The organism is Streptomyces sp. NPDC048751, assembly GCF_043198595.1.
Lineage (GTDB): Bacteria > Actinomycetota > Actinomycetes > Streptomycetales > Streptomycetaceae > Streptomyces.
Window position 1 is genome coordinate 1 of record NZ_JBICUX010000016.1, and the last position, 54,949, is coordinate 54,949.

Annotated in this window: 54 protein-coding genes and 6 pseudogenes (1 of these 60 cut by a window edge); 37 read left to right on the forward strand and 23 right to left on the reverse strand. The window is 69.8% G+C overall.

Annotated elements, in window-relative coordinates; genetic code table 11:
- The 7 genes and pseudogenes from ACGFNV_RS37785 to ACGFNV_RS37815 all read left to right on the forward strand — a co-directional run.
- A pseudogene (locus ACGFNV_RS37785) lies at positions 1–88 on the forward strand (IS5/IS1182 family transposase); the annotation flags it as partial.
- Positions 89–134: 46 nt separating this feature from the next.
- A complete protein-coding gene (locus ACGFNV_RS37790) occupies positions 135–734 on the forward strand; it encodes a flavodoxin family protein (protein WP_393628989.1) in 600 nt (199 codons plus the stop codon).
- Between the two features lie 36 nt (positions 735–770).
- Positions 771–1,163, forward strand: coding sequence for a nuclear transport factor 2 family protein (locus ACGFNV_RS37795; protein ID WP_393628991.1), 393 nt, complete (start codon positions 771–773; stop codon positions 1,161–1,163).
- A 31-nt stretch (positions 1,164–1,194) separates the two neighbouring features.
- Positions 1,195–1,893 (forward strand): type 1 glutamine amidotransferase domain-containing protein, encoded by a 699-nt coding sequence (locus ACGFNV_RS37800; RefSeq protein WP_393628992.1) that lies wholly within the window; start codon positions 1,195–1,197, stop codon positions 1,891–1,893.
- A gap of 174 nt (positions 1,894–2,067) precedes the next feature.
- Positions 2,068–2,937, forward strand: coding sequence for a helix-turn-helix domain-containing protein (locus ACGFNV_RS37805; protein ID WP_393628994.1), 870 nt, complete (start codon positions 2,068–2,070; stop codon positions 2,935–2,937).
- Positions 2,938–2,984: 47 nt separating this feature from the next.
- Positions 2,985–3,170 (forward strand): annotated as a pseudogene (locus ACGFNV_RS37810) (alcohol dehydrogenase catalytic domain-containing protein); the annotation flags it as partial.
- Positions 3,171–3,522: 352 nt separating this feature from the next.
- Positions 3,523–3,627 (forward strand): zinc-binding dehydrogenase, encoded by a 105-nt coding sequence (locus tag ACGFNV_RS37815; protein WP_393629309.1) that lies wholly within the window; start codon positions 3,523–3,525, stop codon positions 3,625–3,627.
- Between the two features lie 433 nt (positions 3,628–4,060).
- Here ACGFNV_RS37815 and ACGFNV_RS37820 read toward each other — a convergent pair whose 3' ends face one another.
- Together ACGFNV_RS37820 and ACGFNV_RS37825 are read right to left on the reverse strand one after the other, a co-directional pair.
- On the reverse strand, positions 4,061–4,930 hold the full coding sequence (locus tag ACGFNV_RS37820) for a helix-turn-helix transcriptional regulator (protein ID WP_393628996.1): 870 nt from the start codon (positions 4,928–4,930) through the stop codon (positions 4,061–4,063).
- Between the two features lie 79 nt (positions 4,931–5,009).
- Positions 5,010–5,879, reverse strand: coding sequence for a helix-turn-helix domain-containing protein (locus ACGFNV_RS37825; protein ID WP_393628998.1), 870 nt, complete (start codon positions 5,877–5,879; stop codon positions 5,010–5,012).
- A gap of 292 nt (positions 5,880–6,171) precedes the next feature.
- Between ACGFNV_RS37825 and ACGFNV_RS37830 the strand changes: the two genes are divergently transcribed.
- From ACGFNV_RS37830 to ACGFNV_RS37855, 6 genes are all read left to right on the forward strand, one after another.
- A complete protein-coding gene (locus tag ACGFNV_RS37830; protein ID WP_393629000.1) occupies positions 6,172–6,504 on the forward strand; it encodes a carboxymuconolactone decarboxylase family protein in 333 nt (110 codons plus the stop codon).
- Between the two features lie 95 nt (positions 6,505–6,599).
- Positions 6,600–7,646, forward strand: a complete 1,047-nt coding sequence (locus ACGFNV_RS37835; protein ID WP_393629002.1) for a zinc-dependent alcohol dehydrogenase family protein — start codon at positions 6,600–6,602, stop codon at positions 7,644–7,646.
- Between the two features lie 77 nt (positions 7,647–7,723).
- Entirely contained in the window at positions 7,724–8,095 is a 372-nt protein-coding gene (locus ACGFNV_RS37840; protein ID WP_393629004.1) for a DUF2255 family protein, read from the forward strand.
- Positions 8,096–8,160: 65 nt separating this feature from the next.
- On the forward strand, positions 8,161–9,747 hold the full coding sequence (locus ACGFNV_RS37845) for a Na+/H+ antiporter (RefSeq protein ID WP_393629006.1): 1,587 nt from the start codon (positions 8,161–8,163) through the stop codon (positions 9,745–9,747).
- Between the two features lie 56 nt (positions 9,748–9,803).
- Positions 9,804–10,766: an amidohydrolase family protein gene (locus tag ACGFNV_RS37850; RefSeq protein ID WP_393629008.1), complete on the forward strand. Its 963-nt coding sequence runs from the start codon at positions 9,804–9,806 to the stop codon at positions 10,764–10,766.
- A gap of 20 nt (positions 10,767–10,786) precedes the next feature.
- Positions 10,787–11,773: an aldo/keto reductase gene (locus ACGFNV_RS37855; protein WP_393629010.1), complete on the forward strand. Its 987-nt coding sequence runs from the start codon at positions 10,787–10,789 to the stop codon at positions 11,771–11,773.
- Between the two features lie 9 nt (positions 11,774–11,782).
- On the opposite strand, the gene ACGFNV_RS37860 is transcribed toward ACGFNV_RS37855, so the two are convergent.
- Positions 11,783–12,190 carry a zinc-binding dehydrogenase gene (locus tag ACGFNV_RS37860; protein ID WP_393629012.1) on the reverse strand — a complete coding sequence of 136 codons (408 nt, stop codon included), beginning with the start codon at positions 12,188–12,190 and terminating at the stop codon, positions 11,783–11,785.
- Between the two features lie 135 nt (positions 12,191–12,325).
- A complete protein-coding gene (locus ACGFNV_RS37865; protein ID WP_393629311.1) occupies positions 12,326–15,508 on the reverse strand; it encodes an amidohydrolase family protein in 3,183 nt (1,060 codons plus the stop codon).
- A 726-nt stretch (positions 15,509–16,234) separates the two neighbouring features.
- Between ACGFNV_RS37865 and ACGFNV_RS37870 the strand changes: the two genes are divergently transcribed.
- Together ACGFNV_RS37870 and ACGFNV_RS37875 are read left to right on the forward strand one after the other, a co-directional pair.
- Positions 16,235–16,840 (forward strand): dihydrofolate reductase family protein, encoded by a 606-nt coding sequence (locus ACGFNV_RS37870; protein WP_393629014.1) that lies wholly within the window; start codon positions 16,235–16,237, stop codon positions 16,838–16,840.
- 236 nt (positions 16,841–17,076) lie between these two features.
- The gene (locus ACGFNV_RS37875) at positions 17,077–17,439 is read left to right on the forward strand and encodes a hypothetical protein (RefSeq protein WP_393629016.1); all 363 of its coding nucleotides are present in this window, start codon (positions 17,077–17,079) and stop codon (positions 17,437–17,439) included.
- Between the two features lie 111 nt (positions 17,440–17,550).
- Here the strand turns inward: ACGFNV_RS37875 and ACGFNV_RS37880 are convergent, their stop codons facing one another.
- From ACGFNV_RS37880 to ACGFNV_RS37910, 7 genes and pseudogenes are all read right to left on the reverse strand, one after another.
- The gene (locus ACGFNV_RS37880; RefSeq protein WP_393629312.1) at positions 17,551–18,285 is read right to left on the reverse strand and encodes an alpha/beta hydrolase; all 735 of its coding nucleotides are present in this window, start codon (positions 18,283–18,285) and stop codon (positions 17,551–17,553) included.
- Positions 18,286–18,771: 486 nt separating this feature from the next.
- Positions 18,772–19,398, reverse strand: a complete 627-nt coding sequence (locus tag ACGFNV_RS37885) for an NAD(P)-dependent oxidoreductase (RefSeq protein ID WP_393629018.1) — start codon at positions 19,396–19,398, stop codon at positions 18,772–18,774.
- A gap of 65 nt (positions 19,399–19,463) precedes the next feature.
- On the reverse strand, positions 19,464–20,153 hold the full coding sequence (locus ACGFNV_RS37890; protein WP_393629019.1) for an NADPH-dependent F420 reductase: 690 nt from the start codon (positions 20,151–20,153) through the stop codon (positions 19,464–19,466).
- Positions 20,137–20,277, reverse strand: coding sequence for an NAD(P)-binding domain-containing protein (locus ACGFNV_RS37895; RefSeq protein ID WP_393629021.1), 141 nt, complete (start codon positions 20,275–20,277; stop codon positions 20,137–20,139). Before ACGFNV_RS37895 ends, ACGFNV_RS37890 begins: the two co-directional genes overlap by 17 nt.
- 547 nt (positions 20,278–20,824) lie before the next feature.
- Positions 20,825–21,226: pseudogene (locus tag ACGFNV_RS37900) on the reverse strand (hypothetical protein); the annotation flags it as partial.
- Between the two features lie 13 nt (positions 21,227–21,239).
- Complete coding sequence (locus ACGFNV_RS37905) at positions 21,240–22,055, reverse strand: phosphotransferase (RefSeq protein WP_393629023.1); 816 nt, start codon at positions 22,053–22,055, stop codon at positions 21,240–21,242.
- A 231-nt stretch (positions 22,056–22,286) separates the two neighbouring features.
- Complete coding sequence (locus tag ACGFNV_RS37910) at positions 22,287–23,288, reverse strand: helix-turn-helix transcriptional regulator (RefSeq protein WP_393629025.1); 1,002 nt, start codon at positions 23,286–23,288, stop codon at positions 22,287–22,289.
- A gap of 160 nt (positions 23,289–23,448) precedes the next feature.
- Between ACGFNV_RS37910 and ACGFNV_RS37915 the strand changes: the two genes are divergently transcribed.
- The 3 genes from ACGFNV_RS37915 (at position 23,449) to ACGFNV_RS37925 (ending at position 26,121) form a co-directional block, all read left to right on the forward strand.
- Positions 23,449–23,871 (forward strand): VOC family protein, encoded by a 423-nt coding sequence (locus ACGFNV_RS37915; protein WP_393629027.1) that lies wholly within the window; start codon positions 23,449–23,451, stop codon positions 23,869–23,871.
- A gap of 210 nt (positions 23,872–24,081) precedes the next feature.
- Positions 24,082–25,068 (forward strand): NAD-dependent epimerase/dehydratase family protein, encoded by a 987-nt coding sequence (locus tag ACGFNV_RS37920; protein WP_393629029.1) that lies wholly within the window; start codon positions 24,082–24,084, stop codon positions 25,066–25,068.
- 156 nt (positions 25,069–25,224) lie between these two features.
- Complete coding sequence (locus ACGFNV_RS37925) at positions 25,225–26,121, forward strand: aminoglycoside phosphotransferase family protein (protein WP_393629031.1); 897 nt, start codon at positions 25,225–25,227, stop codon at positions 26,119–26,121.
- Positions 26,122–26,428: 307 nt separating this feature from the next.
- Here the strand turns inward: ACGFNV_RS37925 and ACGFNV_RS37930 are convergent, their stop codons facing one another.
- Positions 26,429–26,803: a hypothetical protein gene (locus ACGFNV_RS37930; RefSeq protein ID WP_393629033.1), complete on the reverse strand. Its 375-nt coding sequence runs from the start codon at positions 26,801–26,803 to the stop codon at positions 26,429–26,431.
- A 672-nt stretch (positions 26,804–27,475) separates the two neighbouring features.
- Between ACGFNV_RS37930 and ACGFNV_RS37935 the strand changes: the two genes are divergently transcribed.
- Positions 27,476–28,654, forward strand: a complete 1,179-nt coding sequence (locus ACGFNV_RS37935) for a Cmx/CmrA family chloramphenicol efflux MFS transporter (RefSeq protein WP_393629035.1) — start codon at positions 27,476–27,478, stop codon at positions 28,652–28,654.
- 6 nt (positions 28,655–28,660) lie between these two features.
- Positions 28,661–28,783 (forward strand): annotated as a pseudogene (locus ACGFNV_RS37940) (IS481 family transposase); the annotation flags it as partial.
- Between the two features lie 227 nt (positions 28,784–29,010).
- On the opposite strand, the gene ACGFNV_RS37945 reads toward ACGFNV_RS37940, so the two are convergent.
- Complete coding sequence (locus ACGFNV_RS37945) at positions 29,011–29,355, reverse strand: DUF6234 family protein (protein WP_393629037.1); 345 nt, start codon at positions 29,353–29,355, stop codon at positions 29,011–29,013.
- Between the two features lie 292 nt (positions 29,356–29,647).
- Between ACGFNV_RS37945 and ACGFNV_RS37950 the strand changes: the two genes are divergently transcribed.
- The gene (locus tag ACGFNV_RS37950; protein ID WP_393629039.1) at positions 29,648–30,232 is read left to right on the forward strand and encodes a DinB family protein; all 585 of its coding nucleotides are present in this window, start codon (positions 29,648–29,650) and stop codon (positions 30,230–30,232) included.
- Here the strand turns inward: ACGFNV_RS37950 and ACGFNV_RS37955 are convergent.
- A pseudogene (locus tag ACGFNV_RS37955) lies at positions 30,229–30,459 on the reverse strand (integrase core domain-containing protein); the annotation flags it as partial. The gene ACGFNV_RS37950 and the pseudogene ACGFNV_RS37955 overlap by 4 nt on opposite strands.
- Before the next feature lie 901 nt (positions 30,460–31,360).
- Between ACGFNV_RS37955 and ACGFNV_RS37960 the strand changes: the two are divergent.
- Positions 31,361–32,230, forward strand: coding sequence for an SGNH/GDSL hydrolase family protein (locus tag ACGFNV_RS37960; protein WP_393629041.1), 870 nt, complete (start codon positions 31,361–31,363; stop codon positions 32,228–32,230).
- Between the two features lie 117 nt (positions 32,231–32,347).
- Here the strand turns inward: ACGFNV_RS37960 and ACGFNV_RS37965 are convergent, their stop codons facing one another.
- A complete protein-coding gene (locus ACGFNV_RS37965; protein ID WP_393629043.1) occupies positions 32,348–33,016 on the reverse strand; it encodes a type III effector protein in 669 nt (222 codons plus the stop codon).
- Positions 33,017–33,143: 127 nt separating this feature from the next.
- On the opposite strand from ACGFNV_RS37965, the gene ACGFNV_RS37970 reads away from it, so the two are divergent.
- Entirely contained in the window at positions 33,144–33,575 is a 432-nt protein-coding gene (locus tag ACGFNV_RS37970) for an Hsp20/alpha crystallin family protein (protein WP_393629045.1), read from the forward strand.
- Positions 33,576–33,923: 348 nt separating this feature from the next.
- On the forward strand, positions 33,924–34,358 hold the full coding sequence (locus tag ACGFNV_RS37975) for a DUF2267 domain-containing protein (RefSeq protein WP_393629046.1): 435 nt from the start codon (positions 33,924–33,926) through the stop codon (positions 34,356–34,358).
- 152 nt (positions 34,359–34,510) lie between these two features.
- Here ACGFNV_RS37975 and ACGFNV_RS37980 read toward each other — a convergent pair whose 3' ends face one another.
- Entirely contained in the window at positions 34,511–34,966 is a 456-nt protein-coding gene (locus ACGFNV_RS37980) for a VOC family protein (RefSeq protein ID WP_393629047.1), read from the reverse strand.
- Positions 34,967–35,189: 223 nt separating this feature from the next.
- Between ACGFNV_RS37980 and ctaD the strand changes: the two genes are divergently transcribed.
- On the forward strand, positions 35,190–36,902 hold the full coding sequence (gene ctaD / locus ACGFNV_RS37985; protein WP_393629048.1) for a cytochrome c oxidase subunit I: 1,713 nt from the start codon (positions 35,190–35,192) through the stop codon (positions 36,900–36,902).
- Entirely contained in the window at positions 36,899–37,282 is a 384-nt protein-coding gene (locus ACGFNV_RS37990; protein WP_393629050.1) for a hypothetical protein, read from the forward strand. Before ctaD ends, ACGFNV_RS37990 begins: the two co-directional genes overlap by 4 nt.
- On the opposite strand, the gene ACGFNV_RS37995 is transcribed toward ACGFNV_RS37990, so the two are convergent.
- Entirely contained in the window at positions 37,272–37,643 is a 372-nt protein-coding gene (locus ACGFNV_RS37995) for an antibiotic biosynthesis monooxygenase family protein (RefSeq protein WP_393629052.1), read from the reverse strand. The genes ACGFNV_RS37990 and ACGFNV_RS37995 overlap by 11 nt on opposite strands.
- Before the next feature lie 265 nt (positions 37,644–37,908).
- On the opposite strand from ACGFNV_RS37995, the gene ACGFNV_RS38000 reads away from it, so the two are divergent.
- A complete protein-coding gene (locus tag ACGFNV_RS38000; RefSeq protein ID WP_393629054.1) occupies positions 37,909–38,907 on the forward strand; it encodes an aldo/keto reductase family protein in 999 nt (332 codons plus the stop codon).
- Positions 38,908–38,992: 85 nt separating this feature from the next.
- On the opposite strand, the gene ACGFNV_RS38005 is transcribed toward ACGFNV_RS38000, so the two are convergent.
- Entirely contained in the window at positions 38,993–39,754 is a 762-nt protein-coding gene (locus tag ACGFNV_RS38005; protein ID WP_393629056.1) for a ZIP family metal transporter, read from the reverse strand.
- Between the two features lie 434 nt (positions 39,755–40,188).
- Between ACGFNV_RS38005 and ACGFNV_RS38010 the strand changes: the two genes are divergently transcribed.
- The gene (locus tag ACGFNV_RS38010) at positions 40,189–40,989 is read left to right on the forward strand and encodes a DUF5995 family protein (protein ID WP_393629058.1); all 801 of its coding nucleotides are present in this window, start codon (positions 40,189–40,191) and stop codon (positions 40,987–40,989) included.
- A 66-nt stretch (positions 40,990–41,055) separates the two neighbouring features.
- Here ACGFNV_RS38010 and ACGFNV_RS38015 read toward each other — a convergent pair whose 3' ends face one another.
- Complete coding sequence (locus tag ACGFNV_RS38015; RefSeq protein ID WP_393629060.1) at positions 41,056–42,222, reverse strand: MFS transporter; 1,167 nt, start codon at positions 42,220–42,222, stop codon at positions 41,056–41,058.
- 100 nt (positions 42,223–42,322) lie between these two features.
- Here ACGFNV_RS38015 and ACGFNV_RS38020 point away from each other — a divergent pair.
- The 3 genes and pseudogenes from ACGFNV_RS38020 (at position 42,323) to ACGFNV_RS38030 (ending at position 45,938) form a co-directional block, all read left to right on the forward strand.
- Positions 42,323–43,405 (forward strand): annotated as a pseudogene (locus ACGFNV_RS38020) (DUF5937 family protein).
- A 695-nt stretch (positions 43,406–44,100) separates the two neighbouring features.
- Positions 44,101–45,258 carry a globin domain-containing protein gene (locus ACGFNV_RS38025; protein WP_393629061.1) on the forward strand — a complete coding sequence of 386 codons (1,158 nt, stop codon included), beginning with the start codon at positions 44,101–44,103 and terminating at the stop codon, positions 45,256–45,258.
- Positions 45,259–45,293: 35 nt separating this feature from the next.
- Positions 45,294–45,938 (forward strand): pyridoxamine 5'-phosphate oxidase family protein, encoded by a 645-nt coding sequence (locus ACGFNV_RS38030; protein ID WP_393629063.1) that lies wholly within the window; start codon positions 45,294–45,296, stop codon positions 45,936–45,938.
- 48 nt (positions 45,939–45,986) lie between these two features.
- Here the strand turns inward: ACGFNV_RS38030 and ACGFNV_RS38035 are convergent, their stop codons facing one another.
- Entirely contained in the window at positions 45,987–46,847 is an 861-nt protein-coding gene (locus tag ACGFNV_RS38035; protein ID WP_393629065.1) for an oxygenase MpaB family protein, read from the reverse strand.
- Between the two features lie 309 nt (positions 46,848–47,156).
- Here ACGFNV_RS38035 and ACGFNV_RS38040 point away from each other — a divergent pair, with 309 nt between their 5' ends.
- Positions 47,157–47,591 carry an NAD(P)-dependent oxidoreductase gene (locus ACGFNV_RS38040; protein ID WP_393629067.1) on the forward strand — a complete coding sequence of 145 codons (435 nt, stop codon included), beginning with the start codon at positions 47,157–47,159 and terminating at the stop codon, positions 47,589–47,591.
- 31 nt (positions 47,592–47,622) lie between these two features.
- Here ACGFNV_RS38040 and ACGFNV_RS38045 read toward each other — a convergent pair whose 3' ends face one another.
- Positions 47,623–48,873, reverse strand: a complete 1,251-nt coding sequence (locus tag ACGFNV_RS38045) for an SGNH/GDSL hydrolase family protein (RefSeq protein WP_393629069.1) — start codon at positions 48,871–48,873, stop codon at positions 47,623–47,625.
- A 360-nt stretch (positions 48,874–49,233) separates the two neighbouring features.
- On the opposite strand from ACGFNV_RS38045, the gene ACGFNV_RS38050 reads away from it, so the two are divergent.
- Positions 49,234–49,899: a hypothetical protein gene (locus ACGFNV_RS38050; RefSeq protein ID WP_393629071.1), complete on the forward strand. Its 666-nt coding sequence runs from the start codon at positions 49,234–49,236 to the stop codon at positions 49,897–49,899.
- 85 nt (positions 49,900–49,984) lie between these two features.
- Here the strand turns inward: ACGFNV_RS38050 and ACGFNV_RS38055 are convergent, their stop codons facing one another.
- A complete protein-coding gene (locus ACGFNV_RS38055) occupies positions 49,985–50,434 on the reverse strand; it encodes a flavin reductase family protein (RefSeq protein WP_393629314.1) in 450 nt (149 codons plus the stop codon).
- 361 nt (positions 50,435–50,795) lie between these two features.
- Here ACGFNV_RS38055 and ACGFNV_RS38060 point away from each other — a divergent pair, with 361 nt between their 5' ends.
- A complete protein-coding gene (locus ACGFNV_RS38060; protein ID WP_393629073.1) occupies positions 50,796–51,611 on the forward strand; it encodes an SAM-dependent methyltransferase in 816 nt (271 codons plus the stop codon).
- 77 nt (positions 51,612–51,688) lie between these two features.
- Here ACGFNV_RS38060 and ACGFNV_RS38065 read toward each other — a convergent pair whose 3' ends face one another.
- Positions 51,689–52,648 carry a GNAT family N-acetyltransferase gene (locus ACGFNV_RS38065; protein WP_393629075.1) on the reverse strand — a complete coding sequence of 320 codons (960 nt, stop codon included), beginning with the start codon at positions 52,646–52,648 and terminating at the stop codon, positions 51,689–51,691.
- Positions 52,649–52,711: 63 nt separating this feature from the next.
- Between ACGFNV_RS38065 and ACGFNV_RS38070 the strand changes: the two genes are divergently transcribed.
- From ACGFNV_RS38070 to ACGFNV_RS38080, 3 genes are all read left to right on the forward strand, one after another.
- Positions 52,712–53,338, forward strand: coding sequence for a TetR/AcrR family transcriptional regulator (locus tag ACGFNV_RS38070; protein WP_393629077.1), 627 nt, complete (start codon positions 52,712–52,714; stop codon positions 53,336–53,338).
- Positions 53,339–53,448: 110 nt separating this feature from the next.
- Positions 53,449–53,979, forward strand: coding sequence for a hypothetical protein (locus ACGFNV_RS38075; RefSeq protein ID WP_393629079.1), 531 nt, complete (start codon positions 53,449–53,451; stop codon positions 53,977–53,979).
- Between the two features lie 377 nt (positions 53,980–54,356).
- Positions 54,357–54,949, forward strand: partial view of a carbonic anhydrase gene (locus tag ACGFNV_RS38080; RefSeq protein WP_393629081.1) — the 5' portion only. 130 nt of this gene lie beyond the right edge of the window; only the first 593 of its 723 coding nucleotides appear in the window; its start codon is at positions 54,357–54,359; the stop codon falls past the right edge of the window.

The following is a 54,949-nucleotide window of genomic DNA, read 5'->3' on the forward strand; positions in this document are numbered from 1 at the left end:
CTGGGAACGGCGGGCCGACATCCACGAAGCTTTCCTCAAACTCGCCTGCTGCCTGATCGCCCACCGACAACTCAGCTCATTGTGTTAGCCGTTGTTAGTCCCGCCGAAGAAATTATTCAAGGAGAAAGATCACCATGTCCCATCCCGGCGGGCCCACCGTCGCCATCGCCTTTCATTCGGGCTACGGCCACACGGCCGTGATCGCCGAAGCCGTGGCGCGTGGTGCTGCGGCAGCGGGCGCCGAGGTCGTCTCGATCTCCGTCGACACCATCACCGACGAGCAGTGGGCACAGCTGGACGGCGCCGACGCGATCATCTTCGGCGCCGCGACGTACATGGGCACCGCCTCCGCGGCCTTCCACGCCTTCGCCCAGGCCAGCAGCAAGCGCTGGTTCCCCCACGCCTGGGTGGACAAGCTCGCCGCGGGCTTCACCAACTCCGGCGCCAAGAGCGGCGACAAGTCCTCCACCCTGGGTTACTTCGCCACCCTGGCCGCCCAGCACGGTATGCACTGGATCAGCCTGGGCCTGCTGCCGGGCTGGGACTCCACCAAGGGCAGCGAGGACGACATCAACCGGCTGGGCTTCTTCCTGGGCGCCGGAGCCCAGAGCCCGACCGACGCCGGCCCCGAGGCTGTCCACACGTCGGACATCGCCACCGCGGAGCACCTGGGCTCGCGTGTCGCCCGGCAGGCCGCGATCTTCCGCGCGGGCCGGACCGCCCTCGCCGCCTGATCACAAGCCCCTCTTTTTCCCCGCAAGGAGTACCCCATGTCCGATTCCCCGAGCCTCGCCCTCATCCGCCGGGTCTACGAGTCCCGAATGGCACCCGAGGTCACCAAGGAGGTGATGGCTCCGGACTTCGTCTGGGACATCACCCCCGGCTTCCCGAACAGCGGTGTCTACCACGGCTGGGACAGCGTGGCCACGGACTTCTTCGGCAAGACGATGCCGAACTACGAGTCCTTCGGCGCGGTGCCCGAGGAGTTCTACGCGGACGAGGCCGGCCATGTCTTCGTCTACGGCCACTACCACGCCGAGACGAAGACCGGGAACACGGCCGACATCCGGTTCCTGCACCTGTGGACCGTTCGGGACGGCCAGGCCGTACGGATGCGACAGATCGCCGACAGCCACGTCCTCCAGGAAGCCCTCAAGGGCTGACACTCCCCTCATCCCTCATCAGGAGCTCCCCATGGCGAAGATCCTCTTCGTGATCACCGCGTCCGACCACTGGACGCTGGCCGACGGAACCCGCCAGCCCGCCGGTTTCTGGGCCGAGGAGGCCATCGGCCCCTACCAGGTCTTCAAGGAGGCCGGATACGAGATCGCGGCGGCGACCCCTGACGGTGTGCCGCCCACGGCGGACGCGCTCAGCCTCACCGCGGAGTTCAACGGAGGCGAGGAAGGCGCCGAGCGCATGCGTACCGCGCTGCGGGAGGCCACCGAGTTGGCGCACCCGATGCGCATCGAGGACGCCGACATCGACGACTACGTGGCCGTCTTCTACCCCGGTGGCTGGGGTCCGATGGAGGACCTGCCCGACAACGCCGCCTCCGGCAGGCTGCTCACCGACTGGCTCGCCTCCGGCAAGCCCGTGTCCCTGGTCTGCCACGGCCCCGCGGCCCTGCTGGCCACCATCGGCCCCGACGGCTCGTCCCCCTTCTCCGGCTACCGCCTGACCGGGCTGTCCAACGCCGAGGAGAGGCAGAACGGTCTCGCGGACCGCGCGAAGTGGCTGCTGCAGGACCGCCTCGTGGGCGACCTCAAGGCCGACTACCGCGAGGCCGACCCGTTCACCCCGCATGTCGAGGTCGACCGCACCCTCTACACCGGCCAGAACCCGTACTCGGCCGCCCCCCTCGCCCAGGAGTTGGTCAAGGCGCTGAGCTGACGACCCGGACATGCCTCCGCCGGTGGCCCGGTGCGCGCTCGCGCCCCGGGCCACCGGCCCAGTCGCAGGCAGGACCGACCACGAACGCGAGGGGATCGTCGTCCACTGGCCGATCAGCCAGGGGAGGGATCTGTCCCCCTCACAAGATGCTGCGTTTGTGCCAGGCTGAAGGTCATGAACCGCAACCCGCATCTGAACGAGCTGGGTGAGTTCCTCAAGGCGCGCCGTGCTGAGCTCACCCCCTCCGATGTCGGTCTCCGCGGCGGGCAACGGCGGCGTGTGAAGGGGCTGCGCCGTGAGGAGGTGGCGCTCCTCGCCGCGATCAGCACCGAGTACTACACCCGGATCGAGCAGGGCCGGCTCCAGGCGTCGGCTCCCCTCCTCGACGAGATCGCCCAGGCCCTGAGACTGAACGACGACCAGCGCACCTATCTCCTGAACCTCGCGGCGAAGGAGAGGGTGCGCCCGTCCGCGTACCGCGAGCGCCAGCAGGTGGACCCGCAGCTGCAGCGCATGCTGGACGATCTCAGCGCCTCCCCGGCCTTCGTCATCGGCCGGTGCACCGACATCCTCGGCTGGAACCAGCTCGCCGCCGCCCTGTGGACCGACTTCGGGCGCTACCCCGAGCAGGAGCGTGTATTCGTCCGGCTGCTGTTCACCGAACCCTGGATGCGCGAGCTGTACGTCGACTGGGAGGAGGTCACACGGCTGGCCATCGCCCAACTGCGCATGGAGAGCGCGCGCTACCCCGACGACCAGCCTCTCACCGCACTGGTCGAGGAACTCTCCGCCCGTGACGCGCAGTTCCGGCAGTGGTGGACCGAACACGACGTCGCGATGCGGGGCAAGGGCGTCAAGAAGCTGCGTCACCCGGTGGTGGGCGAGCTGACCCTCGACTGGAACACTCTCACCTGCGGCACGGATCCCGACCAGCACATCATCGTGTGGAACGCCGAAACCGGCAGTGCGTCCCACGACGGGCTGCGCCTCCTCGCTTCCTGGGCCGCCGACCAGAAGCCGACGGCGTCCGACGCGACGACCTGAGCGCTTCTCCTGTACCGGAGGCCGTTCCGGGGGAGGTGCGTATCCGGGTGCGCGCCGCGACCGTCAACGCGGTCGACGCCCTCCAGCGCGGCGGACCCGCCCGGTCCCCGGAGGCCCGGCCGCCGTTCGTTCCCGGCATGGAGGCCGTCGGCGCCGTGGATCAGATCGGCGCGGGTACGGACACGGACCTGAGCGTCGGTGACCAGGTGATGGCGGTCGTGCTCGCCGACGGCTTCCACGGCGCCTACGCCGAGCAGGTCGTGGTTCCGGCGGAGTCGGTGGTCCGCGCGCCGCGCGGCGCGAGTGACGTTGAACTGCGCGCCGACACCGTCCTTTGTCGCGGCGCCGAGTACCCGGACCGGTCCGCGCGGAGGTCCCAGCAGGCGCCGACGGACTCCTCCACGGCGCCTCGCTCGGCGCTCTCACCGCCCGGGCGGTGCACGAGGGCGGCCGGGTGGTCACCCTGCGCGGCTACGACGGTCCCGGTGAACGAGGCATGGTCCACGAGCCGATCGTCGTGTTCCGCTACGCCCGGGAGCGCGCCGAGCTCGACCGGCTGCGGCAACAGGTGGAGGACGGCACCAGATCACCCCCCGGTTCGCCAGAACGTTTCCGGCGGAGCAGGCCGCCGAGGCGCACCGGCTCCTCGCCGCGGGCGGTGTGCGTGGCCGGCTGGTTCTGACGTTCTGATGCGGGGCCGTACAGGCTCTGAGGCGGCGGCCCTCGACGCCACCGCGCGGGGTGTGGCCGGACGACGTACGACGTCCGGCCACATGTGCTGTACAGCCAGGTGCCGGTGCCGGTGATCCAGGACGCCCTGGACGAGATCGAACAGCGCCGTCTGGCCACCCCCACCCGCGAGGTCATGGACCTGCTCCGCACCGACGCGGGGCGCAAGGCCGCGGCAAAGCTCTCGGCGGGCCGCCAGGACTTCTTCGCCGAACTGCTCGGCGACTGGTGGGGACCCGACCGGCCGACGGACCTGGTCGAACTGGTCGATGAGTTGTCGTCACAGCTGTCGGGTCCGACGGGGATCGACCGCACGTTCCGGCGCGCCGGAGGGACCGCGCCCGTCGCGCATGATCCCGGGGGCAGGCACCATTCCCACCTGGACCCGGAGGCCTCAGGCTGCCGCATCCTGTGGGGGCCGGCCCGGGTCCGCAGTCCACGACGCCAGGAAGAGAAGCCCGTCATGGGACGGGGTCCCGGGATCGGCGGTCGCGATCAGCAGCTTCTGTGTCGGGTCGGCGGTGCACGTCAGGCTGTCCCAGTCGAGGGTGAGGTCGCCGACGATCGGGTGGCGCAGCCTTTTGGTGCCCATCCGCAGGCCGTTCATCTGGCGGCCTACCCACCACTGCCTGAAGTCGGCGTCGGCGACCGACAACTCGCCGACGAGCGCCGCCAGCCCGGGATCGCCGGGGTGCCGTGCGGCCTCCAGGCGTAGATGGGTCACGCAGGTCCGGGCGTTCGTCCTCCAGTCGAGGCAGAGCTCCCGGAAGGCGGGGTCGGTGAACATCAGCCGCGCGTAGTTGCGCTTCTTCGCGGGCACCTTGTCGAAGTCGGTGAGCAGAGCGGCTGCCAGAGGATTCCAGGCGAGGATGTCCAGGTGCCGGCCGATGAGGAGTGCGGGGCTCGTGGTCAGCTCGTCCAGGATGCGTCTGAGCTGCGGGTGAACCTTCTGCGCCGGCCGACGGCGCGGTTCGCAGGCGCCGGCCGCCGCCAGCTCGAACAGGTGCTCGCGCTGGTCGTCGTCGAGGTGCAGGACGCGGGCGAGCGTGGCGAGCACCGTCCCCGACACGGGGGCACGCCCCTGTTCCAGCCGCGCGTAGGCGTGGGTGCTGATCCCCACGAGCTGAGCGACTTCCTCACGGCGCAGCCCGGGCACTCGCCGAGGCGCCCCGGGCTCGGGCAGCCCGACGGTCCGCGGGCTGAGTCGGGCCCGGCATGCCTTCAGGAATTCTCCCAGTTCAGGCACATGCGCTTTGGTGTACATAGCAGCGAGTGTCGCAGCACTCAGTCGGAATGTGAGGGGGAGATTTTTCTCCCAGGTTTAAGGGATTACGGGACAGCCCTTAGCCGGCCTGGCCGGCCGTGAGCCCGCCGGGCCGGCCGGTGACCCGCGAGGCGAGAGCGCGCAGTCCGTCGTACGACGGCGTGCCCGGCTCCGCCGTCCAGACGACGAGTTCCTGATCGGGATCGCCGCCGCAGACGAAGGTGTCGCAGTCCAGGACGAGTTCGCCCACGAGAGGATGGTGGAACCTCTTGACGCCCGCCTTGCGCGACGGCAGGTGACGGCTCCCCCACCATTGGCCGAAGTCCCTGTCCTCCACGGAGAGTTCGCCGACCAAGCTGGTCAGCTGCGGATCCTCGGGGTGTTTGGCGGCCTCCATGCGCAGATGGGACACGCAGTGACGCGCGATGGTCCGCCAATCCGCGTAGAGCGTCCGCATGGACGGATCCGTGAAGAGGATGCGGACGCAGTTCCGCCCGCCTTCCGGCACCTCCGCGAAATCGGTGAACAGGGCGGCGGCGAGCGGATTCCACGCCAGGATGTCCATACGACGGCCGATCACCACGCCGGGACTCGAGGTGAGTTCGTCGAGAAGGCGGCGCAACGGCGGGTGGGCCTTCTGCGTGGCTGGTCGGCGCTGTCGTGCCCGTTGCCGGCCGACCAGCTCGAACAGGCGGTCACGCTGGTGATCGGACAGGTGCAGGACATGGGCCAGAGCGGCCAGCACTGACGCGGACGGCTGGATGCGGCCCTGCTCCAGCCGTGTGTAGTAGTCGGTGCTGATGGTGGCGAGCAGGGCGACCTCCTCCCTGCGCAGGCCCGGCACACGTCGGCCACCGGTGTCGGGCAGTCCGACGGTGCGCGGGGTCAACTCGGCCCTCCGCGCCTTGAGGATTTCTCCCAACTCCTTCAGATGCGCGTCGCCGCTCATGACGCCAGTGTGGCATCGCTCGGTCGCCGGGAGGGGGGTAAGGATTTCTCCCCTGGATAAGGGATTCCCCGGATGGAATTCTCCCCTTTGCGGGTTCCCGGGAAAACGACAAAGTCGGTGACGTGTTCGACGATCGGGATGATGAGCGACCTCTGGAATCCAGTATTCCTTTGGCACGTGGAGGAGGCGAGGACAGACGGCGGACGGATGTCCGCTTCCTCGGCAACGGCCTGGCGCTCACCGGTGACCCGCACACTCCCCCCACCCGAACCCACGCCAGGAGCACCACCTCATGTCCGAACAGAAGAAGTTCGCGCCGCCGGCCATCCAGGAGTTCGCCCCCAAGCTCGCGGAGGTGACCGACACCGTCCTGTTCGGCGACATCTGGGAGCGGCCGGGCCTGTCCCCGCGGGACCGCAGCCTCGTCACCGTCACCGCTCTGGCCTCCCTGTACCGGGCCGACCAGCTCGGCTTCCACCTCGGCAAGGCCCTGGAGAACGGTGTCACCAAGGACGAACTCATCGAGGTCATCACCCATCTGGCCTTCTACGCCGGATGGCCCAACGCCATGACCGCGATGACACAGCTCAAGGAGATCGTGGAGAAGGCCGACCAGTCGGGCTGACGCCTCTTCGCCGCCCGCACGTCGCGGGCTCCCCCACACACCGCCGTCGTACGCCCGCGACAGCACGACAGTCACGACGAGAGCTGGGAGGCACCATGCGAGCAACCATCCTTCACGCGCCGGGTGACATCCGGGTGGAGAGCGCCCCCGAGCCGAAGATCACGGCACCGACTGACGCGATCATCCGCACCGTCGCCACCTGCGTGTGCGGCTCCGACCTGTGGAGCTACCGGGGCGTCCTGCCGGTCGCCGAACCGCAGCCGATCGGTCACGAGTACGTCGGTGTCGTCGAGGAGGTCGGCAGCGACGTATCGACCGTCAGGCCGGGGCAGTTCGTCATCGGTTCCTTCGTGGCCTCCGACAACGCCTGCCCGATCTGTCAGGCCGGCTACCAGACCTCCTGCCGACACGCGCAGTGGGTCAACGGCGCCCAGGCCGAGTACGTCCGCATCCCTCTTGCCGACGGCACCCTGGTCGCCACCCCGGAGGAGCCGGACGAGGATCTGGTCCCGAGCCTGCTGACCCTGTCCGACGTCATGGGCACCGGCTGGTACGCCGCCAAGGCCGCCGAGGTCGGGCCCGGTTCGACAGCCGTGGTCGTCGGTGACGGCGCGGTGGGTCTGTCCGGGGTCATCGCCGCGAAGGAGCTGGGCGCCGAGCGGATCATCGCCATGAGCCGGCACGAGTCCCAACAGAAGCTGGCCCTGGAATTCGGCGCCACCGACATCGTCACCGAGCGCGGCGAGGAAGGTGTCGCCCGCGTCAAGGAACTGACGGACGGCGTCGGCGCCGACTCGGTCCTCGAGTGCGTCGGCACGCAGGAGTCGATGCAGCAGGGCCTGCGCTCCGCGCGTCCGGGGGGCAACGTCGGCTTCGTCGGCTTCCCGCACGGTACGCGGATCGACGGCCAGGAGCTCTTCTTCTCGCACGTCGGCCTGCGCGGTGGCCCCGCTCCGGTGCGCGCCTACCTTCCCGACCTGATCGACCGTGTCTTCCATGGTCGTATCAACCCGGGCAGGGTCTTCGACCTCACCCTGTCCCTGGACGAGGCAGCCGAGGGTTACAAGGCCATGGACGAGCGCCGCGCCATCAAGACGCTGCTGCGTCCGCGACCGGAAGAACTGACTGACCGACAGACATGACCAGCCAGGCGATCGCCACCGTCGAGGCGTACTTGGATCCTCCCCCCCACCGGATCACGAGGATGGGAACACACCCCATGACAACCTGGACAGGCGACGATCTCGACCGCATCGCCGAGGCCGACGAACTGGAGATGGCCCCGCTCCGGCGTGACGGCACACTGCGCGCGCCGGTGCCGATCTGGGTCGTCCGCGACGGCGACGACCTGTACGTCCGCTCCTTCCGTGGTACGCACGGCGGCTGGTGGCGCACCGCCGTCGCGACCCACGTGGGCCACGTCCGCTCCGGCGGTGTCGACAAGGACGTCACCTTCGCCGAGGTTTTGGACCCCGAGACCAACGACCGCGTCGACACGGCGTACCGGAGCAAGTACGGCCGTTTCGGCGGCACGTACGTCGATCCCATGGTGGCGGCACGTTCCACGACGCTGCGACTGCTGCCCACATGACCAGGACGATTCCCGTCGAACCCGCTGAGCCGCCGCCGGCCAGCCCCGCACCGGAGTAAGTGTTCATGCTCGGTCTCGAACTCGTCGTCGTCCTGGGTGCGGCGGTGCTGGCGGGAAACTTCCTGGGACAGCGCTTCCGTGTCGCGCCACCTGTCGTGCTCCTGGTCCTGGGCGCCCTCATCGGCCTCGTCCCGGCCGTCCGCCAGACCCAACTCCCGCCCGAAGTAGTGTTGTTGCTCTTCCTTCCGGTACTGCTGTACTGGGAGAGCCTGACCACGTCGATGCGGGAGATCCGCTCGAACCTGCGCGGCATCGTTCTGCTGAGCACGGTGCTGGTGATCCTCACCGCAGGGGCGGTGGCGGTCGCGGGGCACGCACTCGGGCTGCCGTGGGGACCGGCGTGGGCCTTGGGCGCGGCTGTGGCGCCGACCGACGCCACAGCGGTGAGTGCCCTGGCGGGTTCCCTGCCGCGCCGTCAGATCACGGTCCTGCGTGCGGAGAGCCTCGTCAACGACGGCACCGCCCTGGTGATCTACGGCCTGGCGGTCGGTATCACCGTGGGCGAGGAGCACCTCACCCTTCCGCACGTAGGCGCGCTGTTCCTGCTGGCGTACGGCGGCGGTGCCGCGGTCGGCGTCGCGGTCGCCTGGGTCAACATGAACCTGCGTCGCCGACTGGAGGATCCCCTGCTCGGCAACCTGGTCATGATTCTCGCCCCGTTCACGGCGTATCTGCTGGCCGAGTTGATCCACGCCTCGGGCGTCCTCGCGGTCGTGGTGAGCGGCCTGATCATGGCCCAGGTGGCGCCCGGTCTCATCCGCGCCGAGCACCGCCGACAGGCACTGGCCTTCTGGCCGCTGGCCACGTTCATCATCAACGGCGCACTGTTCGTCCTGGTGGGAGTGGAACTTCAGTACGCGCTGCACCACCTGAGCCGGTCCGACCTCACGGACGCCCTCATCGCGATCGGGGCGGTCAGCGCGGTCCTCGTCGCGGTCCGGTTCGCCTTCCTGTTCTCCTCCGCCTACCTGATCCGCGCGATCGACCGGCGTCCCGAGCAACGGCTGCGGAGAATGAGCGACCGGGCACGTGTCGTCAGCGGGTTCGCGGGGTTCCGTGGCGCGGTGTCTCTGGCCGTGGCCCTGTCGGTGCCCGAGGCCCTGGACTCCGGGGCGCCCTTCCCGGACCGCGCCTTCATCGTCTTCGTCACCTCCGGCGTCATCGTGGTGACCCTCGTGGTGCAGGGGCTGTTGCTGCCGGGCGTGGTGCGCTGGGCCCGGCTGCCCCGCGACACCTCCGTCGACGAGGAGCAGATCCTCGCCGAGACCACGGCGACCGAGGAGGCCATCAAGGCGCTCCCGCAGCTCGCTGCCGAACTGGGCACCACCCCCAAGGTCGCGGAGTGGCTGCGCCAGGAGTACGAGGCCAACCTGGCGACCGTACGAGCACGGGGCGCGGGCACCGATGACGATCCCGCCCTGCTCCACAACCGTCATTACTCCGACCTCCGCCTCGCCCTCATCTCCACGAAGCGGGCCACCGTCGTCCGTCTGAGGGACGAGTCGCGGATCGACGACACCGTGCTCCGCCGGCTCCAGGCGGCCCTGGACAACGAAGAGGTCCGGCTGACCGGAGGCGAGCAGGTGGAGTAGACGCAGCGACCTCCTGGCCTGGACGACCCAAGCTCACGAGAAGGAATCCCGCCGCCATGACCTCCGGCCTCATCGACGTCCACGCCCACCTCCTGCCCGACTTCTACGTCGAGCAGGCGACTGCGGCGGGCCACGCCCATCCCGACGGCATGGGCGGTTGGCCATCGTGGTCCGTGCGCGACCATCTGGACCTGATGGACCGCAACGGCATCTCGACCGCGATGCTCTCCCTGTCCTCTCCCGGCGTGCACTTCGGTGACGACAAGGCGGCCCGTGTCCTCGCCCGGCGTGTCAACGAGTACACCGCCGAAGTGACGCGGGATCACCGGGGCCGCTTCGGCACCTTCGTGTCGCTTCCGCTGCCGGACGTGGACGGCGCGTTGGAGGAGATCGCCTTCGCCTTCGACGAACTGGGCGCCGACGGGGTGGCGTTGCTGAGTCACACCCACGGTGTGTACTTGGGCGACGAACGCCTCGAGCCGGTGTTCGCTGAGCTGGACCGGCGGGGAGCCGTGATCTTCGTGCACCCCACCTCACCCGTGTGCTGGGAGCAGTCCGCTCTCGGCAAACCGCGTCCGATGGTCGAGTACATCTTCGACACCGCCCGCACCGTCACGGACCTGGTGATGGCGGGCGTCCTGGCCCGTCACCCGGACCTGCGGGTGATCGTCCCGCACTGCGGTGGCGCGATCCCGGTCCTGGCCGACCGCATCAACGAGTTCATGCAGCTCTTCGTGCCTTCGCAGGAGGCGCACCCGCGCAACGCCGTGCAACAACTGCGCGCCCTGTATTACGACATGGCGGGTACGGCCTTCCCGCGCCAGGTTCCGGCCTTGCTGAAGCTGGTCGGCCCGGACCGCGTGCTCTTCGGCAGCGACTACTGCTGGACGCCGGCGCCCCTTGCCGACGCCCACATCGCGGCGATCGACGCGGCTGAGCCTCCGGCGGAAGGCGGCACGTGGCGCTCGCTCACCACGGCGAACGCCACGCGCCTTTTCGCGCAGGCGGGGCCGCGGTGAAACATCCACAAGGAGGAAGAATGCACACACGAACCCTCGGACGCGACCTCCGGGTCTCCGCCATCGGCCTCGGCGCCATGGGGATGTCCCAGAGTTACGGCCCCAACCCCGGTGACCGGAGCGACATGATCGCCGTTCTCCGTGGAGCCGTCGATCGGGGGGTCACGTTCTTCGACACCGCGGAGGTGTACGGCCCCTACGTCAACGAGGAACTCGTCGGAGAGGCCCTGGCCCCGGTGCGCGACCAAGTGGTCATCGCCACCAAGTTCGGATTCCGCATCGAGGACGGTGCGGCCGTCGGACTGAACAGCCGGCCCGAACAGATCCGCTCCGTCGCGACGGCCTCCCTCCAACGGCTGGGAGTCGAGAGGCTCGACCTGTTCTACCAGCATCGTGTCGACCCGGAGGTGCCCATCGAGGACGTCGCCGGCACGGTGGGCGAGCTCGTGCAGGAAGGCAAGGTCCGCTGCTTCGGGCTGTCGGAGGCCAGCGCGCAGACGATCCGGCGCGCCCACGCGGTCCACCCGGTGACGGCGGTGCAGAGCGAGTACTCGTTGTGGACCAGGGATCCCGAGCCGGAGGTGCTGCCGACGTGCACGGCACTCGGCATCGGATTCGTGCCCTTCAGCCCGCTGGGCAAGGGGTTCCTGACCGGGGCGGTGGACGCCTCGACACCGTTCGCGGCCGACGACGTGCGGACCACCATTCCCCGGTTCACGGCCGAGAACCGGGCGGCGAACCAGGCACTCGTCGAGCACATCGCCGCCCTCGCGACGGCCAAGGACGCCACACCGGGGCAGGTGGCCCTCGCCTGGCTGCTCGCCCAGCACCCGTCGCTCGTGCCGATCCCCGGAACCCGGCGCACCGCGCGCATCGAGGAGAACGCCGGCGCCACACACGTTCCGCTCTCCGCGGACGAACTGTCGGGCCTCAACGAACTCGCAGGACGGATCGGGGTCAAGGGAGACCGTTACAACGAGCACCACATGTCGCTGGTGGACAAGTAGGGGACGTGCTCAGCTCTCCTGGGGTCGCAGGAGCACCTTGCCGCGCGCATGGCCGGACTCGGTCAGCTCGTGCGCCCTGGCGGCGTCGGCGAGCGGGAAGCTGCGGTCGACGCGCACACGCAGCCGGCCGTCGGCGGCGAGTCGGGCGTGGTCGGCGAGCTGCGGCCCGAACCGTCGGCCGCCAATGGAGAAGGTGATGCCCATCTCGAAGGCCCGTGCGTCGTTGGTGGTGACGATGCGGTCCGTGGTGCCGCCGCGCAGTTCCACGGAGACATCCAGGGCGTCGAGGAAACCGTGCCCGGCTGGGGCACCAGACTCGTCGCCCGCCTCCCGCTCGCCCCGCCCCCCCAGCACCGACGTCGAGCAGCTGCGCACCCTCAGCACCCGCCTGCGGCAGGCAGCGTCGTCCAGGTTCACGAAGTCTTTCAGGATCTCGGCACCGGTCCAGCGCTGAAGGACCGGTGCCGGGGCCCGCAGGCTCCTGGGCCGAGGCCCCACGACAGTAGTGAGGGCGGGACCGAGGAGCCTGAGAGGGCCGGGGAGCCGGGGTCGTCAGGTCGCGCAGCAGCTTTCGCGGCGGATGATCTGGCCGACCGTGTGCCAGTGCTCGCTGTCGCCGACCGTCCGCTCGGCGGTGAGGCGGTGGGGGCCGACCACGTCCTGCGGGCTGTGCACGATGCCGTCGCGCATCACCCAGGAGACGCGCGTCAGGTCGGTGAAGTCCTGGAAGGGGTTGCCGTCGATCACCGTGAGGTCGGCCAGCTTGCCGGGTTCCGCCGTGCCCAGATCGTCGGAGACGCCGAACATCCGGGCCGGCACGACGGTGGCCGTGCGCAGGGCCTGAGCAGGGGAGAGACCGGCGTACTGGTGGAGGGCGCGCAGGCCGAGGTGGACCTGGAGCCCTACGGGGGCGAGGGGGGAGTCGGTCCCCATGGCGAGCGTGCCGCCATCGGCGATGATCCGCCGGTAGGTGGCCATCTCCATGCGCAGTTGGCGCAGTTGTTCCTCGGTGGGCCGGGACTTGGCGAGGGCCTTCACGGTGACGGTGTCCCACGGGGGCATGAGGGTGGTCACCCGGGGGTCGTCGGCCAGGGCCGGGTCGTCGCCGAGCAGGTAGAGGGCGTTGAAGGGGGTGATGATGATCTCGAATCGGCCGGTGCGGTAGATCTCGTGGACGTCCTCGTAGGTGTGTCCGGTGGCGGACGCGGAGCGGCCGTACTCCTGGCGCTGGGTCGCCGTCAGATGCGTCGTCAGGTCCTGGCCGATTTGGATGCCGGGCGTCAGCAGGTGGCTTCCGGCGGGGACGCCGAGGCCCTCGTGGGCGGTGCGTGCCGCCTCCGCCATGATCCAAGCGGGGGCACGGACGTACGTCTTGAGAAAGTCGTAGTCGAGTGCGACGGCTCGTTGGAGGGTGCGGCGCAGGCCGTCAGAAGTGGTGTGGGCGCGGCCCATGCTGTACGCGACCCTGCTCCCGTCGATGAGTTCGCCAGTGGTGAGCAGGCGGGGGCCGGCGATGTCGCCGCTGTCGGCGGCTTCGCGGAGGCGTGCCTGCTCGTAGGCGAAGCCGCCCAAGGAGACGTTGGTGGTGATGCCGTAGGCGAGCATCAGGCTGGTCTGACGGCCGCCGTAGATGTTCTGGTACGGGTGGGTGTGCGAGTCCCACAGGCCGGGGATGACGGTGGAGTTGGAGGCGTCGATCCGCTGTTCGCCCGCTTTCCCGGCACCGGAGCGGTGCGGTTCGACGGCGGTGATGCGGTTGCCGGTGATGATGACGTCGACGTCCTCGCGAACGGTGTCCCCAGTGCCGTCCCACAGCCGCCCGGCGTGCACCCGGGTCACGGCGGTGCGGGTCGGCAGACGGCGGGCGGCCGCCAGCCGGACCGGAAGCGTACGGCGCCCGATGCCGTCCCGGTTGATCAGCCGCAGTCGGCCGCCGGAGAGGTAGAGCAGACGACGGGAGTCGCCGGACCACGACGGGTGGTCGGCCGGTTCGTCGGTGATGCGCTGCGGCCGGCCGGCGGGTGTGCCGTCCGGGGCGACGGGAAGAATCCACAGCGCGGACTCCACGACCAGCGCCAGCGATGTTCCGTCGGGCGACCAGACGGGTCCGCTGTCGCAGCGGTCGGACACGGAGGTGTGGGGCAGGGGCAGGAAGGCCCTGGAAGAGCCGTCCCGGGTGTCGATCACCCGGATCACGTTGTAGCCCTCGCGGAACCGCTGGTTCAGCCGGTTGCGGTCGCAGACGGCGATGTACCGGCCGTCCGGGGACCAACTGGGGCGACCCGGCAGGCCGTTGCCGCCGAGGGGCGCGGCCAGCTTGGTTTCAGCGCCTGAGGCGACGTCGACGAGGAGGAGGTTCCCGGTGGTGTCCTGACAGGCGAGCCGGGCGCCGTCGGGAGAGAGGGCCGGGTTGAGGCGGCCGCCGGTGGCCATGACCGTGTCCTCACCGGTGTCCGGTGAGAGCCGGTGGACGGCGGCCAGACCGTCGCCGCCGGCGTCTGCGTCGTAGGCGTAGACGATGCTCCTGCCGTCCTTGGCCCAGGAGGGCATCTGTACGTACCCGGATGGGGCGGCCTGGAACAGCTTGCGGGGCCGGCCGCCGATGGGCATCAGCCACAGGGCGTTCAGGGCGGCGAAGACGACGGATCCGCCGTCGGGTGAGAGCGCCGGGAGGTGGATGCCGAGCACCGGCCGAGGGGAGGTGGAGTCGAAGTCGCGTGCCTTGCGGCGGTACACGGGCCTCGGGACATTCAGCGCTGCGGTGAACGGGATGTCCACGGCCGGTTCCAGCGAGGGGCTCAGGGCCTTGAGCCGGCCGTCGGCGAAGTGGAGCAGGCCGCCGTCCGGCGTCCAGCAGGGCGGGAGCGGCGAGACATCATCGGTGCCCGAAACCGTCCGGCCGTCCACGATCAGGGCCGACGTCGCGGCGGAGAACTGGGTCCCGCCGGCGGTCCACACGAAGGCCAGGCGGCCGTCCCGGGAGACGGCGGGGCACATCAGCGTGCCGGAGTCCACCCTGCGTACCACGGTGACCTCGCCACCCGCGGCCGATACGGAGGCGATGGTCCGTGCTCCGGCGGCGTCCGAGCGCACGAACAGGATCCGGTCGCCTTCCGGGTGCCAAGCAGGGTCGTAGTCCTCGACGTCCGGCCGACTGGTCAGGCGGGTCAGCTCACCGGTCGCCACCTCGACGATCCAGATGTCGTACGAACTGCCCCGCACCGGGTCCCCACCGCGCTCGGAGGCGAAGGCGATCCGCGTGCCGTCCGGTGACCAGGACACACCCCGGTCGTCCCACGGGCCGGAGGTGAGCCGGCGCGGGTTCGAACCGTCCGGGGCCATCGTCCAGACGTGGAAGCCGCCGCCCTTGTAGGAGCAGAAGGCGATCGCCGAGCCGTCCGGCGACCAGGCGGGACGGGTCGGTTCCAGGTCGGGAGCGGTCAGTGCGGTCGCAGTTCCCCCACTCCGGGGCAACGCCCACAGCACACCCTGCACCTCGATGACGAGCCGACCGCCGTCGGGCGAGACGGTCGCGGAGGCGTTGGTGGCTGTGGTGAACGTCAATGTCCGGGCATACGGGCCGACTTCCTCGGGCTCGCCCGCCGACGGGGTGAGAGGTGATGCCGCCGCGGAGGGCGCCGAGAACGGAACGAGCGCGGTACCGACACCCCCCAGGGCCGCCGCGCCCAGGAACCCCCGCCGGGTGACACCGGCGGGAAGCCGTCCCGCGGGCATCCCGTCAGATCCGTCGGCATGAAGGTGTGCGGGCGTGCCCGCCAGGGGGGCGGTCGGCTCTTCGTCGGACGGTTCGCCGGGGAATCCCCGCGCGGCTGTGATCATGAGGAAAGCTCCAGGGGTGGAGAGACCTGACTGGCATTCACATTGCTTGTATGCCCAAAGAAAACCGGCGGAGAGAAGTGACCAAGCCTCAGCACTCCGGCGCCCAGAGGATGCTGCTTGCGTAGGGACGAGGCGCTGGTACAGCAGGCGTTCCTTCGCCATGGCGGAGCTGACGGGTGTGGCCTCGGGTGACGTCCGGGATGCGGGCCCCGGAACCGCATCAGTCCTCACCGATCACCGTCGTCGGGTCGGCTGACCGGCCACCGAGGCCGTAGGAGACGGTGATCGTACTCCCCGCCGACGGCGGGTTCGTGGCCGACTGACGCGGCTGGCAATGGGCGATCCACAGAACACTGGAAGCATGCGGCTCCGCGGCGATGGTCTTGTCTCGATCGGCGGGGTCGAAGAATGGAGCGTGCTTCTCCTCACCCCCTGGGTGGGCCCGTGAACTTGCGGCGCGACGGAGTCATCACACGTTGGCCGGGCTGGGCGACCAGCCCCGGGCAGCCGACGTCAGCGAGGGGACGGTGGCAACCTGTGGTCGTTACTCCACAGCGTGGCCGATGAGTTTGTGGCTCCCGGCCGGTCCAAGCTCGTGACACCCTAGGAAAGGACACCGCCATGTCGGAGCTTCTCGTCGACTTCATCACCTCCCTCGACGGCTACGCATCGGGAGAGGGATGGCCCGGGTTCTGGGGCCTCGAGGGCCCGGAGTACCTCGCATGGCTCGGCGAGCAGCCCGAGGCCACCTACCTGATGGGAGCGAACACCTACCGCCTGATGTCGGGCTTCGCCGCAGGCGAGGTCCCGAAGGGCCAAGACGAGTTCAGGCCCGAAGAAGAGGCGTCCGTCGACGAGCTCACGCAAGCATCCAAGGTGGTGTTCTCCTCCTCACTCGAGGAGCCACTGACGTGGGCCAACTCCACGCTCGTCCGCGACGACGCCGTCGAGGCGGTCCGCGCCATGAAGTCGAGTGGCTCGGGGCTCCTCAGCACCATCGGCAGCCTCAGCCTGTGCCGGTCCCTGCTCCGAGCCGGACTCGTCGACCGCTTTCGGGTCGTGATGTTCCCGGTGATCACCGGGGCCACGGGCGAAGAACGCATCTACGACGGCTATCCGGACGTTGCCCTCGAGATGATCGAGCACCGCACCTTCGACGGCCGCATCCAGCTGGTCGAGTACAAGCCCCGCGTGCTCGAGCACCCGCCGCTCGGCGTCCCTGCGTGACGTCGCCCCGTCCGCCGGTCTGACCGGCGCCGACGGGCGCGGAGCAAGACCGAACAGGGGGCGAACGGCCAACGTCAGGACGCCCGGTCCATCGTCGCTGTGCGGCGGGAGGCCCCATCGCCCACACCGCCTCGCAGTCCGGACACGGCCGACGGGAATCCCGCTCGCTCAAGACGCTCACCCTCGCCGCGTCCACGGGCGGGCCGGCCTTCCCCTACGGCCGGCAGGCGCTGCGGGTGCACCGCCGCCGCCAGGAGACCGGGCGCAAACAGTCACGCGAGACCGTCTACGCCGTCACCAGCCCGGATGGCCACCAGGTCACCCCGGCTGACCTGGTGGCCGGATACGTTCGCGGACACTGGGCAGTGGAAAACTCCAGCCACCTTGCGAGGGGCCGGACCTTCGCCGAGGCCGCTTTCACGGTCCACACCGGCACCGCACCACGGGCCATGGCATCGCTTCGGAACCTGGCGATCGGACGCCTGCGACTGCTCGGCGCGACGAACATCGCCAAGACCACCCGGGCGATCCGGGACCTACCCGAACACGCCGCGTGGATCATGGGCATCACCGACGGCCCGCACCCTCCGGGAACTTGAAGCCGCCCTACTCGCGGTGCAGAGAGCCGGGGAAGGCCGGGACCTGTCCCTGGATGAGCAGCGCCCTGGCCAACACGACTACCGTCTGGCTGGTGGCCTTACGGTCCGGCGTCACTTCAGGTGTCGGGTGAAGAACTGGGACGCGGCGTCCCCCGCGAACTGCGGGACGCCAGTGTGCCCGCCCATATTGGCGTGCAGCGTCTTCTCCTTGGAGCCGAAGGCGTCGAACAGGTCCAGGGCCGTCTGCCGGTCGTTCCCTTCGTCGTCCCACTGCAGCAGGACGTGCAGAGGAATGGTGACCCGGCGGGCCTCCTGGAACATGGCGCGAGGAACGAAACTCCCGGCGAACAGAACAGCGGCCGAGATGCGCGGCTCGACCACCGCCAGCCGGGTCCCGATGGAGATCACTCCCCCCGAATACCCGACGGGGCCGCCGATCCCGGGCAGAGCAAGGAGGGCATCCAGGGCGGCCTGCCATTCCGGGACCGCCTTGTCGACCAGGGGGAGGATGAGGGCGTCGATGATCTCGTCGCTGACCGGCTCGCCTGCCTCCACGGCCCGGCGCAGGTCGGCGAGGGCCTGCTCGGCGGCGGGCCAACGGGGCCGGTCGCCGCGTCCGGGAAGCTCGAGGGTGGCCGTGGCGAAGCCGTCCGCCGCGGCGTGCCGGGCTCGGGCCACCAGTCGAGGGTACGTCTTGCGCAGCCCGAGAGGAGGGGGGCCGAGCAGGATCAGCGGCGCCGGTGCGGATGCGGATCCGGGCGTCCACAGGATGCCGGGGATCTCGCCAAGGGTGAATTCGCGCTCGAGGACGCCGTCGTCGAGGCGCTGTTCGGAAGTGAACTGCATGGTCGTGCCTTTCGGGAGTGCCATGGAATGGCGCTCCCGGACGACCTATCGCCCGACCGTGACCTCAGAGGGGAGCACCCATGTCGATACTGCGTTCACGGGTACCACCTCCTCGCTCTGGCTCTCTTGCACGGCTTCCGGAAACGTAGCAGTGGCTGCCGTGATTCCGCCAACGGGTTTTTGCGGTGGCTCAGTGGCCGAACACCACGGCGTCGGAGTCTCGCCTGTCACTGGTCGGGATGCGCACGTCCGCCACCGATTCGCGATGGGAGCCTCGGTGCGTACCACCACAGCGGGGTGCGCCGCTCCCGGCCGATGCAGGGGCGTGCGCGGGCCGCGTCCCTGAGGCTGGCCCGGTGACTTCACCGCCCGTCCCGCCGGGCGGCGCCGGTGAGTGGGAGACCGGTCATGCCGTGCCGGGACGTCACGATGTCCGCCGTAAAGGGCACCGGCAAGAAGTCCGTTCGGTGGGGGGACCTGGGCTCGTCAGTCCGTGATGACGGCGTCGCGGTCGATCCACTCGGGGCTGTGGGCCGCCTTGTGCAGGAAAGCGGCGACGTCCGCACGGCTGATCTTCGGGTTGCCCTTCATCGGGAGACGGTCGCCTGCGCGGTAGGTGCCTTTGGCGGGGCCCTTGGTCAGCAAGGTCGGGTAGACCAGCGTCCAGTCCAGACCACTGGAGCGGATCGCCTTCTCGGAGAGTTCCTTGTTCGCGTAGATGTTCCGCAGGAACGTGCGGTACATGATCTTCTGCGCGGCGCTCGCCGACTGACAGGTGTCGCCCACGCCGAACGAGGACAGCCAGACCAGGCGTGATACTCCCTCCTCCTTGGCCGTGCTGATGACGGCCTCCGCAGCGCGGGTGAACAGGTCGTCGGCGCGCACGGATGTGCTCCTGCCGAGGGCCGAGATGACGGCGTCCTGGCCGACCATGGCCTTGACGACATCCCTGTGCGAGGTGGCGTCTCCGGCGACCACGTTGACCTGGTCTGCCAGGTCCTCGAGGGCCTCCGGTCTGCGGGCCAGGACGGTGACCGTGTCGCCGGCCGCGATGGCCAGGTCGACGACGTGGCGGCCGGTGGGGCCTGTCGCACCGAGGATCAAAATGTTCATGAAATGCATCCTTCGTCCGAGAAGTGGGATGACCCGGACAGGCCACTCGTGCGGGGCCTGTCCGGTCAGATCAGGTGTGCCGGACCGGCAAGGGGCTGATCAGGTGTCAGGCCACCACGCGGTCGGCGGTGAGTATGCGGGGGGTGCCGGCGAGCAGGGTGCGCAGCCGTGCTGCGGGCAGCGGGACGCCCGGGTCGGCGGGGGGGCGGCGTCTGCGGCGGGGTGCCGGTGCGGAGGCCTTCGCTCACCTGTGCCCAGAAAGCCCTGATGCCGGCGGGGTCGACGTAGTACGGCACCGCGTAGGCGGCGGTCTCCGGCTCGAAGCGCCAACTGTCGGCCAGGGGGCCGGCGTCGACGGTGTCGAAGCCCAGCCGGCTGATCAGGTCCGCGGCACTCGCCTTGGCCTGCGGGTCGTCGCCGGCGATGGGCAGGGCGGTGCGGTCGGTGGCGCCCGTCGGGCGGGCGAGGGCGGGGATGTGAAAGTCGCTGATGCTGTTGAACGCCTTGACGAGCTTCGCGCCGGCCAGGTGTTCCTGGACGAGTTCGCTGGTGGTGGTTCTGCCCGAGTCGAGGACCTCGATGCGGCCGTCGCGGAACGGGTAGTAGTTGATCGTGTCGAGCACGACCTTGCCCGCCAGTGCGGCGGCGGGAAGGTCCCGGTAGGCGGCCAGCGGAATGCTCACCACCACCCAGTCGCCCGCCCGGGCCGCCTCCTCGGGCGTCGCGGCGCGGGCCCGCTCACCGAGTTCCGCCACCGTCTCCGCCAGGGTCTCGGGGCCGCGGGGGGTTGGACAGCACGACGTCGATTCCAGCCGCGACCGCGAGCCGGGCGATCTGCGTGCCGATGTTGCCGCTGCCGATGAAGCCGAGTGTTGCCATGAAGGGGCCTCTCCTCGATATCGCGGACCGTGCCGTCCGCCGGGGGTTCGGTAAGGAGTCATGCGCAGGCGGCAACATGCGGGCGAAGGCCGAGGCGGCCTCCCGCGCCACAGAAGCGGAGCAAGCGCTCCCCTTGCCCGAGCCGACAACCCACGGGGACGGGCCCAGGAGCGACTGACGCGCCTCCTTCCCGCAGGAGGCCTGCGCAGCCGGCCCAGCGTCGTCAAACGCTAGATGTCCAACTACCGGCGCAAACGGGTCAAGCACCGCGTCTGGCCCCAGCCCACCCACGCCGGCATCCGAGCAGCCCGCCTCCAAGGACCCCCAACCCGCAACCGCGTAAGGCAACGACACTATCGGGCATACCATCACACTGGGCAACATTCCGAAGGGATCAGCCCTTTCCCGATGGCCCCCGTCAGAGCAACCCTGGGCCGCCGCCGATGGTGGTGGTGGCCGGCGTCACTCCTGGGCCGTAGCCACCGTTGATGATCGTCTGCCAGGGGTGTTCGAGGTGGCCCTGCCCGTTTCTGAAGAACACCCTGACCGGGGCGGGCAGCGCCTTGCGGGCGATCTTGCCGTTGGCGGTCAGCGGCAGGGTCTCCCGTACGACGAAGGCGGCGGGGACCATGTAGTCGGGCAGGGACTGTGCGGCGGCGGCGCGCAGGGCGGCCGGGGCAGCCGGGGCAGCCGGACGGTCCGTCTCCGGTACGACGTAGGCGACGAGGCGCTTGTCTCCGGGGGTGTCCTCGCGGACCACCACGGCGGCCGCGTCGATGCCGGGATGGGCCGTCAGGACGGCCTCCACCTCGCCGAGTTCGATGCGGAAGCCCCGGCTCTTGACCTGGTCGTCCACCCCGCTGACGAATTCCAGCAGTCCTGCGGCCGTCCAGCGGGCCAGGTCACCGGTGCGGTACATCCGGGATCTGGGCGGGCCGTACGGGTTGGCCCCCTTCTGGCCGTCACTCCAGCAGGACAGTCGTGAACCTCTCGTGGTGCGTCACCAGCCATTCCTGTATGCGGTCCCAGCGTTGCCAGCCACCGCGCTCGGCCAGCGCCTGGGTGTAGACGGGGTCGCCATCGGCCACTCGGTCGGCGACGAAGGCCCGGCAGCATACGGTGGCCTGTTCGATGGCGCCGGGCAGTTCAGCGCGGTCCTGCGGGGAGAGGCCGTAGCTGTCGGCGAGGATCCGCAGTCGCGTCGGGGCATCCAGCCCTGCGGGATGCAGAGCCGTCGCGGATTCGGGATCGAGCATGGGGACCCAGTAGCGGGCGGTCATGGCGACGTCCCACAGTGGTCGGCCGGGGGCCGCCATGTCGAAATCGATCAGGGCAGCCGCACGACCGTCGCGGAAGACGACGTTCTCCGGACACACGTCGTTGTGGCACAGCATCGTCCCTCCCTCGGGGTCGGCCAGATCCCGGGGCCACTCGACACCTGTGTCGACCGCGATGGTCGCGCTGGCCTCGTGCAGGCGCCGCAGCAGGCTCCCCACCGATCTCAACGCGGTCTGCGTCATCACCCAGCGTGGAAACGGTGGCAGGGCGACATCGCCGGGGATGAAGGTCAGCTGTTCGCGGCCGTCCGCCGTGAGACGGACCGGCGTCGGAGCCGCGTTGAAACCGTGCTCTTCGAGCGCGAGGAGGTGGGCGTGGAGGGCGCGCGCGGTGCGCGGGGCCGGGCGTTCGACCAGGTCGCCGCGCCGGAAGATCGCGCCCGCGTTCACCATGCCGCCGACCAGTGCCTCGTCGTCCGTCGCTTCGCCCTCAGCTGTCATGTCGATCACGTTATCGCCAGGTCGGCCGTGTGAGGGACGCCAGGCCGCCGCCCACCTCCGCCGCCCCTGGGAGAAGCCCGCCGCGCCCGGCCGGCTCACCCCTGTCAGGGTCCGCCGCGGTATCACCGAGGTTGCACCCGATCCGCTGGAGCGGTGGGGTGCTTGGCGAGAGCGAGGGCCCTTGATGCTGCTGGACCCCCGAAGGGCTGACGTGGTGGTGCGGTTGGTTCTTTACGGTGTCGGGCCGGTCTGTGGTCCTGTGGTGGCTGCGGCGGCCCGGGTGTAGCGGATGGCGAGATCGGCGAATGCGGTGATCAGTTGGGGTGGGCCGCTGACTTCGATCTCAGCGTCGAAGCGGCCGAGGGCGGCGGCGAGGCCGGTCCAGGACCAGGAGCCGAGGGTGAGCCGGCAGTGGTGGGGACCGAGTTCCTCGACGATTCCGTCCCCGGCGAAGGGCGCGACCTCGGCTGCCGGAAGGTGGAGGACGACTTCGCCGTGGCAGGGCCAGTCGGTGGTGGTGCCGTCGTTGCCGCGGAACCGACTGGTGACGAAGGCGGAGACGTTGCCGCCGGGGAGTTCGCGCGGGGTGAAGCGGGGGCCGGTGGGTGTACGGGGCCGGATGCGGTCGACACGGAAGGTGCGCCAGTCCTCGCGGCCGAGGTCCCAGGCCACGAGGTACCAGCGATGCTGCCAGGTGACCAGGTGATGGGGCTGTACGTGGCGGACGTCGTCGTCTGAGGCACCTGTGCCTGACACGTAGTCCAAGCGCAGTTCCTCGCGGGCGTGGACGGCGCGGCTCAGGTCCACCAAGACCTGAGCGTCGACCTGAAGGGTGTCGTCGGCGGTGGGAGGTTGGACGGCGGTGATGCGCAGCAGGTCTATGCGGTGGCGCAGGCGGGGCGGCATGACTTGGCGGAGGGTGGCCAGGGCGCGGGTGGCGTCGTCGGCGACGGTGGTGCCGGTGGCCGCGGTCTGCAGCGCGACGGCCAGGGCGACGACCTGGCCGTCGTCGAACAGCATGGGCGGCATCTGGGTGCCGGCCTCCAGGCGGTAGCCGCCGCCCGGTCCTTTGACCGTACTGATCAGGTAGCCGAGTTCGCGCAGGCGGTCGATGTCACGGCGCACGGTGCGCGAGGTGACGGCAAGACGCCCGGCGAGATCCTCTCCCGGCCAGTCACGGTGCGTCTGAAGCAGCGACAGCAGCGCGAGCAGCCGGGAGGACGTTTTCTGCATGAGACCCATTTTCACCGAAGTACAGGACCCGTCCTGTCCTCTACCTCCGCCAAAGTGGCGTTCGAGCCGCTGGGGAGCGCATCGCTCCCGATCACGGCCGCCGCCCCGCGCTCGGCGGCCGACGGCGCGTTCACCACTCGATCGAGGCAAGGAGCAGGACATGTCCGTCACGACCACTACGCACCTCAACTTCCGGGGCAACGCACGTGAGGCGCTGGACTTCTACCAGTCCGTCTTCGGCGGACGCACGGTCGCCGTCACCTACAAGGACGCCGGCGCCGTGCAGAACGAGAGCGAGGCGGACTGGGTGATGTGGGGCGAGGTGGCCGGCGCGGGCGGCTTTCACGTCATGGCCTACGACGTTCCCTCGCAACTGCCGTGGAACCAGGGCGAGAACCCGTTCTTCCTCTCCGTACGCGGTGACGACACCGCGGAGATCAGCGCCCTGTGGGGCAAACTCGCTGACGGTTCGACCATCGTGCGCCCGTTGGAGCCCGCACTGTGGGCGCCGTTGTACGGCATGCTCACCGACCGATTCGGCGTCACCTGGGTCCTGGACGTCACCGCCCCGTACAACGGCTGAGCGGCTTTCCGTGATCTACACAACCAGGTCGCCCCGTACGCCTCCTTGGGGTTCACGTGCGCGGGGCGACCGCGCACAAGGGCTGTCCCGTAATCCCTGGCGGGCGCGCGACGCCAGCTACGGCACCTCGCCGCCTTGTCGGAACGGCTGAACATCTGCTGTCAGCGAATCCGCCTGACCGCGCGGTGATCCCGGTGCTTGTGTGTCGGTATGGAGATCCTGGTTCTGGGCGGAACGGCATGGGTGGCTCGGGAGCTGTCGCGGCAGGCGATCGAACGCGGTCATCGGGTGACGTGCCTCGCGCGTGGCGAGAGCGGAGACGTCGCGGACGGAGCGACACTGGTCGCCGCCGACCGGCGCGATCCGTCGGCGTACGAGGCCCTGCTCGACCGCGTATGGGACGCGGTCGTCGAGGTGTCATGGCAGCCGGGCTTCGTTCGTGGGGCGCTCGACGTGCTGGGCAGCAAGGCCGGGCACTGGGTGTATGTCTCGTCCGGCAACGCCTACGCCTCCCACGCCACGCCGGGGGCGGACGAGTCAGCGGCCCTGCTCGCCCCGACCGACAGGAGCGAGGTCGACCGCGAGTTGTACGGCGAGGCGAAGGTCGCCTGTGAGCAGGCGTCGACGACCGCTGTGGGCGACCGCCTCCTCATCGCACGAGCCGGGCTCATCGGCGGCCCGGGCGATCACAGCGGGCGCTCCGGCTATTGGGTCGCCCGCGCCGCACGTGATCCGCGAGGGCCGATGCTGGTCCCCGACACACCGGCCATGCCCACCCAGGTGATCGACGTGCGGGACCTCGCTTCCTGGCTGCTCGACGCCGCGGAGACGGGAACCACCGGCACGTACAACGCCGTCGGCCCGGTCGTTCCGTTCGAAGAGTGGATCGAGCTGTCCCGCGCCGCCGGCGGGCACACCGGCCCGGTGGTCACCGCCGAATCGGCGTGGTTGCTCGCCAACGGCGTGGCCCAGTACATGGGGTCCGAATCACTGGCGATGTGGCTGGTCGAGCCGGGCTGGGAAGGGTGGTCGGCCCGGGACGGGTCCTCGGCGCGCGCCGCTGGGCTGCGTCACCGGCCCCCGGCGGAGATGCTGGCCGACACGCTGCGCTGGGAACGCGAGCAGGGGCTGGACCGGGAAAGGCGCGCAGGCCTCAGCGCGCAGCGTGAGCGCGAGTTGCTCGACGCCCTCGCCTGACGGCGCTGGACCGGTCTCGCACACCCGAGCGTCTGTACAGACGCCTTCCCCAGCGCTCCGAAACCGAATTGGTGATGCCGGTGGGGTCACAGTGAGATGTTCCGGGACCACTACGAGAGCCCCGCTCTGTCTGCTGCCTCAGTACTGTGACTTCGCATGACCGACACCGAGATCGAGATCACCGCAGACCTGGTCCGCGACCTGCTGCAGGAGCAACATCCAGACCTTGCAGGGCTGGCCATCCGCGAGGTGGCGGGCGGCTGGGGCAACCAAATGTGGCGTCTCGGGGACGAGTTGGCCGTGCGCATGCAGCGCATGGACCCCACCCCGGAGCTCCAGCTCAAGGAGCGGCGGTGGCTACCCGTGCTGGCCCCGCGCCTGCCGCTCCCAGTGCCGACCCCGGTGCGGTTCGGCGAACCGTCCGAGCGTTTCCCCAAGCACTGGACCGTGATGACGTGGGTTCCCGGCGAGCCGCTGGATTTCGGCTCGATCAGCCGCGGCGACCACGCGGCCGACACGCTGGCGGGCTTCCTCCGGGCGCTCCACGTGGAGGCTCCCGCCGAGGCGCCGATCGCTGCGGACCGCGGTGGCCATCCCAAGAACTGCACGGAGGGCTTCGAGAAGTTCTTCCGGGCCGTTGTCCCCGACGACATCGCCGCCGATGTCCGGGCCGTCTGGGACGATGCCGTTGCGGCCCACGCGTGGGAGGGCCCGCGGGTGTGGGTGCATGGCGACCTCCATCCCGCGAACGTCGTTGTCTCGGACGGAACGCTCTCCGGCATCGTCGACTTCGGTGACATGTTCGCCGGCGATCCGGCGTGGGACCTCGCCGCCGCATGGGTGCTGCTGCCCGCGGGCACGGCCTCACGGTTCTTCTACACGTACGCGCACGCGGACGAGGCGGCGATCCGACGGGCCCGCGGGCTGGCCGCTATGAAGAGCCTCTTCCTGATGCTCATGGGGCAGAACGGAGATCGGGGCCTTCCCGGCGGCAAGCCGAACTGGGGACCTGTAGGCCGGGCGGCACTTGATCGTGTTCTGACGGGCCTATGACGCACGCTTCTTCGAAACCCCTTATCGATCTCGGTTGAGGGGCATGCGGCATCCCACCTTCGTGGGTTCATCGATCACCACGCGTGGTGGGAATGCCACGATCCTCGGCCGTATGCCGCCCGCAGCTCTGATCGAGCCGGCCCCGTGCCCCAGTGCCGGGCATCGGGAGCGTGGGGTCCCGACCGTGGTCGGAGCCCCACGCTGCAAGCAGTACATCCAAGGAATCGGGCGCCGCTCTTTCCAGACAGCGGGGCTGGGCCCTCCCCTTGGTCACCGTCCAGGCAGTCAACGCCCAACACTCACCGGGTCATGCGCGTTCTTGCTGCTCTTCCTGAAGGGCCGCCCGATGCTCCCGGCCGTCGAAGGCGAGCGGCTCCGCCGGGCGGTCCTCCAATTCCCGCTGCCGGGCGGCCAGGGCCCTCGCCAGCATCTTCGCCCGGTAGGGGTTCGACGGGGCGAGGGCCTTCGCCACCGCCACAGCCTCGTCCAACAGGGCCATCCGCCGCTCAGGCAACTCCCGCACCAGCGGCGACGCGCTCGCCTCCACCAGGACGTACGCCAGCTTCGACCCGTACACCTCCGGCTCGACCTGCGTCAGAAGGCGGTAGATCCACAGCCCCTCGGCTCCGCGCACCACCCGACGGTTGGTACTGAGCAGCCTGACCCTCGCCAGCACAACCATGTCCTGATCCATCGATCCCTTTCGTCCCGCCACCCCCGGCCCGGTGCACGTCACACGGTGAGACGGCACAGCGAACACGCTGACAACCGCGAGAGGTTGCCGACAGGTTGGCCGGGGAGTGGATGACGACGAGTCTGGCGCGCGGTACCAGCTGCCACAAGGTCGAACGGACGTGCCCTGCGTCCTACCGAAACGGCCTCCGAACAGGCATGATGGACCTGACACTCACTCAAGTCCCCCTCCCCACCCCTTGCGTGGACTCAGCCGCGGCATCCTGTGCAGGGGTACCAGTTTCTGATCCCGGGGCCGAGTAGCTTCTGGGGTCCCAGGCCGGCCGGGGTCCGGGGGCAGCGGACCGCTGAGCGAGCGATGTTGTCCTGGGTGCGGTGTGCGGCTGGGGCAGGGCCCAGTTGTTGCGGGACATGACGTTGGTGACACAGGCCAATGCCGTAAAACCAAGGTGCCTCGAGGGGCACGGTCGGGTAGCGTGCGGGCCATGTCGAGTCCTGAGTCGGACAAGGTGGGGGCTTTCGGTCACGCCGTCAGCCCCCTGAACCCGAGCTCGTAGCCCTGTCGTCGCGCCGCATTCCGCGGTGGGACGAGTGTGCTTCTGGGGCTGGCCGCGGTGACGAGATGACCCTCTCGTGCCTCTCCTCACCTCGGAGCCACTCGATGCCTCTCCCCCTGTACCTGCTTGCCCTGGCGGTCTTCGCCATGGGCACCTCGGAGTTCATGCTCGCCGGCCTGTTGCCGGACATCGCCTCGGACCTCGACGTCACCGTCGGGACAGCAGGCACGCTCACCTCGGCCTTCGCAATCGGCATGGTCGCCGGCGCCCCCCTGGTGGCCGCCCTTGCCCGCAACTGGCCCAGGCGCTCCAGCCTTCTGGGCTTCGTCCTCGCTTGCGCGGCAGCTCACGCCGTGGGCGCCATCACCACCAGCTTCCCGGTCCTGTTCGCCACCCGGGTCGCTGCCGCGCTCGCGAACGCCGGGTTCCTCGCCGTCGCTCTGACGGCTGCCGCCGCGCTGGTCCCTGCCGACAAGAAGGGACGTGCGCTGGCCGTGCTGCTGTCGGGCACGACGATGGCCACGATCGCCGGTGTCCCTGGCGGGTCGGTACTCGGCACGTTGCTCGGCTGGCGGGCCACCTTCTGGGCTGTCGCCGCTCTCTGCCTGCCTGCGGCTCTCGGCATCCTGAAGGGGATCCCCACGGGACGTGTGAAGGAAAAGGCGACTGGCGGGCCGACCCTGCGAGCGGAGCTCGCCCAGCTCACCAGACCACGGTTGGTCCTGGTGATGCTGCTCGGCGCGCTGGTGAACGCGGCCACATTCGCAAGCTTCACCTTTCTCGCCCCCGTGGTGACCGAAACCGCCGGGTTGGAAGAGTTGTGGATCTCTGTCGTTCTGGTGCTCTTCGGTGCCGGTTCCTTCGTCGGTGTCACCGTCGCCGGCCGGCTGTCCGACCAGCGGCCCGGCCTGGTCATCACAGTCGGTGGTCCGCTGCTGCTCATCGGCTGGCCGGTCCTGGCCATGCTGGCCAACGAGCCGGTCGCCCTGTTCACCCTCGTGTTCGTGCAGGGCGCGCTGTCGTTCGCACTGGGCAGCACGCTGATCACGCGGATCCTCTACGAGGCCGCGGGAGCCCCCACCATGGCCGGCTCGTACGCGACCGCTGCCCTCAACGTCGGCGCCGCCGCCGGCCCCTTCATCGCCGCAACCGCCCTCAGCACAGCGGTCGGGAACCTCGGGCCGCTGTGGGCAAGCGGGCTCCTGGTTGCGATCGCGCTGCTCATCGCGTTCCCCCTCCGCACTGTGGTCGCGGCCGGCCAAAGCGCCGAGGTGCTCCAGTGACACACGTTTCTCTACCCACACTCCGCCGCTGACGGGTTCTCCCGCCTGACCTATACCGAGCACCTCCCTGACGACAAGGCGGCCACCACCGTGGCGTTCTTCCGCCGCGCCCGCGCATTCTTCGCCGCCCAGTACGGTCACGGGCGGCGGTGTGAGGCCGGTAGTCGTACGCCGCCCGCCGGACGCGAAGGCTTCGTTGTACTGGCCCGCAGTGCCTCGCAGGTGGGTGGTGGAACGCAGCCTGCCGTGAATCATGCGCGCCGGGCGGCACCGACGCCAAAAGCCCGGCCCGGCTGCCCTTCGCTGACTCGATATCAGAGGCGAACCGGCCGCCGTCGCTGTGGCTTGACCGGTCATCACGGGTTCGGTGGAGCGCAAGGCACACCGGCCCTCGTCGGGCAGGTCGGCAGCGCAGGCGGATGGGCGCGCTCGTGCTCCTTGTCCCAGGCAGTGATCGTGAGAGTCAGTGCAATGGCTGCCACGAGCAGTTGGACTGCGCCTGCGAACGGGTGTGCCGAATACAGCAAGCTCCCTGCGATCACGAGCACGACCAGTGTGAAGCCGCCGAGCCAGAGGATCGGCACCCAATCCATCGGGACTGTCCCAGCACGCTCGTCTGCACGGCCCCAGCCACGAAGCGTCAACGTCAGTGCCAGCAAAATGCCGATCGGGATCTCGATGAGCAGCACGATCAGGGTCAAGCAGCCACCCGTGAGCCCGTCGCCTCGCGAGCCTGGAGGGTGCCTGGATCGGCGACCGTTTTCCGGCATGCGCGGTGCGTGCGAACTCGGTTCGAAGCGCATGGCCACACGCTCGCACCTCACCTCGTGCGCTGCATCACTGTTCATCAGGCCGAGGCCAAGTCGGGGCTGAGCCGAGCACCCACCTAGCAGGTCAGGGCGGCGGCCATGGCCAGGCCTCGGCTCTGCCAGTCGTTGCGGACCACGTACGCGATCTTGAGAGCACGAGCAGCCCATGGCAGGCTCATGCCGCATGATCGATGAATTCGCGAAAGACAACCTGCACGGGAGACTGCGGCGGGACCGCAAGGCGCTGCTCTGGAAACTCGACGGCTTGTCCGAATACGACGCGCGCCGACCTTTGACAGCGACCGGGACCAACCTCCTCGGCCTGGTCAAACACGTGGCCACCGTCGAGGCCAGGTACTTCGGCGAGGTCTTCGACCGCCCTTCCCCGGAACCGCTGCCCCGATGGCAGGACTACGACGGCAGCGATCTGTGGGCGACCGAGGACGAGACCCGCGATCAGATCATCGGGTTCTACCGGCGCACGTGGGAACACTCGGACGCGACGATCAACGAGCTTCCCCTCGACGCCCCCGGCCACGTGCCGTGGTGGCCGGAGCCTTATCCCAACACGAACCTGTTCGCCATCATGGTCCATGTCCTCGGCGAGTCCATCCGTCATGCCGGGCACGCCGATATCCTGCGCGAGGGCCTCGACGGCCGGACCGGGGTGCGCGCCGAAAACGAGCAGCAGATCGACGAGGAAGCCCGTGCAGCCTACTGCGCGCAGATCGAGCAGGCCGCCAGGTCGGCCGCACCAATCAAGGCCTAGGTGTGCTGTCCGGAGAGGTTGGTGACGCGGCTGGCTGGGGTTTGGCCGCTGATTCCGGTGCGGGGTCGGTGGTAGTTGTACCAGTCCAGCCAGCCGGGAAACGCTGCCTGGCGTTCGGCATCTGAGGTGTAGGGCTGGTAGGCCCATTCGTCGAGCAGGGTGCGGCGGAAGCGTTCGACCTTGCCGTTGGTCTGGGGCCGCCAGGGCCGTGTCCAGCGGGGGCTGATGCCCCGGACGGCACCGGAGCCGGTAGGCCACCCCTCTGGCCCACCACAGTGTTGCCGGCCGGAGACGGGCCCTCCGTCGGCGTCATGCTCAGGCCCGCAGGCGGTGCGGTAACGGGTGTCCGGCTACTGTCGGCCGCTGACGCTGCGCCTCCTCGTGAGGACGGCGGTGTGGAGGCGGCGGAGTGCCGATTGTGGGTGCGGGCCCGGGAGCATGTGCACCGTCGAGGGCGCCGGCTGCGACCGGGTCAGTCAGCACCGAAGTGCCGGAGCGGTCGCCGCAGTCGGCAGTCCGGGCGGCCCTCGGGCAGCGCCGGCCGTCGGGATGGGTGCCACAGAAGCGGGGCGGCGGCCGCGGCCTCGCCCTGGGTGTCCTGCACGCGGGACTGCGACGAGGCGCTCAAGGATGCGCCGCTGCTCGACTGAAGCACGCCCTGGACGTCGCGGAGAACCCAGCGATCCGGCTGTGCACCCTGTGCAGCCGCACCCAGCAGCTCACGTCCCTGCTTCTCGGCTTCCGCCGCATCACCGACTCCGCCGGCGCGGTCTCCGCCCCCGGCGAGCGACTCCTCACCCGCCCGCCGCCCCGTCGGCGTCCCGGCCCCCGGCGCGCAACACGGCGAGCGCGCCCCGATCCTTGGCTGCGTCCGCGCCGCCCACGCCTCCCTGTCCCTCCCCCTCAACTCCGGCCAGGGTTCCACCTCAGCACGGCCTTTGGCACAGAGGCCGCCCAGGGACCGCAGGCCCCTCGGGGTGCCCGTGCGGCGAGGGGAACTTGGTGGGCGCCGCACACCGCCAACCCGATAGGAGTACTGAGCCGCGACCTGCCGTGCGGCGGCCCGGCCGGCTCGGCATGCTCATCGCAAGGCAAACCGCACACCCCCACCTGCGGACGGAGACGTCCTTGAAGACAACACTGCGCCTGGCCCTGGCCACCGCACTGTCCACCCTTGCCCTTTCAGCCACGACACCGGCCACGGCTGCGTCGACGGCGACAGAACCCCTGCGCTACGTCGCACTCGGCGATTCCTACGCCGCCACACCGCTGGTGCCTCCGGCCGACCCGACCTCCCCCGCGTGCCTGCGCTCCCAGGCCGGTTATCCGCGCATCGCGGCCGAGGCGCTCGGCGCCGCGCTCACCAATGTCAGCTGCTCCGGCGCCACCGTCGACCACCTGAGCACCTCCCAGTACCCGGGGACCTCACGTCAGTACGACGCGCTCACGCCCGCAACCGACCTCGTCAGCATCACCATCGGCGGAAACGACACCGGCCTCTTCACTCAGGCCCTGAACTGCGTCAACATCCTGCCCCAGCCCTACGGCACCAGCTGCGCGCAGCAGAACACCGCCGGCGGTACCGACAAGATCAAGGCCCGCATCGACGCCTGGGCACCGGCCTTCGCCAAAGTCCTGGACGAGATCGGTGAGCAGGCTCCGCATGCCAAGGTCTTCGTCGTCGGCTACGGCAACTATGTCCGCCCCGACGGCTGCCATCCTGCCCAGCCCTTCTGGCAGCAGGACGCCAACTACCTCCAAGGCGCCATCAACCACCTCGGAGCCGTCCTGAAGAAGACGGCCGAAGAGCACGGAGCCGCATTCGTCGACACCTACACCCTGGGCGTCGGACACGACATCTGTGCTGACCCCGCCGACCGCTACATCGAGGGACTGGTCCCCACCAGCGCGGGCACGCCCTTGCATCCCAACGCTGCAGGAGCCCGGGCCATCGGCCAGGCCCTCGCCACGGCGGCCCACGTGACCTCGACAGGGTGACGGGCTCTGCAGAGCGCGACGCACAACAGGACCGCGTCGGCAGCCCCCTTCCGCGCGCCCCCATGATGGCGGCCCAAGGGGGGTCCGCGGATGACTGAGATCGGTGCTGCTTGCCGGTCAGTCGGGGGCGGCGGACGGGGCCGTAGTTGTGGCTGCGGCGGAGTTGGTGAGGGCATCGAGTCGGGCGGCGAGGTCGGGGTGGGTGGTTGTCAGATGGGGGCGGGCCGCGTTCAGGGGGGTGACGAGGGCTGCGGGATCGTCGTGGGCGAGGGCCTCGTGGAGTTGGCGGAGGGGGTGGTGGGCGGCGGTGGGGAGGTCGGTGAGGGCGGTGATCTGGCCGGCGATGCGGCGCAGGTCGGCGGCGTTACGGCGGGCCCAGGCGGCGGCGGTGCGGTCGGCGGCGCGGCGTTCGCGGGTGGCCTGGACGCGTTGTTCGCCGGTGGTTCCGGCGGGGCCGGGGCGGTTGCGCAGGTAGCGGCGTTCGGCGGCCTGGCGGCTGGCGACGCCGAGGGGGTGGGCGAGGTCGGCCCAGCTGGCTCCTGCGTCGCGGGCCGTTTCGATCAGGCCGGTTTCCCATCCGGCGAGCTGCTCGCGAACCTGCCGCAGCAGCAGGAGGGAGGCCAGGGCCTGCTCCGGGCCGGGGCCGACGTCGGCGGAGGTGGGGGTCCTGTGCTGGGCGACGCGCAGGGCGTCGTCTATGGCTTGAAGAGCCGTGGCGGCGGCGAGGAACGAAGCCGGGCTCTGGGCCTCGACGCCGGAGGAGACCGGCTGGTCGGCTGCTGTCATGGGCACCTCCCTCGGGCTGTCGTCTTTGTGACGACACTGAGATTGTCATCCATTGGATGACATGTTACAACGGTTTCAGTGAGGCGCATTGGCAGCAACTGCCCGAACCTGCTGGAGGTGTTTCGTGATGTTGATGCGCACCGACCCCTTCCGTGAGCTCGACCGCCTGGCTCAGCAGCTGATGGGCCAGGGCACCTGGTCGCGGCCGGCCACGATGGCAATGGACGCCTACCGCGAGGGCGACGAATACGTCGTGGCCTTCGACCTCCCCGGCGTCAGCGCGGAGGCGATCGACATCGACGTCGAACGCAACATGCTGACCGTCAAGGCCGAGCGCCGGCCCGTGACGAAGGCCCACGACGTGCAGATGGAACTGTCGGAGCGGCCGCTGGGCGTCTTCTCCCGGCAGATCGTGCTGGCCGACACGCTGGACACCGAGCACATCAAGGCCGACTACGACGCCGGGGTGCTCACCCTGCGCATCCCGATCGCCGAACGTGCCAAGCCCCGCAAGATCGCCATCAGCGGGACATCCGACCGCAAGGAGATCTCCGGCTGAGCCGGACGTCAGGCGGCGAACCATGACGGAGGACGGGCACCTGATCACCCCGTCCTCCGCGCCGCCGGAGCCGCAGAACGGCGGCGGCCGACGTGGTCCTCCTACGCCAAACGTTCCTCGACCCGGTGACGAACGGCGAGCACGGCCGCCGACGAGAAGCACAACGCGCGTCCCGCGTGGTCCTCGCCCTGCTGGGCGCACCCGGTCGGCGAAGTGAGCGCCGGACCGGCGGCGCGCCTGCTGAAGACTTCTGCACTGCTCCTTCGCAGCTCCACGACCCTGCTGTCCGCGCCCTCTTGCGGGCGTCGGCACCACCATCTCAGCGAGAGAAAGGCAACCACCGCAGTGATGTCCGACCGGCGTGCACCGCTCCAGCACCTGCCCGTGATGACGTACGAGCAGATGCTGGAGAAGGTCCGCTACGAAGGCGCCTACCCCACCCGGGAACGGGCCGAGGAAGCCGTCCGCCTGGTCCTCGCAGGACTCGGACGCCAACTGACGGGCGACGAACGCGTCGAACTGGCCGCCCGCCTCCCCCGCCAAGCCGCCCGCACCCTCACCGAGCAGATCCCCGACACCCAGCCCCTCACCGGCTGGGCCTTCGTCAAAGACCTCGCCGTCCGCACCGACGCCACCCTGGCCACCACCCGCTGGGACACCGGTTCCGTCCTCTCTGCCGTCGCCACCCTGGCCGGCCCCGACCTCCTCACCCGTATCCTGCGCCAGCTCCCTCCGGGCTACGCGCTGCTGTTCGGCCGCGCCGAACTCACCCCCGCCGCATAGCCGGCCGTCCCCCGGCGTCAAAGCGCGGCCCCCGGTACCGCGCCCGACGCCGGGGGCTGCGGCCAACGGTGCCGTTCCCTCTTGGCCGGACGGAATGGTGTCGGGTGTCAACGCGTCTGCACGGCTTCACCTCTCCCGACGCCAGACGTTTCCTAGACGACGTCGAATTCGTTGCCTTCCGGGTCCTGCAGCAGGACGGCGTACTGCCCCATGTCCGGCTCGTCCGTGATCCGAAGCACGCCGGCGCCGGCTTTGATCAGTCGTTCCACCGTGATGGTGACCCGCTGCGTGCGGACCGCCAACGGGACGTCGCGCCCGCCACCGACCTTCAGGTCGAGGTGTATGCGGTTCTTGGTGGCTTTGGGTTCCGGAACCTGCTGGAACCACACCCGGGGCCCATGTCCTGCGGGATCGACGATCGACTCCGGGATGTCACCCGCGCCTACGGGCAACTCCTCCTCGGGCACCCCCATGGCCACCCAGTACTCCCGCCACGTGGCATGGCCGCCCGGCGGAGGTTCGGGTATGTATCCCAGAGCCTCGCTCCAGAACGCCACCAGCCTTTGCGGGTCGGCACAGTCGATGGTCAGTTGCAGCGTCATCTCCATGGCCGGAGCCTGACAGACACGTCTGACATTCATGCCGGACAGCAAGTCTGCGCCAGGCACTCGCGCCCACATCGTGATCAGCCCACTCGGACGAGTGGATCAAGCCTCCGTTCGGTCCAAAACAATCCGAACCAGGGCGGCATCGTCGCATCGTGACGACTAGTTTCCGCTGGGCTGGTCACACACGCTGCCCGCCCTGCCCTGCTGCCGACCGAGGGAACTGATGGCGACATATACCGAACCGGTTTCTCCCGTACCGGCGGCGGAGCGCCGCAGCCGGGGTCAGGTGATCGTCGCCTGGCTGACCACGACCGATCACAAGAAGATCGGACACCTTTACCTGATCACGTCGTTCGGGTTCTTCCTGATCGGCGGGGCGCTGGCGATGGCGATCCGGGCGGAGCTGGCCCGCCCCGGGATGCAGATCCTCTCCAAGGAGCAGTACAACCAGGCGTTCACCATGCACGGCACGATCATGCTGCTGCTGTTCGCCACCCCGACGTTCGCCGGGTTCGCCAACGCGATCATGCCGCTGCAGATCGGCTCCCCGGACGTCGCCTTCCCTCGGCTGAACATGTTCTCGTACTGGCTGTTCCTCTTCGGCGCCCTGATCGTGGTCAGCAGCATGATGGTGCCCGACGGCGCAGCCGACTTCGGCTGGACCGCCTACACGCCCCTGAGCGGCGGCGAGCGCACCACACAACTGGGCGGTGACCTGTGGATCATGGGGCTGGCCCTCGCCGGCTTCGGGACGATCCTCGGCGCGGTCAATTTCATCACCACGATCATCGGCATGCGCGGCCCCGGCATGACCATGTTCCGTATGCCGATCTTCACCTGGAACGTGCTGCTCACCTCGTTACTGGTGCTCTTCGCCTTCCCCGTCCTGGCGGCCGCCCTGTTGGTACTGGAGGCCGACCGGAAGTTCGGCGCGCACGTCTTCGACGCGGAGAACGGCGGAGCGATCCTCTGGCAGCACCTCTTCTGGTTCTTCGGCCACCCCGAGGTCTACATCCTGGCGCTGCCCTTCTTCGGCGTGATCACCGAGATCATCCCCGTCTTCAGCCGCAAGCCGATCTTCGGCTACATGGGGCTGATCGCCGCCACCCTCTCCATCGCGGGGCTGTCGGTCACCGTCTGGGCCCACCACATGTTCGCCACCGGCGCGGTCCTGCTGCCGTTCTTCTCGTTCATGACCTACCTCATCGCCGTACCCACCGGGGTGAAGTTCTTCAACTGGATCGGCACCATGTGGAAGGGCTCGCTGTCCTTCGAACCGCCGATGCTGTGGGCGGCCGGCTTCCTGGTCACCTTCCTGTTCGGTGGCCTGACCGGTGTCATCCTCGGCTCGCCGCCTCTGGACTGGCAGGTGACGGACTCGTACTTCGTCGTCGCGCACTTCCACTACGTGCTCTTCGGCACGATCGTCTTCGCGATGTTCGGCGGATTCAGCTTCTGGTGGCCGAAGATGACCGGCAGGATGCTCGATCACCGTCTGGAGAAGATCCACTTCTGGACCCTGTTCGTCGGCTTCCACACCACTTTCCTCGTCCAGCACTGGCTCGGCGCCGAGGGCATGCCCCGCCGCTACGCCGACTACCTCGCCGCCGACGGTTTCACCACCCTCAACACCATCTCCTCCATCGGCTCCTTCCTCCTCGGCCTGTCGACGCTGCCCTTCCTCTACAACGTCTGGAAGACCGGCAAGGAGGGCAAGCGGGTGACAGTCGACGACCCCTGGGGATACGGCCGTTCCCTCGAGTGGGCCACCTCCTGCCCGCCGCCCCGCCACAACTTCGTCACCCTGCCGCGCATCCGCTCCGAATCCCCCGCCTTCGACCTCCACCACCCGGACCTGGCCGAGATCGAGTACGTCGAGCACTCCGGCAAGCGCGACGCGCTGGACGCCGAGAGCCACAGAGGCCGGCCACAGTGAGACGCCTCAGGCACCGTGCCGCATCACACGAGGGCGACAGCGAACTGGCCACCACCGTCGAGGGATACCTCCTCGCACACAGCCTCCACGAGCAGGCACGCCGCGAAGCCGAGGACCTCTGCGCCCGGCTGCCATGGCTGACCACCGATCAGGCCGAGGACGTCACGCGCCACTACGTGCTTCAGCGCATCGACGTCAGCCGTCGCGTACTGCAGAGCAGCGTCGAACGGGCCGCCCAACTGCGCCACGAGTACGAGGACCGTTACGCCACCCTCCGACACGACCTGCTCAAACGCCACGCGGCATGCGCGTGCGCCGTCCTCGCCTTCGCCGGCGCACTGAGCGCACTGAGCGCACTTCCGAGTTTGCTCACCCACTAGGTGCAGGCTCCGCTCGTGTGAAACCGTGGCTTCGCTCCACTTTCGCCACGTGCAGCGTGTAGCTCTCGTACCACTCGGCTCGTCCGCGCTGTTGCGCCGCGCGGTGCTCGGCGTTGGACCGCCATTCCGTGAGGGCGTCGGTGTCGCGGAAGTACCCCACGGTGATGCCCAGCCCACCCGGAGTCTGCGCGTGGTCCATTCCCAGGAACCCAGGGATGTCCTTCACGAGGTCTTCCATGCGTGCGTTGGTCTCGCTGTATCCGCTCTGGTCCTGGGTTCGCACTGTGGTGAAGACAGCCACGTAGTAGGGGGGTTCGTAGGCCTCGACGGGCGTGACAGGCGCTTCGGAGTGATCGCTCATGGCGTCACTGTAAGGCTCGACCGGTGCCCCTTCAGGGCACGGCCGCATTCCCAGCGGGGCCTGTGCCTGTACGAGCACGAGAAGTGCAAGGCCGGCGACCCGGCCAAGGTCTGGATCATTACCCGCCCGGTGAACTGGCTGGGTGAGATCGTCACCCCCGGCACCGTCATCGATCCGGCCGACACGAGCTTCATCCATCCCGCCCTGGAGCCGACAGCCCGCCGCCGGCCGGGTACACGTCCTTCGTTCACCGAAAGGAGTCACCATGCGGTACCGCAAGCTCGGCAGCTCGGACCTGGAGGTCTCGGAGATCTCCCTCGGGTCCTGGCTCACCTACTCCGGCGGCATCGAGGCGGACGCGACCCGTGCCTGCACCGAGGCGGCCTTCGACGCCGGGATCAACTTCTTCGACACCGCCAACGCCTACGGACAGGGAGCCGCCGAGACGGCCTGGGGCGAGATCCTCTCCGCCCGTCCCCGTGACACCTACATCCTTGCCACCAAGGTGTACTTCCCGATGTCGGACGACCCAGCCGACCGGGGCCTGGCGCCCGCCCAGATCAGCAAGCAGATCGACGCCTCCCTCACCCGCCTCAGGACCGACCACGTCGACCTGTACCAGGCGCACCGCTTCGACCCGTCCGTGCCGATCGAGGACACCGTCGAGGCGTTCCAGAAAGTCGTCGAGCAGGGCAAGGCCCGCTACCTCGGCTTCAGCGAATGGACCCCCGAGCAGATCCAGGCCGCGATCGACATCGCCGGCCCCGGCCTGTTCGTCTCCTCCCAGCCGCAGTACTCCATGCTGTGGCAGGCCCCCGAGGCCGAGGTGTTCGGCCTCTCCGCCGCCCACGACATCTCGCAGATCGTGTGGTCGCCTCTGGCCCAGGGCGTGCTCACCGGCAAGTACAAGCCCGGGCAGCCCGTGCCGGAGGGCAGCCGCTTCGCCTCGGAGGACATGGCCGTGTCCCAGGACCTCGTCTACAACGACGCCATCCTCGAAGCGGTCCAGCGTCTCGTTCCTCTCGCCGAGGAGGCCGGGATGAGCATGCCCACGCTGGCCCTCGCCTGGGTCCTGCGGCGCGGCGAAGTCGCCTCCGCGATCACCGGCGCCTCCCGTCCCGAACAGGTCCACGCCAACGCCGCCGCCTCCGGTGTGGAGTTGTCCGACGACCTGCTGACCGCCGTCGACCAGGCTCTCGGCGACGTCCCCGTCACCGAACCGACCCTCGCTCCGGCAGCCCAGCCCGGCATCAAGCACCGCTGACGCGCCGATCTTCGGCTCGGCGCATCGTGCAGTATTCGGGGCGCCGAGCCGACTCCAGCAGCAGCTGCTCCGAGCTGGCTTCCCGTCAGACGTGGGACAGGGCGAAGGAGACCAGGAAGCCGCAGACCGTGACCAGGCCGATCGCCAGGTGAGCTTCCTCGAACGCTTCGGGGATCATCGTGTCGGCGATCATGGCCAGGATCGCGCCGGCTGCCACGGCCGTCACCCCCGCGATCACGGCCGGCGAGAAGCCGCCGACCACGGCGTAGCCGAGCACCGCGGAGATGGTGCTCGCGGCTGCGATGGCTCCCCATACGCCGAAGACGTAGCCCTTGCTGCGCCCGGCCCTCTTCATCCCGGCCGAACTGGACAGCCCCTCCGGGATGTTGCTGATGAACACCGCTGCCACTGTGACAGCACTGACGGCGCCGCCGTCGAGCAGGCTCACGCCGATCACCGCCGACTCGGGAATCCCGTCGAGTAGCGCGCCCAGCGCCAGGGCCAGGCCCGAGCCGCTCTGTTCCCCCTCGGAGGGCTGGGCCTGCCCGGTGTGGTTACCCGACCGCTTGCGATGGCGGGCGCCGCGGCGCGCCAGCCACAGGTTGCCGGCCGTGTAGGCCACAGCCCCTGCCAGCGTTCCCACGGCTGCCGGGCCCAGACCCGCCTGATCATAGGCTTCACCGATCAACTCGAAGGAGACGGCCGACAAGAGCACGCCGGCACCGAAGGCCATCACCAAGGCGATCACCCTCTGCGGAACGCGCAGCCCGTAGCCGAGCACTGCTCCCAGCAGCAGGGCAGAGCCCGCCACCAATCCCCAAACGCCTGCCTCAACCACCTCTGACATGCTGCCCCGTCTACCCGCGCGAGCGATGACGACCCAGGCGGCGGGCCGTCGAAGGGGTGGCGCGTCATGCCTGGTTGCCGCAGGGCGCCGGCCTGGGGGCCACGTTCTGAGCGTTCAGGCTTGCAGCCGAGACAGCTGTGGCGACGGAAGATCAGACCGTGGATGCTCCCCACGCGCCGGCATCGCATCCTCCCGGGTGACGGCCCGATCCCGATCGTCCGAGAGGACACCCCTGTCGCCCAGCACGTCCCGAGCCCGCGCCGCACCGTCTCCGGTCTCGCGACCGCTGTGCCGACCCTGGCCCCGGGGGTGCGAGCCGCGGGCACAGTCCCGTTCCCCGGTGTGCGGTGGTAAGACGGGGCTGTCATCGGCTCACGCTGCGGACAGCAGGCAGCGTGTGGGCCGGACTAGGCTTCGTGAAAGGGGAGTTGGGCATGGCGGCAGAGAACATCGACGATGTCGTGGACAAGCTGGGCGGGATCGTGCGGGAGGCCGGCCGCGCCGGTGACCGGGTCGGATACTTCGCGGCGCTGTACCGGCAGGTGACCGTTGAGGTCCGTACGGCCATTCACGGTGGGCTGTTCGACGACGGCGCCCGAATGGACCGTTTCGACACGCTCTTCGGCAACCGCTACTTCGAGGCGTACGACGCCTGGCGCCGCGACCGGAGCGGGCCGCGTTGCTGGCGCGAGGCGTTCGGTCTGCTCGACGACGCCGACACCGTCATCGTCCAGCACCTGCTGCTCGGCGTGAACGCGCACATCAACCTCGACCTGGCCGTCGCCGCCGCGCGGACCGCTCCGGGTGAGGCCATCCACGCCTTGCGGCGCGACTTTCTGCTGATCAACGACATCCTTGCGCGAGTGGTGCTGGCGGTGGAGGACTCGGTCGGTGCCCTGTCGCCCTTCTTGTCGCTGCTGGATCAGCTCGGAGCCCGTACCGACGAGCGGATCCTCGACTTCAGTGTCCGGCAGTCCCGGGAGGAGGCGTGGTACAACGCCGTCCTGCTTGCCGGTCAGAACGAGGAGGAGCGCGAGGTCACCATCGAGCGGCTCGACGTCCGGGCCGCCGTGCTCGCACGGTTGATAGCCCGACCGGGCGGCGTCGTCCGGCCCGCGCTGGAGCTGATCCGGAGCACCGAGAGTGATGACGTGCCGGCCGTCATCGCGCATCTGGACGACGCCATGGAGGGCTCCTCCTCCCGGCAGGGGGCGGGGCGGGGCCCGGCGGACTGACGACCGGCGTGCCGCTGGAGCCCGAGGCGAACACCTGCTCCCCCAGTGCCAGGACCAGCCGGCCGCTCAGTCGGCGACGGCGCAGGCGGAGAGGAGCGTCGCGGCGGCGAGGGTGCCCCACAGGGCGGCCGGGCCGTGGGGGGCGAGCGTGGTGATGAGCGCCGGGGAGACGGCGAGGCCGAAGCCCGTGGAGAGTTCGAAGCGGGCGAGGGTGCGGCCGAGGGCAGGGGCCGGGGCCAGGTGAGTCACGAGCGCGGTGGCGCTGCCGGCGTAGATGATCTCGCCGATCGTGCAGATCACGGACACCGTGGCCACAGCCGGGGCGCCCCAGCCGTGTCCCAGTGAGGTGGCAGAGGCGGTGAGTACCACGCCGGCGAGGGCCAGTACGGTCCGCCGGGAGAAGCGGGACATCAGGACGGTGACCGGAACCTGGAGGGCGACCACCAGCACGGTGTTGGCCACGAAGACGGCTGCCGACCACACCGGGGATGCGTGCAATTGTGTCACCAGGACCAGCGGGAGCGCGATCTCGGGGACGTTGAGGCAGAAGGTGTAGACCACGTTGGCGGCCAACAGCGCGCGCATCCGGGGTGCGGGCCCGGCGTCGCCGTCTTCGGCCGGGGTGGCGGCCGGACGCGCGTACAGGCGGACCGACCACGCCAGGGTCGCCGCAGCGAGATAGGCGAGTCCGGTGACGGCTGCCAGCGCCTGCAGCGCGGTGGTGCCGCCCGCCAGGCACGCGGTGGCGACGAGCGCGCCCGCGCCCAGGCCGGCGTTGCGCAGGGAGCGGCCTGCCGCGAGAGCGGCGTCGCGTTCCCGGCCGTGGGCGACCGTGGCCACGAGAGCCGCGTGGGCGGCCGGCCACGCCTGGTTGCCGATGCCGAGGAAGAGTGCCGCCGTCGCGAACAGCCAGACGTGCCCCGCCGGGGTGGCCAGCAGCAGCGCCACGCCCAAGGCCCGCACCAGCATCGACGCCGCCACGACCGTGCTCCGTGCGCCCCGGTCCAGCGATCGGCCCACCGCGGGCATGCACACCAGACCCGCGAGGACGCCGACCGTCATGGCGGTGCCGGTGGCCGGCCCGGACAGCCCGAGTACCGTCACCCCGTAGAGCCACAGAAAGGGTCTCAGCAGACCGGTGCCGAGTGCGTCGACGGCCAGGGCGACGGCATAGCGGGGGCCTCCGAAGGCGCGGACGAGGGCACGGGGCCGGATCTTGATGGTGGTTGCCATGGCGTCAAACCGTGCGGACGGCCACCGGGTCGGGCACGTCGATTGACGGACACCGTCAACCGACGCGGTCGCAGGGCGTCGGGGCGGTGATGATGACGGAATGACGTTGAGGATCGACATCAGCGGCCTGCCGCCCGGGCGACGCGGTTCGCCGCGTCCCCGCTGGCCGAGCTGACCGCGATGCTGCACGTGCTGGCCGAACCCGGGCATCATCCGCAGCTCGCCTCCTGGGCCGGGGACGTCTGGGCCGGGCTGCGGCCGGAGCTGGCCGAGCGGTTGCGGGAGGCCGACTTCTCTGGCGTTCCTCACAAGCCGACTTCCTGATCCCCGGCGGCCGCGGGCCACCCTCGCCGAGGAGTTGGACGACGTGGACCGGATCGATGACGAGAGGTATGTGACCGCTGCGCTCGTCACCACGTGCGGCAGCAACCGGGTCCACTTCGCCGCGCCGTCGCCGCTCACCGACGCGGCCGCGCGTGAACGGGCCCTGGACGTGGCCCAGGCTCGCGGCGCGCGGCAAGAGGCCTTCGCGGAACGGCTGCTCGCGGACCCGGCCGCCGTGCGGGCGCGGGTGCGCGACACCCTCGAGCAGTGCGCCGAGGCCTTCTTCGACGCGGCCTGGGCCGGCGTCACCGTGCAGCTCGCCACCGACCTGCGCCTGAAGAACGACCTGCTCAAGCGCCGGGGCATCGGGGCGGCACTCGCGTCGGTCTCCGGCGCGGTCACCCTGGCACCGGACGGCGACTGCATCATCGTGGACAAGCTGCAGGACAAGGCGACCACCGCCCACGGCACCGGGGTCACCTTCATCCCCACTGTCTTCGGCCGGCCGCACCTGGTGGCGGTCCACGCACCCGGATGGCAGCCGGTCGTGCAGTACCCGGTGGCCGAGCCGAGTCCGTCGGAGCCGGTGTCGCTGGAAACGGTCACACTACGGCTGGACGCACTGGCGCATCCGGTGCGGCTGCGGCTGCTGCGCACCCTGGCCCGCGGCCCGCACACCACCGGTGAGCTGGCCCACGCCTGGGAACTCTCACCCCCGGAGGTCTCCCGCCACCTCGCCGTCCTGCGCCGCGCGGGCCTGCTCGCGGCGCGGCGGCACGGTCGTTACGTGCGTTACACCCTCAATCTGCCTGATCTGACGGCGCTGGGCACCGACCTGCTGGCGGCCGTACTGCCCTGAGTGGCTTCGGCCTGTCAGCGGGCGGACGAGCCGGCCTGGCCACCGACGCTCGGCCGCGTCACTGTGGTCGATCACGGGTGAGCCGGAGCCGAGCGTGTCCGTACTGGAGGAGTACGTCCGTCCCATGGCCGAAAACAGCGCTGGCGACGGCTTCTTCCTCAGCGCGCTTCGGGTCCCCGCCCGGATCGGCACGGTCACGCTCCGCCATCGACGACGTCCCCGCCCTGACGCGAGGGGAGGTCACCAAGACGTAGCGGTCGCCGTCGTGTTGGTGGAAGACTGCTGTGCGGCGCGGTTCGCCGGTTCTCCCGGCACGGGGCGCGGTCGGTGAAGACGCCGGTGGCCAGTGCGGTCGTATGACGAGAGTTACTTTTGAGTCACCCACATGGTCATGTAGCGTCCGGAATTGTTCGATCCGTTTCGACGCTGCCGTCCCGATGAGGTCTCATGCTCGCCGATGCCGATGCTCCGATCGCCGCTCTCCTGAGACGAAGACTCCCTCAAGGCCCCGCCCAGTGCGTGCTTCGGGGGCTCGGCCCCCTGAATGATGCCGACCGGCGGTCCGCCGACGGGAGGCCATCCCGGACGACGGACGGGGAAGCGCCGGTTCATTGAGATTCCGGATCAACCGCTCGAGCAGCGCATCCGCCCGGCCGTTCCCGGAGCGCTCGGTCCCAGCCCCGGCGGTACATGACATGGAGCCCGAGGTCGTCGAGCCCCCTCTGTCGGCCCACGAGCAAGACCTCATACGCGCCTCCGTGTCGGTGGTCGAGCCGTTCGCCGCAGATATGACGGTCTACTTCTACGCGATCCTCTTCGCCCGCCACCCCGAGGTCCGTCATCTGTTCCCGCCGGGAATGGACACCCAGCGCGGCCGTCTGCTGCGCGCGCTGCTGCACATCGTGGACCTCGTGGACGACCCTGAGGGTCTGGTGCGCTTCTGCGGACATCTCGGACGTGATCACCGCAAGTTCGGCACGCTCCGCGCCCACTTCCCGGCCGTCGGCGAGTGCCTTCTCGCCTCCCTGGCCCGCTACGCCGGCCCCGCGTGGACCGCGGACATCGCCGCCGCCTGGGCCAAGGCGTACGGCGTGGTCGCCGACGTCATGATCAGTGCCGCCGAGGAGGACGAGGCGGTTCGGCCCGCCGTGTGGCCCGCCACGGTCGTACATCGTGTCCCGCGCGGACACGGCATCGTCGAAATCACCGTACGCCCCCACATGCCCTACGAGTACGCCGCCGGGCAGTACGTGAGCGTCGAGACGCCTTGGTGGCCGAAGTTGTGGCGCTACTACTCCCCCGCCAACGCGCCCCGTGAGGACGGCACCCTCACCTTCCACGTCCGCGCGGTGGCCGGCGGCTGCGTCAGCAACGCTCTGGTGCACCGGGCCGCGGTGGGCGACGTGATCCAACTCGGGCCCCCGCTGGGAGACATGGTCCTGGACGCGGCCGCCTACAGCGACCTGCTGTGTGTGGCCGGCGGCACCGGTCTCGCGCCGATCCGCGCTCTGGTGGAGGAAGTGGCCCGGCGCGGCGAGCGCTACCGGGTCGACCTTTTCCTCGGCGCCCGCACCGGCGCCGAGTTGTACGGGTTCGACGACATGCTCCGCATGGCCCAGCGGCACCACTGGCTGAGCATCAGGGGTGCGGTCTCCGAGGAGTACGTCCCCGGGATCAGAGGGTCCCTGCCGGAGGTGCTGGCCGAGTACGGGCCGTGGTTCCAGCACGACGTCTATCTCAGCGGCCCGGCATCGATGGTCGTCGCCGCCACCGAGACGCTCACGCTGGGCGGCACCTCGCCCGAGCGCATCCATCACGACCCGTTCGAGACGCCTGTTCTGTCCCTTCCCTGAGCCAACCGCTTGCCCGTCCCGCCAGGAGAACGCACGTGACCTTCCCCCCGCAGCCCTTCGGTTCAGCAGGTGAACACCGCCTGCAACAGCAACTGGGCACCGCCGACCGTGCCGCCCGTTTCTACGACCAACAGGTCCGCCCCTGTCTCACGCTTGAGATGCGGGACTTCATCGGCCGCCAGGCCATGGTCTTCCTGGCCACCGCCGACGCGCACGGAGAATGTGATGCCAGCTTCCGCGCCGGGCCGCCGGGATTCGTCCACGTGATCGACGATCATACGCTCGCATACCCCGAATTCCGCGGGAACGGTGTGCTCGCCAGCGCCGGCAACATGACGGAGAACCCGCACCTCGGCATGCTCTTCCTGGACTTCACGCACCACCACGTGGGGCTCCACGTGAACGGCACGGCCCAGCTGTACACCGACGCGGGCCTGCGCTCCGTCCATCCCGGCCTGCCCACCGATGTCGCGCCTGGGCGCAGCCCCGAGATGTGGGTCCAGGTGAGCGTCGAGGAGGCCTACATCCACTGCTCCAAGTACATACCCCACCTGGAGCCGGCTCCCCGACCCAGCGGCCAGGACGCCGCGCGCCCCAAGGACGCGAACTATTTCACCGGCTCCGACCCGGCGCCCGGCAGCCTCCCGCAGCCGAGCCGGTCAGGGCCGGCCTCGTCCTGATCGCGTCGGCCTCGAAGCTCGGCATCGGTCCCCCCGGGCCGGTGCGGGTCAGTCCGTGCTCGGCCGCGGTTGCGGGGTCATGGCCCAGCGGATGGTCCTGGTCAGTGCGTGGCCCGCGGGGCGTACGGCGATGTCTTCGACGACGGGGAGGCGGGGCAGCCAGAGCATGACCCGGGCCCAGGGCGGGAGCAGGGCGACGGCGTTCGCGGCCAGTCCGGCGTAGAGCGGTCGTGCCGCGAGGGGCAGTGGAGGGCGGAGCAGCAGGAAGCGGGCGGCGGCGCGGGCCTCGGGGGTGGCCCGCAGCTCGGGCCGGTAGGCGGCGAGGCGTTCGGACAGCTCACGGCGGTCCCGGGGTGGGTCGAGCACCCCCAGGGCCTCGGCGACGCGGGCGGTGTCGGCGACGTAGGCGTCGTAGCCGGCGGTGTCCAGCGGGTCGGCCCCGTAGCGCTGGTGGGCGCGCAGGAAACTGTCCGTCTCGGCCGCGTGCACCCAGCCGAGAAGGTGCGGGTCGGCCGCGTGGTACGGCAGCCCCTCGGCCGTCGTGCCGCGGATCCGCTCGTGGATGCCCCGGACGTGGTCGACGGCCTGCTGGGCGTCCGCAGCGGTGCCGTACGTCGTCACGGCCAGGAAGGTGCTGGTTCGCTGCAGTCGGCCCCAGGGGTCGCCGCGGTAACCGGAGTGCCCGGCCACCGCCGCCATGGCGAGCGGGTGCAGGGACTGCAGCAGCAGTGCGCTCAGCCCGCCGATGAACATCGAGGCATCGCCGTGGACGGTGCGGATCGGGCGGTCCGGTCCGAACCAGCGCGGGCCAGGGGTGTGGTGGATGCGGACACGTGTCGCCGGGCCGCCGGGGCCGGCGACACGGCGGAACAGAGCTTGGCCAAGCTGTTCGCGGACTACGGTCAGCACGGTCGGCCTCCCCTGTTTGACCTCCTGCGCGAGCGGATCCACCAGGTTTTCGAAAACTTGTGGCATTGATCCGAAATCGTGTCCACCCTACGCCCGAGCGTCCGCCCGCACGCCTCCCCGACCTCCCCCACCTCAGGCTTCCGTCTGTTCCGCTCAACGTTGAGGCGGCTCCGATGGCCGCTTTTGACCACGACACGTCTTCGCCGCACCTCGCCTGCCTGCTGGTTTGCGAGGACCGTGGGGAACGAGGCACCTGCCCGAGCCTCGTCGCACCATCCCGAGGAAACCCCCACCGAAAGGAGACACCCGATGAACAGGATCGTCGTGTTCGGAGCTGCCGGGAAGGCCGGCTCCCGCGTCGTCGTCGAGGCCGCCGGACGCGGCCACCAGGTCACCGCGATCGCCCGTGACGTCGATGCGCTGACGGCCCTCCCCGAGGGGGTCCGCGCGATCGCCGGCGACGTCACCGACCCACGGACGGTCGCCGCCGTCGCCGACGACGCCGACGCGCTGGTGCTGACCGTCGGGGGCCCGGACCCCGCCCTGTACACCGACGCCGTTGCAACTGCCGCTGCGGCCGTCCGCGCCCTGGGCCCGGCCGGCCCGCGCGTCATCCACATGGGCGGCGGCGCCAGCGGAGACGACGGCGAGGCCCGCATCTCCTACGAGGACTACGCCGCCGCCCTCGTCGACGAGATCGACGAGCCGCGACACCTCAACCGCCGCTTCACTGTCGGCTGCTGAGCCACCGCCACCGGCACGCTTCCTCCACTCCTCAGAGGGCGTCGAGGTCCATGGCGGAGGCGATGGCGTGGAAGCCTGCTTCGTTCGGGTGCAGGCCGTCCTGGAAGACGTAGCCGGGGCGTGGCAGGGCGGGATCGACGGGGTTGGCGAGGGCGCGGTCGACGTCGAGGACGGCGTCGTACGCGCCGCTGGTGCGAATCCAGTGGTTGACGGAGGTCCGCACCTTCTCGCCCTGTTCGCTGTAGACGGGGAAGAGGGCGCCCTTCATGGGCAGGATGGTGGCGCCGACGGCCTTGACGCCGTGGGCGTGGGCCGCACGGATCAGTTGTTTGTGGGCCTCGATGATCTGACCTGCGGTCACCGCGGGCGCGGAACCCATGCAGGGGTCGCCCATCTGAGGGGCACCGATGTCGTTGGCGCCCAGATGAATGATCACGGTGCGCACGCCGGGCCGGCCCAGTACGTCGCGTGGGAAGCGGTCGGTGGCCTTGTCCCCGTAGCAGGGCGAGTCGTTGAGGATCCGGTTTCCGCCGATGCCGGCGTTGACCACGTCCAGCGGGCGGCGGGCGGCGACGAGGCGTTCGGCGAGTTTGTCCGTGAAGCGGTTGTCGGCGCCGGGCGTGGCGCCGGTCCCGTCGATGAGTGAGTCGCCGAAGGCGACCACGGTGCCGCGCCGTGGGGAGGCAGCGCCGGACACCTCGACCCCGGTCAGGAAGTACCAGGCGTTCGTGGATTCCTTGAACGGGTCGCCCGCCACATCGGACAGGTGGCGTCCGGCGGCTCGGTACGAGGTGGCGGTGGTGAACCGGTGGAAGGAGGCCGGGCCGGTGCGGTCGGCGAAGTAGAGGGTGACGGTCAGCTTCTCCAACGGGGAGGTGCTGAGGCTCCCGGCATCGCTCACGAGCTCGCGCCCGGGGGCGATGGTGGTGCTCTGGCGGCCGCCGAAGGTCAGCTCGCGTGCTGTGCCCGGCCAGACCTGCGCGTCCCCTGCCGACCGGGCGACGGTCGCGGCGGTGATCCGCAGCGGCGTGGTGCCGTAGGCGTTGGACAGCCGGATCCGCAACGCGGAGCCGCCGGTTGCGAAGCGGACCACTTGGCGTACGGACTGGTCGGCGAAGCCCTGCCGCGACCAGTTGGGGCCCCAGTCCTCGCTGCCCGCGACGGGCTGCTGCACGGCCGTGCCCCATGCTCCGGTCCACACCGGCCCCGTCCGCTCGGCGGTGGGTTGCTTCTGCCGGGTGTCCTCGTGTGCGACGGCGGACACCGCAGATACGACTGCCACGGAGACAGCCAGCGTGGTGAGCAGCGCCGTGGTGGCCGCGATTGGGCCTCGCCGTCCGGTCTTCTTCCACGGTCGCGGCCTTGCCGGATTCATCAGGGATCTCCTCGGTGAAATGAGTGATGAGGAGATTCCAGCGCCCTTCGAGCCCAAGATCACCGGGGCTGTCCCCCGAATCCGTCTTCGGGTTTGCCCTACCCGGTCACCGTGGGCCGGACCGGGTGCCGCTTCGCTGCGAGCCCGGCCCGACCGAACAGCCCGGAAGGGAATGCCGGACGAGCTGACCGCGGTCGACGGCGGGTCAAACGAGGTGAGGGGGCTGTTCGGTTGCCGTTAGGCTGCCCGCGGAGGTCGCCGGTGGGAATGTCGCTGTTGTACGAGGTCCTGGAACCGCTGCCGGACGCGGAGAGCGCTCTGCGTCGCGCACGTGAGCTTCTGGAAGAGTTCGCCGACTGGGTGGACGATCCGGAACCCCCCGAGATCGGCTCGGTCATCACGGCGGAGCAATACGCCCACGCGATCAGGTTCTTCCGCGAGGGCTACTTCCAGACACACGACGGTTTTCGATTTCCGGAGACGGGCCTGGAGGACTTCTGGACGCGGCTGCACGCGCTGGGCGTGCCGCGCGGCGAGAGTCCGTACGAGGTCCAGGTGGAGCTGACACCCGAACTCGCGGGGCTCTGGCCGCTTCCGGCGGAGATATGCCTGCAACCCTTGCGGGAAGCCTGGCCGCCCCTCGTGCTCTCCGACCTGGACACCTGCAGGGAGGCCGACATCGACGCCCTGGTCGCGGACGTCGGCCCGCTGTCCTTCGACGTGAACTGGTATGCCGCGCTGCACGGACTGCCCTCCAGCAAGCTGTGCGGTGTCCAGCTGTGCCTCAACAGTGTCTGGACCTCCCAATCCGCCGAGCCGGCGCAGGGCACTCACGGTGTCTACCTCTCCATCGGGACCAAGAACCGGGACGTGCAGGAGGAGTGGCTCGCGGCCACCGGCCTGGCTCTCGGCGAGGCACTACTGGGCTGGTAGCCGGTGGCGGTCGGCCCGTTCCGCTCGAGTCCGGCGGCGCGGGAACGACCCCGGCGGGGCGAGCGGTTCACGCCTCCGCGGCGGTTCAGTCCACCGGGTGGCCGGGGTCGATCGTGAGGGTGTCCGCGAGGCGCAGGAGTGGTTGTCCTTCGGACTTCTCCCGCTCGCCGCACTGCACCGGGTCCAGGACGAAGCCGACGTGATCGCCCCCGTCGATCCGCTGCTCGATCGTGCCGATGAACCACGCGGCCGCCTCCTGCAGGACGACCGCCCCGCCGTACCCCACTGTCCAGGGGGTGTGCGCGAACTTGTCCACCCGGTCACCGCTCACGCCCCCGAACAGGGCCGCGAGCTCGAACTGTTGCGGTGTCAACAGGTGTACGGCGAGAAGGTCGGCGGCAGCGGCCACTTCGTAGGTCCGGTTCACTTTCGACAGCCACACCACGAACCGCACCGGTCGCATGGAGCACTGCGATGCGAACCCCACCAGGCAGCCCGCCCGCTCGTCGCCCGCCGCAGCGGTCACGACGCACATGTCGGGGTTCAGCCGGTCGGTGAAGGCGTTGATCTCCGGCACGTTCGTGTTCCTCCAGCGGTGCGGTGTCCGTCCTTGCAGGCGGTGTATCCCGGGAGACCATGGTCACGCCCGACACCCCGCACTTCCAAGCGGGCAACGCCGACCGCACCGTCGGTCTCCTCCCCCGTCCGACCGACGCCTTCACCCGTCTTCAGCCGCACCGCCGTGACCTGTCACGCAGCACGCTGGACGACCCCGGCGGTCACGAAATCGCCGCTCTAATCCGACAGAAGCGTGAACTGGTGTACGTACCCGGGTCGTTGGGGCGTAAGTTGTGCATTGAACTATCGACGCCTCGGCTGAAAGACGGACGCGACTCATGACCGACCACGCGAGCACGCCAGGACCAGCGGTGCATCAGAAGATCGACACGTCGGTGCCGCACTCGGCCCGGATCTGGAACTACTGGCTGGGCGGGAAGGACAACTACCCCGTCGACGAGGAGGCCGGCGACGCGTACACCGCGGTCTTCCCCGGCATCGTCACCATCGCCCGCAGCAGCCGCGCCTTCCTGCGCCGCAACATCACGTACCTGGTCGCCGAGGCGGGCATCCGGCAGTTCCTGGACGTCGGTACGGGGCTGCCGACCGCCGACAACACCCATGAGGTCGCGCAGCGGATCGCCCCGGAGACCCGGATCGTCTACGTCGACAACGACCCGATGGTCCTGGCACACGCCCGCGCCCTGCTCTACTCGACGCCCCAGGGCGCGACGGCCTACGTCGACGCCAACGTCCTGGACACGGACCGCATCCTCAAGGCCGCGGCCGAGACGCTGGACTTCAGCCGTCCCACCGCCCTCATCCTGAGCAACATCCTGGGGCACGTCGCCGACCGTGAGCAGGCCCGTTCCATCGTGACGCGGCTGATGGACGCGCTGCCGTCCGGCAGTTACCTGTCCATCAACGACGGTTCCCGGGGCATCGACCCGGTCTTCGAGCGGGCGCAGGACGCCTACAACGAGAGCGGCGCGGTCCCCTACAACCTGCGTACCGTCGACGAGATCACCGCGTTCTTCGACGGCCTGGAGCTGCTGGAGCCGGGAGTGGTGTCGGTTCCCTTCTGGCGTCCGGACCCCGACTCCCCCGCCCCGGAACTCGTCGCCGAGCACGGCGGTCTCGCGCGTAAGGCGTAAGGCGTAAACCGTAAGCCGTAAGCCGTAAGCCGTAAGAAGAGCGCCTCCTCGGAGTCGAGGTGGCGCTCTTGTCGTGTCTACACGTCGTCCCAGGCCATCGAGCTCATCCTCCAGCCGGCCGGCGTACGGACGAACTGGGTGGTCTTGTGGCCGGAGCTCTCGAACCACTCACCGTCGAGGTAGCCCGACTTGCGGTACTCGCTGAACCGGTGCGCGATCGACCCGAAGACCTCGGTGCGGTCGGCGACCTCCCATTCGGAGAACTCCGTGAGTGTGCCGTCGGTGAGGATCTTCTCGCGGGGCTCGATGAACGCCTCCAGGTCGTAGACCACGGGGTCGGACCCGAGGTTCTTGATGATCATTCCTTGCGGGATGAACACCTCCCGGATGATGTCGACGTTCGGCCGACTGCCGCCTGTGTTGGTGAAGGCGCTGAAGAAGGCTCGCGTGAGGCGGTCGAGTTCGGCGCGGGTGTCGGGCGCGGGTGTCTCCCGCTCGGCTGACCACTCCTCGTCGAGGACGGACCAGATCTCGCTGTCGTGGCGGACACCCTGGTACGGATAGCGTCGACGCAGTACGCCGTCGCGCGTCATCCCGAGTCGGCGGGCGACCTCGGCGCTGCGGGTGTTGCCCGCCGCGACCCACCATTCGACGCGGCTCATCCCGCGTTCCTCGAAGGCCCAGGTGATCAACGCCCGGCAGGCCCGGGTCACCAGCCCGCGGCCCTCCCCGGCCGCCTCCAGCCAGCAGCCGATCTCGCACACGCCGGAGGCGCCGTCGAAGCGGGTGAACATCACGCCGCCGACCAGTGTGCCGTCCAGCCAGATCCCGTAGATCCGTGCCGTGTCGGCGGCCTGGTTGTCGGCGTAGCGCTGGAGGACGGCGGTGGCGGAGTCGAGGTCGGTGCTGAGGGTCGCCCAGGGTATCCACGGGTCCACGTTGGGGCGGGCGCGGTCGATGTGGGCGAGGAACTCCCGCGCATGCCAGGGCTCCAGGGGGCGGAGCTGAGCGGTGTCGCCGAGCGGCAGTGTGAACACGGATACCTCGATCCCTGCGATGTGGAAGGTACGTAACAAGCGTTCGGTATGTAAGGTAGCAGCATGCCACCCGCTCCTGGAGACCGTGACGCCCGCCGCGAGGACGTGTCCGAGGCGGTGTGGCAGGTACTGGCCGAGAAGGGGTTCGGCGGGCTGACCCTGCGCGCCGTGGCCTCCGCGATGGGCGTCTCGACCGGGATGCTCATGCACTACTTCCCGACCAAGCGGGCCCTGATCGCGCACGCCCTGGACCTGCTGGAGAGGCGCACCGCGGAGCGTCCCCGCCGTGAGCGTCCGGCCGAGGGGCTCGCCACCGTGCGCGCCATGCTGCTCGACATCCTGCCGCTGACGGCCGACGACACCGCCCGTAACCGCATCTGGGTCAGCTCCTGGGATCTGGCCCTCGCCGACGACGGGCTGGCCGCGGAACAGGCCGACCGCTACACCCGGTTGCGGGCGGCGATCCGCCCACACCTCGAAGCCGCGCGGGGCCTGGGCGAGCTGCCCGACGCCGCCGATCCGGAGCAACTCGCCGCAGGCGCCGTCGCGTTCGTCCACGGGCTCGTCGTCCAGGCGCTCTTCGACCCCGGCCGGTTCCCGGAGGACGTACAGACCGCCCTGCTCGACGACTTCCTGGCCTCGATCGCGGCGGTCCGTGACGTCCCCACCGCGCGGCGTACAACCCTCTGAGGGCCCCACGGGTCTCACCACACGTCCGAAAGGTTCCGGGACATCCGGAATCACCGCTTCGAGCGAAGTGTCCCGGCAGGGACCGACGACCATCAGGGGGAACCGACCACATGCGTTACCTGAAGACCGCCGCAGCCGCGCTCACCTGCGCCTTCGTACTCGTCCCGGCCGGCATCGCCTCCGCCGGGTCCGGGCCGGCTCCCGCGCCGGGTGCCCGCACCGCGCCGTCGGCCGCGTCCACCGCGCCGTCCGCGGCGGGGAATCCGGCGAGCACCCGGGCGCAGGCCGCGGGGGTGTGCGCGGACGCGTACCAGATCGGCAGCACCGGGTACGTCAAGCGCAACGGCACGACCATCGCGTCCGTCAAGCAGTTCTACTCGCCGTCCTGCGCCAAGAACTACGGCTACGTCTGGGTCTGGGACAGCTTCCGCGACACCGCCGGGGACTACGACGTGACCGCCGCCGTCTACAGCGCTTCGCAGGACGAGGTCCTGGGCAAGCGGTCCTGGACCAACACCACCGTCCAGGAGTTCTGGTCGAACGGCACCAGCACGGTCGCGGAGTGCACGGCCGGGGTGGGCACCGTGCGCCGGGCCGGTGACCCGGCACCCGTGGGGGGCTACTCCAGCACGCGCTGCTGAGCCCGCGCTGACGACGGCGGCACGGCGCGGGGGTCGTATCCCGCCCGTGTCGCCGTCGTCCCCCGTCCCGTCGCCGTTCGTCCCCCGTCCCGTCGCCGTCGTCCCCCGTCCCGTCGTCGGCGTCCCTCGGGCATGGATCATGCCGCGATGGGGCGACCGCCACCGTGACCGTGGTCGGCCCCGGAGCGCGTGCCCTGCGCCCTGTGACTCGCGCGAGGGTCAAGGGAGGTACTGGAGAGAACCAAGAAGTGGGCAATGCATGATCTTGGATTCGCCATGCTTTCCCATCGTTCGGCAACGCGAAGTCCTGGGCATGCGCTCGGACATACGTTCCTCTCCGTGAACTCTGACGTCACCCCCACAGATCCGTCGGCCCTGTGCCGACCGCATCCACTGCCACGCCCCGGCGAGCCCTCCTGCGGGCCGGGCTGACCGGCGCCACGGCCGTCGGCGCCGGCATCTCCCTGGGCGCGGCTCCCGCCTCCGCCGCCACCCCTGCCCGACCGCAGCACCGGCCCAGCACCCCGGCAGAGGCTCTGCGGGAGCTGGCCGCGGGCAACCGGCGCTGGCGCACCTACCGGGAGAGGCACCCGGACGAAGCACCCGCGATACGAACCGCCCTGACGTCCGGTCAGCATCCGTTCGCAGTGGTGCTCGGCTGCGTGGACTCCCGTGTTCCTCCGGAGCTCGTCTTCGACCAGGGTCTGGGTGACCTTCTCACCGTGCGCAGCGCCGGCGAGGTCCTGGACGAGGCCGTCATCGGCAGCGTCGCCTACGGGGTGCTCGAACTCGGTATACCGCTGGTGCTGGTGCTCGGGCACCAGTCGTGCGGTGCCGTGAAGGCGGCGGTCGAGGCGGACGCGTCCGGCGGGCGGCTGCCCGCCCACATCCAGTACCTGGCCGACCAGATACGCCCCTCGATCGACCGTACGAAGGAGGGCGCCGCGCGCGTCGACGCGACCATCGACGC

What these genes read in the sequence shown, in the direction of transcription:
- ACGFNV_RS37790 (WP_393628989.1), top strand. Translation starts at nt 135, where the DNA reads ATGTCCCATCCCGGCGGGCCCACCGTCGCCATCGCCTTTCATTCGGGC.
- ACGFNV_RS37795 (WP_393628991.1), top strand. Translation starts at nt 771, where the DNA reads ATGTCCGATTCCCCGAGCCTCGCCCTCATCCGCCGGGTCTACGAGTCC.
- ACGFNV_RS37800 (WP_393628992.1), top strand. Translation starts at nt 1,195, where the DNA reads ATGGCGAAGATCCTCTTCGTGATCACCGCGTCCGACCACTGGACGCTG.
- ACGFNV_RS37805 (WP_393628994.1), top strand. Translation starts at nt 2,068, where the DNA reads ATGAACCGCAACCCGCATCTGAACGAGCTGGGTGAGTTCCTCAAGGCG.
- ACGFNV_RS37820 (WP_393628996.1), bottom strand. Translation starts at nt 4,930, where the DNA reads ATGTACACCAAAGCGCATGTGCCTGAACTGGGAGAATTCCTGAAGGCA.
- ACGFNV_RS37825 (WP_393628998.1), bottom strand. Translation starts at nt 5,879, where the DNA reads ATGAGCGGCGACGCGCATCTGAAGGAGTTGGGAGAAATCCTCAAGGCG.
- ACGFNV_RS37830 (WP_393629000.1), top strand. Translation starts at nt 6,172, where the DNA reads ATGTCCGAACAGAAGAAGTTCGCGCCGCCGGCCATCCAGGAGTTCGCC.
- ACGFNV_RS37835 (WP_393629002.1), top strand. Translation starts at nt 6,600, where the DNA reads ATGCGAGCAACCATCCTTCACGCGCCGGGTGACATCCGGGTGGAGAGC.
- ACGFNV_RS37840 (WP_393629004.1), top strand. Translation starts at nt 7,724, where the DNA reads ATGACAACCTGGACAGGCGACGATCTCGACCGCATCGCCGAGGCCGAC.
- ACGFNV_RS37845 (WP_393629006.1), top strand. Translation starts at nt 8,161, where the DNA reads ATGCTCGGTCTCGAACTCGTCGTCGTCCTGGGTGCGGCGGTGCTGGCG.
- ACGFNV_RS37850 (WP_393629008.1), top strand. Translation starts at nt 9,804, where the DNA reads ATGACCTCCGGCCTCATCGACGTCCACGCCCACCTCCTGCCCGACTTC.
- ACGFNV_RS37855 (WP_393629010.1), top strand. Translation starts at nt 10,787, where the DNA reads ATGCACACACGAACCCTCGGACGCGACCTCCGGGTCTCCGCCATCGGC.
- ACGFNV_RS37865 (WP_393629311.1), bottom strand. Translation starts at nt 15,508, where the DNA reads ATGCCCGCGGGACGGCTTCCCGCCGGTGTCACCCGGCGGGGGTTCCTG.
- ACGFNV_RS37870 (WP_393629014.1), top strand. Translation starts at nt 16,235, where the DNA reads ATGTCGGAGCTTCTCGTCGACTTCATCACCTCCCTCGACGGCTACGCA.
- ACGFNV_RS37880 (WP_393629312.1), bottom strand. Translation starts at nt 18,285, where the DNA reads ATGCAGTTCACTTCCGAACAGCGCCTCGACGACGGCGTCCTCGAGCGC.
- ACGFNV_RS37885 (WP_393629018.1), bottom strand. Translation starts at nt 19,398, where the DNA reads ATGAACATTTTGATCCTCGGTGCGACAGGCCCCACCGGCCGCCACGTC.
- ACGFNV_RS37895 (WP_393629021.1), bottom strand. Translation starts at nt 20,277, where the DNA reads ATGGCAACACTCGGCTTCATCGGCAGCGGCAACATCGGCACGCAGATC.
- ACGFNV_RS37905 (WP_393629023.1), bottom strand. Translation starts at nt 22,055, where the DNA reads ATGACAGCTGAGGGCGAAGCGACGGACGACGAGGCACTGGTCGGCGGC.
- ACGFNV_RS37910 (WP_393629025.1), bottom strand. Translation starts at nt 23,288, where the DNA reads ATGCAGAAAACGTCCTCCCGGCTGCTCGCGCTGCTGTCGCTGCTTCAG.
- ACGFNV_RS37915 (WP_393629027.1), top strand. Translation starts at nt 23,449, where the DNA reads ATGTCCGTCACGACCACTACGCACCTCAACTTCCGGGGCAACGCACGT.
- ACGFNV_RS37920 (WP_393629029.1), top strand. Translation starts at nt 24,082, where the DNA reads ATGGAGATCCTGGTTCTGGGCGGAACGGCATGGGTGGCTCGGGAGCTG.
- ACGFNV_RS37925 (WP_393629031.1), top strand. Translation starts at nt 25,225, where the DNA reads ATGACCGACACCGAGATCGAGATCACCGCAGACCTGGTCCGCGACCTG.
- ACGFNV_RS37930 (WP_393629033.1), bottom strand. Translation starts at nt 26,803, where the DNA reads ATGGTTGTGCTGGCGAGGGTCAGGCTGCTCAGTACCAACCGTCGGGTG.
- ACGFNV_RS37935 (WP_393629035.1), top strand. Translation starts at nt 27,476, where the DNA reads ATGCCTCTCCCCCTGTACCTGCTTGCCCTGGCGGTCTTCGCCATGGGC.
- ACGFNV_RS37950 (WP_393629039.1), top strand. Translation starts at nt 29,648, where the DNA reads ATGATCGATGAATTCGCGAAAGACAACCTGCACGGGAGACTGCGGCGG.
- ACGFNV_RS37965 (WP_393629043.1), bottom strand. Translation starts at nt 33,016, where the DNA reads ATGACAGCAGCCGACCAGCCGGTCTCCTCCGGCGTCGAGGCCCAGAGC.
- ACGFNV_RS37970 (WP_393629045.1), top strand. Translation starts at nt 33,144, where the DNA reads ATGTTGATGCGCACCGACCCCTTCCGTGAGCTCGACCGCCTGGCTCAG.
- ACGFNV_RS37975 (WP_393629046.1), top strand. Translation starts at nt 33,924, where the DNA reads ATGTCCGACCGGCGTGCACCGCTCCAGCACCTGCCCGTGATGACGTAC.
- ACGFNV_RS37980 (WP_393629047.1), bottom strand. Translation starts at nt 34,966, where the DNA reads ATGGAGATGACGCTGCAACTGACCATCGACTGTGCCGACCCGCAAAGG.
- ctaD (WP_393629048.1), top strand. Translation starts at nt 35,190, where the DNA reads ATGGCGACATATACCGAACCGGTTTCTCCCGTACCGGCGGCGGAGCGC.
- ACGFNV_RS37995 (WP_393629052.1), bottom strand. Translation starts at nt 37,643, where the DNA reads ATGAGCGATCACTCCGAAGCGCCTGTCACGCCCGTCGAGGCCTACGAA.
- ACGFNV_RS38000 (WP_393629054.1), top strand. Translation starts at nt 37,909, where the DNA reads ATGCGGTACCGCAAGCTCGGCAGCTCGGACCTGGAGGTCTCGGAGATC.
- ACGFNV_RS38005 (WP_393629056.1), bottom strand. Translation starts at nt 39,754, where the DNA reads ATGTCAGAGGTGGTTGAGGCAGGCGTTTGGGGATTGGTGGCGGGCTCT.
- ACGFNV_RS38010 (WP_393629058.1), top strand. Translation starts at nt 40,189, where the DNA reads ATGGCGGCAGAGAACATCGACGATGTCGTGGACAAGCTGGGCGGGATC.
- ACGFNV_RS38015 (WP_393629060.1), bottom strand. Translation starts at nt 42,222, where the DNA reads ATGGCAACCACCATCAAGATCCGGCCCCGTGCCCTCGTCCGCGCCTTC.
- ACGFNV_RS38025 (WP_393629061.1), top strand. Translation starts at nt 44,101, where the DNA reads ATGGAGCCCGAGGTCGTCGAGCCCCCTCTGTCGGCCCACGAGCAAGAC.
- ACGFNV_RS38040 (WP_393629067.1), top strand. Translation starts at nt 47,157, where the DNA reads ATGAACAGGATCGTCGTGTTCGGAGCTGCCGGGAAGGCCGGCTCCCGC.
- ACGFNV_RS38050 (WP_393629071.1), top strand. Translation starts at nt 49,234, where the DNA reads ATGTCGCTGTTGTACGAGGTCCTGGAACCGCTGCCGGACGCGGAGAGC.
- ACGFNV_RS38055 (WP_393629314.1), bottom strand. Translation starts at nt 50,434, where the DNA reads ATGTGCGTCGTGACCGCTGCGGCGGGCGACGAGCGGGCGGGCTGCCTG.
- ACGFNV_RS38060 (WP_393629073.1), top strand. Translation starts at nt 50,796, where the DNA reads ATGACCGACCACGCGAGCACGCCAGGACCAGCGGTGCATCAGAAGATC.
- ACGFNV_RS38070 (WP_393629077.1), top strand. Translation starts at nt 52,712, where the DNA reads ATGCCACCCGCTCCTGGAGACCGTGACGCCCGCCGCGAGGACGTGTCC.
- ACGFNV_RS38075 (WP_393629079.1), top strand. Translation starts at nt 53,449, where the DNA reads ATGCGTTACCTGAAGACCGCCGCAGCCGCGCTCACCTGCGCCTTCGTA.